The sequence below is a fragment of the Mesobacillus maritimus genome (assembly GCF_023715205.1).
GTDB classification, from domain to species: Bacteria; Bacillota; Bacilli; order Bacillales; family Cytobacillaceae; genus Mesobacillus_B; species Mesobacillus_B maritimus_C.
Window position 1 is genome coordinate 230,687 of record NZ_JAMBNR010000004.1, and the last position, 57,671, is coordinate 288,357.

Here is a 57,671-nt window from a genome sequence, read left to right on the forward strand (position 1 = left end):
AATGGCAAAAGAGAACGCGATTGTCAGGAAGCTGCATGCAGTGGAAAGCTTAGGAAGCATTTCTGTCATCTGTTCAGACAAAACGGGAACTTTGACCCAGAATAAAATGACGGTTCAGAAAGTCTATGTCGACAACCGAGTGATTGAGGAAGAACAATTGGATTTAGACAACCCGATCGAAAAGCGATTACTGCTTATGGGGTTATTATGTAATGATTCAATAACGACGGAAAAGAAGGAGATTGGCGATCCAACAGAAGTTGCGCTCGTTAACTTTGGAGAAAAATATCAGTTGGATGAACTGAAAATCCGTGAAGAGTACCCTCGATTAGATGAACTTCCATTCGATTCGGATCGAAAGTTAATGAGCACGGTCATTAAATACGAAGGTAAAAATTATTTGGTGACAAAAGGGGCCTTAGATGTCCTTTTATCAAGAATTGTGAAGATCGTGGATGCTCATGAAATAAGTAATATTACGGACCAGCATAAAAAACAAATAGCGAAAATAAATCAGGACTTCTCACAAAACGGCTTACGGGTTCTCGGTTTTGCTTATAAAGAGGTACCAGAAGGAAAGTCTGTGGGTTTTGAAGACGAAAAAGACTTAACTTTTGTCGGCTTAATTTCAATGATGGATCCTCCGCGGGAAGAGTCATATGATGCAGTTGCGGCTTGTATAGCAGCTGGAATTAAGCCTGTTATGATTACAGGAGATCATAAGATTACCGCGGCAGCCATTGCAAAGGATATCGGAATTTTAAAAGATCTTTCGGAAGCAGTCGAAGGGTCTGAGATTGAAAAATGGTCTGACGAGAAGCTTAAAGACAAAGTGAAGGACCTTTCTGTTTATGCAAGGGTTTCTCCTGAACATAAGATTCGTATCGTTCGCGCTTGGCAAGAAAATGGGAATGTAGTTGCAATGACTGGTGATGGTGTAAACGATGGGCCTGCTTTGAAACAAGCAGATATCGGAGTTGCGATGGGAATCACGGGAACTGAGGTCGCAAAAGAAGCATCTTCCATGGTTTTGACAGATGATAACTTTTCAACAATCGTAAAGGCAATATCTAATGGACGTAGTATTTATAACAATATCCAGAATTCCATTCGTTTCTTATTGTCCGGGAATACTGGGGCTGTATTGTCGGTACTTTATGCTTCAATTTTAGCACTACCGGTGCCATTTGCAGCTGTACACTTGTTATTCATCAACCTGGTTACAGACAGTTTGCCAGCGATTGCAATCGGACTCGAGCCACATAGTAAGAATATTATGAAGGAAAAGCCAAGGGACGTGAAGGTGCCATTACTCAATAAGGTCTTTATTCGACGTGTTTTGGTCGAAGGGATCTTAATTGCCTTAGCGACATTAACCGCTTATCATATTGGCTTAAATACAGGAGAGCATTTGGTTGCTACCACAATGGCATTCTCGACACTATGTCTGGCAAGATTGTTTCATGGTTTTAATGCTAGAAGCAAATACTCTGTTTTTAAAATTGGGTTGTTTAGCAATAAGTATTTATGGTACGCACTAATAATCGGCGTTGTTCTATTACATCTAATCTTGTTACTACCACCATTGATGGAGTTATTTGAGGTAGCTGAGCTTACAGGAGCACAATTTGCGACCATCTATGGTTTAGCGTTACTACCGTTTATCGTATTACAGTTGTATAAACTGATTGTGGTCAAATAATTGTTTAATTTTAGATGAATTGTAAAGCATCCACTTCTTAAGTGGATGCTTTTTTATGCCAAGAAAATGTGCTAAATCCCTTTGTAAGATCTACGGTAAATTTCCGCTAATTCTGTTACGAGTGGTAGTTTTGGATTTGCTGTTGTACATTGATCTTCAAATGCAAGCTCAGCTAAGTGTTCCACTTTATTATCAAATTCATGAAAATCTACACCGTTTGCTTCTAGACTCATTGGGATTTCTAGTTCATTTGCTAAAGTGATAATGGCTTGAATGAGGCTTTCCACTCCTTCTTCGGTTGTACGAGCAGGAAGACCAAGCATTTTCGCAATTTCTGCGTAACGCTTATCAGCGATAAAATGTTCATATTTTGGGAAGGCTGCAAATTTTTTCGGTTTTGTTGCGTTGTACCGGATGACGTGTGGAAGCAAAATGGTGTTGGAACGTCCATGGGCAATATGGAACTCCGCACCAAGCTTATGAGCTAGGCTATGGTTTATGCCAAGGAAGGCATTTGCAAAGGCCATTCCAGCAATGGTTGAAGCGTTATGCATCTTCTCACGGGCTACCTCATCACTTCCATTACGATAGGCTCTTGGTAAGTATTCAAAAACTAACTGAATGGCTTTTATAGCTAATCCGTCTGTATAATCGTTCGCCATGACGGAAACATAAGCTTCGATTGCATGGGTTAAGACGTCCATACCAGTATCGGCTGTAACAATTTTAGGGACTGTCATTACGAACTGTGGATCTATAATCGCTACATCTGGTGTTAGTTCGTAATCTGCTAATGGATATTTCGTGTTGGTTTGTTTATCCGTTATGACAGAGAACGAGGTTACCTCAGACCCTGTTCCAGAAGTTGTTGGAATCGCAACAAACTGCGCTTTATGTCCAAGTTTTGGGTATTTAACGATTCGTTTGCGAATATCAAGGAATTTCAACTTTAAGCCATGAAAGTCAACATCTGGATACTCATAGAACAGCCACATTCCTTTCGCTGCATCCATTGCAGATCCACCTCCAAGCGCAATAATCGCATCGGGCTCAAAGCTTGCCATGAGTTCGGCCCCTTTTTGGACGGTCTCAAAGCTTGGATCAGGTTCAACATCTGTGAAGATTTCACAGTGAACATAATCTGGCCGTTTCCGCAAATAATAGAGTACTTTATCAACATAACCAAGTTTCACCATACCTGGATCTGTCACAATCAAAGCCTTTGAGATATTCGGCATCTTCGCTAAGTATTGGATCGCATTTTTTTCAAAGTATATTTTTGATGGGACTTTAAACCACTGCATATTTGTATTCCTTCTGGCTACTTTTTTGATGTTCAGTAGGTGGATGGAGCCAACATTTGTGGATACAGAGTTGCCACCGTATGTTCCACAACCAAGTGTTAAGGAAGGCATATAAGCATTGTATATATCACCGATCGCTCCTTGTGAAGAAGGGGCGTTAACGATAATCCGTCCGGCTTTCATCCTTAACCCAAATTCTCTTATCACTTCTTGGCTAGTTGTATGTATAACCGCAGAATGCCCAAGTCCTCCAAACGCTAGCATTTCCTCTGCACGTTGAAAACCTTCTTGACGATTGCTAACTTTGTAACAGGCTAAAACAGGGCTTAGTTTTTCACGGGAAAGTGGAAACTCTGATCCGACACCGTCAATCTCTGCTACTAAAATTTTTGTGTCCTCTGGGACGGTTACTCCTGCCATATCAGCAATCTTATAGGCAGACATCCCTACAATGCCAGCGTTAACCGCACATGTATTTTCATTGATTACAAGTTTTTCAATCAGGCGTTTTTCGTCAGAGTTTAAAAAATAACACAGATGGTTAATCATTTCTTGCTTCACCATTGAATAGATTTCCCCATCGATAATTACAGCCTGCTCCGAAGCGCAAATCATCCCGTTATCGAATGTTTTAGATAAAATTAAATCATTGACCGACCGTTGAATATTAGCAGATTTTTCAATATAACAAGGAACATTCCCCGGTCCCACTCCAAGCGCAGGTTTACCAGAACTATACGCTGATTTCACCATTCCCGATCCACCAGTTGCGAGAATGAGTGAAACTTTAGGATGGTTCATTAGAGCTTGGGTAGCTGCAACAGAAGGAGTCTCAATCCATTGAATACAATTTTTCGGTGCGCCAGCCTTTACAGCTGCTTCTAGTAATATTCGAGCCGCTTCACTGCTACAATTTTGAGCAGAAGGGTGAAAGGCAAATATGATTGGGTTTCTTGTTTTAATTGAAATTAGAGCTTTAAACATGGTCGTTGAGGTAGGATTAGTGACTGGTGTGACGCCAGCAATAACACCAACTGGTTCAGCAATTTCTATGATTCCCTCATTTTCATTCTCGTTAATAATACCCACTGTTTTATCATATTTAATATTGTGGTAGACATATTCAGTTGCGAACATATTTTTTATAATTTTATCCTCATAAACCCCGCGTTTGGTTTCTTCAATAGCTAGTTTAGCTAGGGGCATATGTTTGTCTAAACCAGCCAAAGCCATTTCTTTGACAATGGTATCGATTTTTTCTTGTGAGAAGTTGTGAAATTCTTCTAAAGCTTGAAGTCCATTTTCAACAAGTTGATCAATGGTTTCTATTACAGATTGTTTTGTCTGTATATCTTTTTCGGTAACAGTCATCTGCGTTCCCTCCATTAATGTGTGAATGATTTCACAAAAATAATTAACCGTAAGACTTACTCACAAACTGGATTTCTAGAGATTTTTTCAAAGTAGATTTCATTCGTGATCCGAGATATTTTTCTTACGATGATGACGTGATTATTTGTCCATATGACGGTAGGGATGCTGTCGCTGTCTTTGACCATCATTGCCTCAAACTTGTCGCCAACAGATTGTTCAAATGCATCAAGAGTATAGGTCTCAGTGTCTGTTGAAAAGGACTTCCAATGACAAGTAATCATTGTGCTCACTCCTTAGTTTATTCTCTATCACACTCTAAATATAGCATGAAAATTAAATAGTATTTTGTGAAATGATGAACATAATTCGTCGGTTTATAAAGCGTTTCCAAATTTAATAAATTATTTTAAACTTTTAAAAATCACTATCATAATATAGTAATAATGAATTTGAAAAATTAAGAGAAATTATCCCTGTTTTTTTGATTTTTAAAGTTACACATAATATTAAAACGGTAATTTGATTATTATACCCAACCGATTTTCAACCCAAACTTAAAACAAGAAAAAAATTTTCCGACAAAATTCGTACAATTCTGATAAATTGTTTGAGCGAAAACTGTTCCAAATGGTTGATTTTAAAAGGATATGATATTTTGATTCGACAAATTCTTCTTATAACATGAGGAATTTGTCGAAATGGCACCGTTTACAAAAAACTATTTTCTAACAATAATTTAGATGTTAGAATATTCTGCTCAGTTTGTATAGGGATAAAGCTTAAATTCATCTTGGAGGTCGGGAGTATGGTATATCAGCAAAAACCGTGGTTGAAATTGTATGATCCAAAGGTTGGTGAAAACGTTACTGTAGACTACCATTCGTTATTCAATTTACTTGAACAAGCAGCAATTACATATAGTGATAAACCGGCTTTAACCTTCTACGGCAAGTCTTGGAGTTTTCTTAGTGTCAAAGAGGTAGCAGAAGGATTTGCAGCATCCTTACATAGCAATGGTTTTCAAAAAGGGGACCGCTTAGCGATTATGCTACCGAATAGTCCACATTATATTTTTAGTTTATTTGGTGGCTTTAAATTGGGTGGAATAAATGTTCAGGTTAACCCCATGTACGTGGAGAGAGAGATTGAACATGTACTAACAGACTCGGCTACTGAGTATATGGTTGTTTTAGACACACTTTACCAAAAAGTGAAACATGTACAGCCAAAGACGGCTTTGAAAAAAATAGTTGTTGTTAGTTTAGGTGGGGAGAGACTTCAACTTGAAGAGGGAGACTGTTACTTTGAAGACTTCCTAACGGAAGGAGTAGTTGTTCCTGAAATACCAATTGATCGAGATGAAGATGTAGCAATGTTGCAATACACGAGTGGAACTACTGGGCTTTCAAAAGGTGTCATGCTGACCCATAGTAATTTGCTTTCCAATGTGGTCCAAGTTTGTGACTTCGTCTATCGACCTATGGATGACCAAATCCCAGAGGACTTTAAAATCATTAGCGTTCTTCCAATGTTCCATGTGTTCGGTCTTTCTTGTAACGCGATTGCGGGTATTAGAGAAGGAGCAAACCAGTTGGTATTGCCAAGGTTTGACCCTAAAGAGTTAATGGAAATTGTGAAGCGTGAAAAACCATTTCAAATGTCAGCTGTTCCGACAATGTATTTTGCTTTAAATAGCCAGCCTGACTTAGAGGAGTATGGGTTCGGAAATATTAACTATATGAGTAGTGGTGGTGCTCCACTTCCTGTTGAACAAGCGAAGGCATTTGAACAGAGAACAGGCGGAAAGCTTCTAGATGGATACGGTCAATCAGAATTATCACCTTCTCCAATTTTTACTCCGCCATTTCTTAAATCGAGAGCCGGTAGTGTGGGAGTTCCTATTCCTGGAACAGAAGTGCGGTTAGTAGAAGTGAAAGAAGATGGCACGATGGTTGATGTACCTGTTGGGGAAGCGGGGGAGTTAATCGTCAAAGGTCCTCAAGTGATGAAAGGATACTGGAATCGTCCTGAGGATACGGAGAAAACTATTAAAGATGGATGGCTATTAACGGGTGATATCGCGAGAATGGATGAAGACGGATATTTTTATATCCTCGATCGTAAGAAAGATATGATTATCGCTAGTGGCTATAATGTCTATCCTCGTGAAATTGAGGATGTTTTATACCAAAACAATGCAATTGAAGAAGTGATTGTCATCGGTGTCCCAGATGAATACCGGGGTGAGACGGTAAAGGCGTTTATCAAAGTGAAACAAGGGTATACGCTCACAGTTGAAGAGATTATTTCTTATGCTAAAGAAAATTTAGCGCCATACAAAGTTCCGAAGCAAGTAGAAATATTAGATGACCTTCCAAAGTCATCTGTAGGGAAATTGCTTCGCCGAGTTTTGAGAGACCAAGAGATTCAAAAAATAGGAGTTTAAAAGAGGGGGATTTGGAATGGATATCAAGGAATTATTTAATCTTCAAGGTAAGACAGCAATTGTAACAGGTGGAGGCAGAGGTTTAGGTGAGCAAATTGCGACGGTTTATGCGGAAGCAGGAGCGAACGTTGTAGTATGTTCTAGAAATGAAGAGGCTTGTCAACAAGTGAGTGAGCGTCTAAAGGAAAGAGGAGTTCGCTCTTTGGCGTTTAAATGTGATGTCTCAAATGAAGAAGAAATCAATAATGTCGTCAATGAAACCTTAAAAGAGTTTGGAACAATTGATATTTTAGTTAATAACAGCGGAACAAGCTGGGGAGCACCGGCATTAGAGATGCCAACGGATAAATGGGATAAAGTAATGGACATTAACCTTAAAGCGATTTTCTTATTTTCTAGAGCTGTCGGCAAAGTGATGAAAGAGCAACGCTCAGGAAAAATCATCAATATTGCTTCCGTTGCTGGATTAGGTGGACAAGATCCTAGAATGATGGATGCGGTTGGATATGCAACAAGTAAAGGTGCCGTTATCTCATTTACAAAAGACCTTGCCGTTAAATTAGCTCCATATAATGTGCATGTAAATGCTATTGCACCTGGATTCTTCCCTACGAAAATGACTAATGGTCTACTTGATCATGTAGGTGAGTTTATTCTAGACAGAACCCCAGCTAGAAGATTTGGTTCTGATCACGATATGATGGGACCTGCATTATTCCTAGCCTCGGGTGCTAGTGATTATGTCTTTGGTCATATTCTGTCAGTAGATGGTGGAATCTCAGCACTGACTTAATGGATGGATCTTAATTTCTAACTAACATTATAGAAAAGGAATGCCGTTGTTGGCATTCCCCTCATTTAAATTTTGGTTAAGAATTCAACGACTCGTTTATTAACCGTATCTTGGTCCTCGGTTACATACAAATGTCCGGCACCAGGAACGGTATGAAACTCAGCGCCTTTAATCCTTTGTTTCAAAGTCAGTCCGTTTTCATAAGGAACGAGTTTATCTGCATCCCCATGAATGACTAGTGTCGGAACTGAAATTTGGTCCAGTTCGTTATAAGTATCGTGGGCTAAACATGCTTGTAATTGGAGCATATACCCATGAGGTGGAGTAGGAATTTGCAGTCGAACCCTTATGTCTTCTTCGATGGCATCACGGTTATTTTCAATAAATTGCTCACTATAAAGAATGGGAACTGCTGCCCAGGCAGATTCTTCCGGTGAAACGGAGGCTCTGGACAGCATCGCCATGGAAACTTCAGCACTAGGCTGAACATGGTGGCTACCACCAGATGTTGTACATCCGAGCACAAGTGATTTTACTCTATCTGGGTAATTAATTGCGAGACGCTGGGCAATCATTCCACCCATAGAGATTCCATATACATGGGCTGAATCTACATTTACGGCGTCTAAAACAGCTTTAGCATCTTCGGCCATTAGCTCAATGGAATAAGGAGTTTCGGGCTTTGAACTTCTTCCTACACCACGGTTGTCGAAAACGATTACTTGGAAGTTTTCAGCTAATTTGGGTAAACTTCTTTTCCAAGATAATGAATTATGGGAAAGCCCCATAATTAGTAGCAGAGGCTCGCCATTGCCATGTACTTCATAATAGATGTCAATATTATTTGCCCTTGTAATAGGCATAATAGCAACTCCTTTATAATTTATGATGGTAAAATATATGGAATTTTCGTATAATTGAGAACATGAAATAGAAATAATTAACAGACATTTATTTTACAGCACAGAGTTATACATGGAGGATTTTTATGTGGACTTTCGACGAAGAGTCAGCGAAAAGGTATAAGAAAATTGAAGCCGACTTTAACCGGGAGATCCTATCCATGATGAACAATATGATGGTTGTTTCAAAATTCGGACAAGCAATGGAAGACCATCTGGATGAGGTTGTTGCTATTAGGAAGTTGACTAAATCTATATTGGAGAAATTGGGTCTTCCTGAAAGAGATGAAATTATCGTCTTATCAAAAAGAGTCATAAACCTAGAGGCACGATTAGATCAGTTAGACGATCTAGTTTATGATTCAATGCTTGAAATGAGAGCGTATCAAGACCAGTTAAGAAACTTGTCAAAGGAGTTGGCTGAATTATCCGCCAATTTCGATGACGATGTACTGGAATAGTTTCGTTCCTCACTTACTAGATTCTATTATTTTATATAAAGGTGGAGAGAAACATGGCTGAAAACAAAAAAGCGAAACAAGAAGAAGTAAATGAACAGCAGGTTGCTGTTGTTGAAGAAGCTCAAGCACAAGAAGAGGCGAATGAACAAGCTTTATCAAGCTTAGAGCTTCTATGGAAAAATGCCTATGTAGAGTTAGACAATTGGGCAGAACGTGGAAATTATCGTGATGAAATCTTTTTAAAGGCCGTAAAGGACTATTCTGAAAGTGTGAAGCGTAACCGTGACAATATCAAAGAAGTTACGGAACAGTTTAATAAGGAACTTGTCGAGTGGCAACGCACTGCTCGTGAAGAGTTTCTAATGTCAACAACGGCAATCCAACATTTCTTCCCTATCAGATCTTACGAAGAAATTAATCAGCTTTTTGACCGAATTCAAAAATCAACAGTAGGAATTCTTAGCGCTCCTTACCGAGCTGTTAATCCTGATCAGGCCCTTGATAAGTATATTGCAACTGTGGAAAAGTACATTGAACTACGTAAAAAAGGACGTAATGAATATGTCGCTACAGTAAAGAAGACATCCAATATCGTACAGCAAAATCAAAAGGTTTTTGTTAACTTATTTTCGAAACAAGTAAAAGCATTATTCCCGTTAAATAAACATATGGAAAAGACAGAAGAAGTAACTAAATCATAATAGACTAATAGATTAGGGGAGATAAGGATGGCAAAAGAAAAATACGATCCATATAAGGGGTTTAGGGAACTAACTGGTTTATGGGAGAAACAAATGAATTCCATGTTACTAGGTTGGTCAGATAACAATGAATTTATAAAGTACTCAAGTCGTCGAATGGAAAATTACTCACGTTATCTTGAATTGGTTAAAAAGAATCAAGAAGCGATGGCGAACCTTATGAATATTCCAACAAAGTCCGATGTGAAGAATGTTGCGAAACTAACCATTCAGGCAGAGGAAAAAATCGATGCTCTTGAAGAGCAAATTTGGAATTTACAAGATACCTTTACCGAAGTGAATAAGGGGAACATGGAGTTTTTTGCAGAGCTTGTAGAGATTTCCAAGCAATTGAAAAGTGAGCTAGACAAAAATGTTAAAGAACTTCGCGAAGCTAAAAAGGTCAAAGCAGACCTTCAGAAATTACGAAAAGAACTTTCTGATGCAAGTGAGCTAAAGGCCGAGTTTCAAGTATTACGCCAAGAACTAGCTGAGGTAAATAACGTCAAAGCAGAATTGCAAGAACTAAAACAAGAACTAGGTCAAGATCAAAACCAATCAAAGCAGACAGAAAAAGCACAGGAAAAAAAAGAATTAGAGTTGGCAGGAGCCGGTAAATAAATTGGGAAGTAGGGGTAATGAATGGCTGTAGAATCACCAGTTAAAGTTCCAGTTTTGGACTATGAAAAGGAAATGAAGCGTTGGAATCATGTATATAAAATTTTAAGCGAAGGTGATCCAAAGATTGAACATTCACCACGTCAGTTGGTATGGCGTAAAAATAAAACGACTCTTTGGCATTATGCTGCAGAAGAAAAGAAATACAGTACACCTTTGTTCTTTGTATATTCTCTGTTAAATAAGCCTTATATCTTGGACATTAGTCCTGATACAAGTGTCATCAAAGGTCTGACAAAACGTGGCTATGATGTCTACTTGCTTGATTGGGGCGAGCCAGGACCCGAAGATGCAGATATTAGTTTTGATACTTATATTCTTGATTATTTAGAAAAAGGAGTAAAGCGTGCGCTTCGCCATTCAGGCGCTGAAGATATTTCCGTGGTGGGCTACTGCCTAGGAGGCACAATCGCATCAATCTTTGCTTCTATAACAGATCTCCCAATTAAAAACTTAGTTGTAGCTACTGTACCGATTGATTATAGTGTGGGAATTGCTCCTGATAAGTGGCTTGAGGGCTTACAAAAGGGAGAGTTAAGCGTTGACCGCTTTGTCGATGTTTACGGTACGGTTCCACCTGAGTGGGTCAATGTCATGTTTAGAAGTTTGGCACCAGTTAATGTTAGTCCGTATGTTGGACTATTAACACGTGCTCATGACAGCCGCTATGTTGATAAATGGCGTAGAATGGATAAATGGTTGAATGATGTTACTCCGTTCGCGGGAGCTGCATTTAAGCAAATGTTTGGTGATCTAATGAAGGATAACAAACTTGCAAAAGGTGAACTTGTAATCGGCGGAAAACATGCGGATCTAAGCAATATTGATTGTAGCTTCTTGGCGATTTCTTCTGCTAATGATAGTTTAATAGCTGAAGGGCAAAGTTTACCGGTAATGGACCTTATCTCGAGCGAAGATAAAACGTACAAACTAGTTGAGGCAGGGCATGTATCCCTTGCATTAAGTGGAATGTTTGCACCGATTGTAGACGAATGGCTTTGTGAAAGATCCGGTAAGATTGGGGAATAAAGTGTAGTTTTCTTTGGTTAAATAGGAGGGGGAAGGGTATAGCCCTTCCCAATCTGTTTATATTGCTATGCGGTTTCTCGGAAATTCCTATGCTTTGTAAGAAAGGATGTCACAATCCGATTATACCTGTCTTTGGCTTCAAACTTAGGCACATGACCAGTATTTTTCATAATCACAAATTCTGAATGGGGGATTAGCTTATGCATCCAGAGTTGAATCCAAGGTGGCAAAACGGCGTCGTATTGACCTGCGATAATTAATGTCGGTACTTTAATTTTTGGTAATAACGACAAATTGTTTACTTGCATGCAAGCACGACCTGAAGCTAAGAACGCATTGCGCTCTGGTTGATAGCTTTCAATAAATTTTTTGATCGAATCTTCCTTCCAAGAATAAAGGCATTTCTTTGCAGCTATGTCTCTTCTCTCCGAAACCGTTAACTCTTCAATTTGTGATTCCCTATATTTCATGTAAAGTTTTCCGAGTCTTTTCGGTAGGTAATGGAATGTACACGTTAAAATAAGTGATCGACACATCTCTGGTGCTTGGCGGTAAATCTCTTGTGCCACAGCTCCTCCCATTGATAGGCCAAGTATGTTAGCGCTTTCAATTTTTAACTCATGTAACAAGCCAATCACATCTTTTGCGAAGGTTTCAATTGAAATGTCCTCAATGATTTTATATTCACCATGACCACGTAAATCCGGAATAATTAGTTCATAAGACTCAGAAAGTTCATATTGGCTCTGCCAACCTTCTTTTACTTCACCAAGCCCATGAATCAAAACAAGAGGTTCACCGGTTCCAAAGTGGAGATAAGGGATTCCAGTCTTACTTAGCTTTGTGTTTATCATAGTCAACCACCTTTATCATTTTTATTTTTATTCCCAAAATAGAATCATTCTAAACATTCATGGAATGTTCATAATCTTTTTACAGTTTATGTATATGTCGTATTAGGACCAAAGTTTACTCTATATATGTAAAATACATATAACTGGATGAAATTGGCTTGACACACATTTATTGATAGGTGTAAAATACATATAGAGAAGCAGCTTAGAATTTCTGTTTTCCTCTATGTGTATTTTACATATAGGTGAGGTGTTGAGTGTGGTAAATAATGATAGCAACCAATCTGTTAATCCATCTAAGAATTTCGTACTACCATTCATTTTATTGCTTCTAAGTAGAGTATCTCTTCATGGTTATGAACTTAGCCAAAAGCTTCAAGCCTTTGGGTTTAAAAGCATTGATCAGGGAAACCTCTATCGATTGCTAAGGAAGCTTGAAGCGGACGAGCTAGTATCCTCTGAATGGGATACATCAGGAAATGGTCCTGCAAAAAGAAAATACTCCATTACAAAGGCTGGTATCACCTACCTAAGAGGCTATGCCAATCAACTTGAAACTTATCAGTCCATGTTGGACCAATTTTTCTCAATGTACAGCAGTTTTTTAGAGCTCTATATCCCTTCATTTTCGTCAAGGGATTCCATAGAGAAAAAAAGCAATGATAAGAGGAGGAAAGATGATGGCAAAGAAAAATGAAGTTAATGAACAAGTAAACGCAACGGACTTATTTGTAAACACTTTATGGGATCAATATGAGCAGTCCCTGGAAAGAGCAAGAAAATTCCGCGAAACTCAGGAAGATGCTGTATTTAATACTTTTAAAGAAGTGATTAAGTTTAACAAAGAGTACAGAAAGTCGGTTGGAAGTCTTTATCAGCAAACAAGAAAAACAAACCGTGAATTAACTAAAGGGATTATCCAAAATGTTTCGAACAGAGAAGAAGCGAAAAAGCTTGAAGCTAAGGTGAAGGATCTTGATGAAGTCACAAACCAATTAAAAAGTGTTACAGAGCAAATGGAAAAGCTAGCATTAACGCCTGTTAAATCCACTGTAACATTTATTGATCAGTTTGAAGACAGCTTAGAAAAAAGTGCTGAGTCTTACCTAGTTTATTCTCGTGAGCGCCGTAAAGCTTGGCAACAAGTCACTGATCAATATGTAAAACAAGCTAGAAAAACGAATCATGAGGCAGTAGGTTTCGTAAGAGATAAGTCAAAAGAACTTATTAAAGCAACTAAAACCGAAGAGCTTGTGAATAGCTAAAATAATACGAAAGACCACCAGTTGTATGGTGGTCTTTTTTCTTGTTTGAGAAATATAAACTGTCAAAAAACAAAGATGTACACTTATTTTAGAAGCTAATTACTTACTAAGAGTCTAAATCATCTTACTAAAGTTCACTCGTTTATGAATCGCGTACATAATTGGAATCCCAACGGCAAGGACAACCAATTCACCTGCAGCTGTTGTAAGCCAAGTGAAGAAGAAAGGCAAGTTAAAGGCAAGTTTAAGTTCAATGGCAATGATGAACATATTAAAAGTAAACACAATTGAATTGACAATCATTAAGCCGATCATGCTTTTAATGTATTTAGCTGCAAAAATCGTTATTAATAAGGAAATGACAGAATGTAAAACTCCAAAAAATAAATCATATGCAACAATTGGGGAGAAAAATAAATTAGTTAAAAATACCCCTAGAACAATTCCGAAAAAATACTTTTTGTTAAACACAATTAAGTGATTGAACATTTCTGAAACGCGGAATTGAACATTTGTAAAACCAAAAGGTTGGATGACAGCTGAAACTGCAATATATAAAGCTGCTACAATTCCATTGCCAACTATTGTTCGTATATTCAAGTGTATCTCTCCTTAGTTTTTTTACGTGGGAGGTTCTCGAACCACGTGTGGTGGTGCATAAACGACATTTAATCAGTATAAGTCAATTAGCTAAAGAGCACAATATATTTTTTGTTGGGAATTTACCCCTGAATTGACAACGATTCTTGTGTAGAATTAATGCTTATGTATTTCAAGTCTTCTAACTATTAGGCAAAACCGCTACTATGGTATGGTTTTGCTATTTGTAAACCTTTACCAAACAGTAAAGGTTTTTTATTTGCTCAAAATAAGCAGAGAAGGAGAGGGTTATGTTGAAAAAATTTCTAAAACGCATTCGCTTCATCTTTAAATTTTGGAAGTCTATCCCTTTCATTATTGACTTTTTCTTATCAAAAGAGGTAGCCCTTTTTAAGAAAATGTTCAGTGCACTACTGGTATTAGCTTATGTATTTTTCCCATTAGATCTTATACCAGACTTCTTCGCTCTCTTCGGTTTGGTGGATGATCTTATTATTGCTGGTTTTATTGTTGAAAGAATGGTTAAGTGGGCTCCGGAAACACTAAAAGAAAAATATCATCTTGACCGCAACACACAGAATTACGAGGGGGATTTATAGTGGAAGTATCGATATTACTTGAATATGGATGGGTTTTATTGGTCTTAATTGCCCTTGAGGGTTTATTAGCTGCAGATAACGCTTTAGTGTTAGCAATTATGGTGAAACACCTTCCTGAAGACCAACGAAAGAAGTCCTTGTTTTATGGATTAGCAGGGGCTTTCGTTTTCCGATTTGTTTCTCTGTTCATTATCTCTTTTTTAGTCGATGTTTGGCAGGTTCAAGCCATTGGGGCACTGTATTTGCTATTCATTGCGATTAATCATATCGTTAAAAAATTGTTCTTTAAAGAAAAAGAAGAGCATAAACCGGATAAACCGAAAAAGCAATCAGGCTTTTGGACAACAGTGCTTAAGGTTGAGATTGCTGATATTGCCTTTGCGGTTGATTCAATCTTAGCAGCTGTCGCATTAGCAATGACATTACCGAATACTCCGCTACCATCGATTGGCGGGATGGATGGCGGTAAGTTCTTAGTGGTCTTTGCTGGAGGTCTGATTGGAGTGATCATCATGCGTTTTGCAGCAAATTTATTTGTTAACCTTCTTCATTCAAGGCCAGGTTTAGAGATTGCGGCTTTTGTCATCGTTGGATGGGTGGGGGTTAAACTAGCAGTTCTAACATTAGCCCATCCCGCAATTGGGGTCATCTCTTATGAATTTGCCCATTCCACTGCCTGGAAGACCACGTTCTATGTAGTCCTGATTGGAATAGCTGCAGCGGGTTGGTTCTTATCAAAGGAAAAAGCAGCAAAGCAAACAACTGCATAAGAGTTACTAGGCAGGGAGCGACCATAAGCATTCGGATAACTCCCTGCTTTTTTGAATGTGTAATGTTGCGTAGAAAAGAATGAAATAGTTCATATTAAACAAAACTATAACAAAACTTACATAAATAGCTTCCCAACAGAGGTTTTAATCCACTTATACTTGAAATATGGGAATTTTTACATTGGAGGTGGTGTCAATGGGCATCGAAATCATCATCCTGGTAATACTCATTTTATTAAACGCTTTTTTTGCCGCATCAGAAATGGCCCTTGTATCAATAAATGATAATAAAATCAAAGTTATGGCCGAGTCAGGGGATAAACGTGCGATAATGGTTCATCAATTGTTATCCGAGCCTAGTCGATTTTTAGCTACAATTCAAATCGGAATAACCTTGGCAGGCTTTTTAGCTAGTGCTTTTGCAGCTGGGAGTTTCGCTGCGGTGGTAGCTGACTACTTTTATGATTTAGGTGTTCCTCTAACACCATATTTACTTGAGACCATCTCCACAGTCCTGATTACGTTGATTTTATCTTATTTTACCTTAGTGTTTGGGGAGTTAGTTCCTAAAAGACTCGCCTTGCAGAAGGCAGAGGCAGTTTCTTTTTTTGCGGTCACACCTTTAACTTGGCTATCGAAAGTAACTTATCCGTTTGTTAAACTGTTAACTTTGTCTACAAACTTACTCGTAAAATTGTTCGGATTAGACCCAAATGCAGATGATGGTGAGGTGACCGAGGAGGAAATTCGAATGATGGTTGATGTGGGACAAGAAAAAGGAGCGATTCAAGAAGCGGAAAAACAAATGATTAACAATATTTTTGAATTTGACAATAAGACCGTTTCCGAAATTATGACCCACAGAACGAATATCGTGGCAATCCCCGTAGACAGTAACTTAAAAGATACAGTACACACAGTTAATGTTGAAAAATATACGAGAATTCCAGTATTCGAGGAGGATCTTGACCACATTGTTGGGATTTTCCACGTGAAAGATTTAATACAATTTCTTGAAAGTGGCGATCAAGAAGCGTTTGATTTAAGAGGCCTACTTCGTGAACCTTACTATGTATTAAAATCAATTCCGATTGATCATCTGTTTCGTGACATGCAAAAAAATAATGTCCAGTTGGCAGTCGCCATCGATGAATATGGTGGGACAGAAGGAATTGTCACAATCGAAGATTTAATTGAAGAGATTGTCGGTAATATTTTTGATGAATATGATGACCCAGAGTTAGATCAAAATGAAATTGAAGAAATTGATCAATATAATTATGTTATGGCAGGAATAACGAATCTTTATGAGGTTGAAGATGTTTTAAACATAGAATTGCCGACACAAGATTATGATACTCTAAGTGGGTTTATCATTGGTCAATTAGGCTATATCCCAGCAATCGACGACCGACCGGCGATTGAATATCAGGACGTTATCTTTACAGTGGAAGAAATGAATGATCGGCGAATCGTCAAAGTAAAGGTGAGTATGAAAGAACCAGTTAAACAGGATATCTTGTCTTCCTAAATAGAGATTTAAAAGGTCACGTTAAGATGACGTGACCTTAGTTAGTAGCGTGTAATTCATTCTTCTAATACTTTGACTTACTATGTTAATCGTGAAGTACTTTCAGGGTTCTCTAATAATAATTGATAGTATAAGACATTTTGCCATTCCCCAAATTTAAAGCCAACTTCTTTTAATTTCCCTGCAAAGTCAAATCCAAAATGCTCGTGTAATCGAACACTTGAATCATTCCCTTCCGTAATTCCAGCTATTATCGTGTGAAATCCAAGAGATTTTGCGCGTCCAATCATATCCTCCATTAATATTTTTCCAATTCCTCTGCCACGGGCGTTTGCTGATAGGTAAATGGATATTTCGACTGTTTTCGCGTACGCTTCTTTTGGATTATATGACGATATCCCGCAATAACCTAAAACTTCCCCGTCTAGCTCAGCAATGATTAAAGGAAATTGCTCATTGTATTTGGCGAACCACTGTTCACGTTGGTTGAGTGTTTGTTCTTCTAAATCAAAGGTTGCAGTTAAATTGCGAATGGCTTCATTATAAATCTCAAGCATTGCTGGTATATCTGTTGAAACTGCCTTTCGAATGTTCAAATTTCATCCCCTCGTCCTTCTATAAATTAACACAAACTCATACGTTTTCTTGGTAAAATAAAAGTAGAACTTTGAGAATATTATCTCCCCAGTAAAAGAAATTTTAAAGTCTTTTCTTTTGGGTAGCTGCTTTGTTTATTCACTCCATATTCTTTATGAGGAGGCGAGTGATAGGAATTTATACTTTGAAAGATAAGAAAAGACCTACCTTGGAGATAGCAATAAAATGAGAAAGGAGTGAGAAAATGTCCAAGCGTAAAGTGACAGCAGCTGATTGGAGGGTTATAAAAAGAGAATTAGAATTCATGAAAACTAATGGGGTATTGGAAGTAGATAAGATCAACGAGATTGAAAGAATTTATGAACCTAAGCGGGTTTCATTTACGAAAACACTCCTATACGTAGGAGCGATTTTAATCGGAGTCGGTATTCTTAGTTTCGTTGCCAGCAACTGGGCGGAAATTGGGAAGCTGACAAAGTTTTTAATGATTATTGGTTTGTTTATTGCATGCTTTTTCACTGGTTATAAGATGGAAAGTACTCTGCCGAAAACAGCAAAAAGTTTTTATTATTTAGGAGCTATCGTATTTGGTGCAGGCATATTTTTAGTGGGCCAAATGTTCCATTTTGGTGGTGATTTCCAGGATGCGTTTTTATGGTGGTCACTGGGGATTATGCCTTTGGCATGGGTTATACGTGATAAACGGTTACTCCTCGGTGCAGGGATTCTCATTTTGGTTTCTATGACTGATGCTACCATCTTTAATGGTGAAGTCATTCCTTATTGGATTCTCCTGTGGATTGTATCAATTTGGTGGTTAAATAACAAAATAGGTTTCTCGGCACCAAACGGCTTCATACACGGCTTGCTTCAACTTGCTTTTATTGCGTCAATTCTCAATTATTTCCTCCATGATGTTCAAGATACAGAATATATTTATGGCTTGGTCTTTTTATTAATTGGGATGGGGCTAGTACTAATGGAAGGGAAAATCCGTGATATCTATGTTTCCTTAGGTTTTCTTGTCCATGGTGTGGCGGCACTACTGTTATCACTTGAAGAAACTTGGCCAAATGAATGGGTTTATCTACCGTTTTCATTTCTTTATGTAGTCTATTTATTTTACTATATTAAAAAAGGAAGTTTGTTCAGTATTGTTCTGTTATGCATGATGATTTTCAGGTTTTACCTTGATTATACCTTTGCTTTCTTGCCAAAATCCCTCGTATTTATCATTGGTGGAATCATTTTACTAGGGTTTGGATTTTACTTCGAAAAGCAAAGGAAGAAAGGGAGGAATCATCATGCCTAAGCGTGCCCAACAACTCATTCTTGCTTGCCTTATTCCAGTTGGTATATTACTAGGCATGACAATCACTCCACTGTACACCTTATTGGTTGGAGAGGAGGTAGTTCTTCGAACGGTACCGGTTGACCCAACCGATTTGTTTCGAGGCGATTATGTTGTTTTGCGGTATGAGGCAGAAGAGCTTCCTAGTACCTTAGTAGATGAAGATGTTCTCTCCCAGCTAGATAAAGGTGGGGATAACTTGGATGTCTTTGTTCCATTAGAGTTGCAAAATGGTATACATGTACCAACAAAAGTAAGCCTCACAAAACCAGATACAAATTTGTATCTGAAAGGGAAGCTGCAGTATATTGGACCTTCTTGGACGACTGACACTGCAGGTGTAGAGGTCGCGCATATCAGCTACAGTCTCGATAAATACTTTGTTGAAGATAATACGGGGCTTGAGTTGGAGGATGCCTCAAGAAATGGAGATATCCTTGCAAAGGTAAAAGTGAAAAATGGTTATGCATATTTAGTGGATCTTTCAATTGAAAACTGATATAGAAAACAGCTGGACACTGAACACCATTTGTTAACGGGTTATTGTTCGTTCCTATCACAAACATTAAAAATGCAAGTCAAATGAGTGCCAATTTGCTATGAATTGACACTCATTTTTTATGGTGTAAAAGCTACTTAGGCGAAAAAAATATAAATTTTTATAGAGAAATGAGCCTTGAAAAAATTAAAAATAAGCGGAAATTTTCCGGTTAGGCTGCAGGATAGTGCTCGATTCTTGGAATATAAGCGGAGTTTTTCCGATTAAGCAAAGCAGCAAAATTACCCATTTTCACGTATTTTGAATCAATAGTCGGAATCCTTCCGTCTATTAAAGTTATTTTCAGTGCCATTTCCTTAATTAAGAGATAGTTCTCCGCTTATTGGTCAAACACCATGCTGACTCCCTATCTGGGTCCACAATTTTATAGATAGGGAGGGAACAGAATATTGAGGGAGTTCAACAGGTACCAAAAATGACTCAGTATCATAACTGAGTCATTTTATTTATTAATATAAAACGAAGTAAAAATTTGGCTACATTTTTGATGTAATGAATGATTGTATGACAGGTAACGGGAACCCGTTAACCGCTTGCGTTCAGCTTTTTCCTACTTGTTCTTTGGGTTCCAATCTGTAGCGGATATCATCTGGAATCTTATTTAAAGCTTGCCAACTGTTGGATTCTCTTGGTCAATTACTGATTTCGTCGAAGGATCAGACTTTAATTCAATCGCATGATCCGCTATACTAGCCTTTTTTCTTGAAAATAAGCGATAAACAGCTGGAATCAGCAATAAGGTAATGAACGTAGCAAATAATAGCCCTGAAATAATCGCTGTAGCCATCGGTGCTTGGTAATTTCCTGAAGTGCCTGTGGCTAGAGCCAGTGGAAGCATTCCCCCCACAGTCGTTAAGGTGGTCATAAAGATAGGCCGTATGCGATCCTTTCCTGCATTTACTAAAGCCGTTTCAATGTTTTCGCCTTGTTTTCGAAGTTGGTTGGTTCGGTCGACAAGTAGAATCGCATTATTTAAAACGATACCAATTAACATGACAATCCCCATACCGGACATAAGACTTAATTCTCTTTGGGTCAAAAATAAACCTAGTGTTACACCGACAATTGTCATTGGGATTACAGACATGACAATCAATGGATGGAACAAATGATTAAATTGGACAGCCATCACCAAATAAACTAAGAAGATGGCCATTCCTAGGATTAAAATCATTTCCTTGATTAATTCCTGTTGCTGCTCGAGGTCGCCAGCAACAGTTACCTGATAGCCAGTGGGAGGTTCAAAATCATCGATTACTTCCTGGACTTCTCGATTGATGGATCCGAGGTCTTTCCCTTCGATATCAGCATAAATAGACAAGTATCTTTCCCCATTAGTATGATAAATTTCGTTAGGTGTCTTGATTGATTGTAACTCGATGAAACTAGAAAGTTTTTTATCTCCATCTGAGGTTGGCACCTTTAAGTCAAGAATAGCAGCTTCCGTATCTGTTACTTCCTCCCACTTTATATGGAGTGGAACACGTTCACCTTCCATCATCATTTCGCCAACAGGCATTTGTAAGAAAGCCTGTTCAATCATTTGTTTTATTAGCATAGGTGATATTTCAGCATCCTCAATTGCCTCTTCTTTCAAGGCAATTACTTGTTCAGTGGTGGTTCGATTCATTGAATTGGTCACACCAACAATACCGTTAATAGCTTCTAATTCTTTCGTGAAATCACTAGCAATGGATTGTAGTTTTTCAAAGTCCTCCCCTTTAATGGATAATTGAACGGGGTACCCGCTTCCTCCGGTCATCGCATTTTGGACACTTTCAATCGGATAATCTTTTTCTAATGCTCTCAGAGATTTAAAAATGGCTTCATTTACTTCTTTTTGGTCAGTCGTAATGTCGTCTCCTTTAGTCATATTTATAATGGTATAGAAAATCCCACCGTTATCCATTACATAACTGGTTTCAACATCATCAACTCCATTTAGCTTTTCAGTTATTTCGTCCACAATGGTTTCTTTTTCTTCTATAGTAATACCTGGTTCAAGATTCACCATCAACTCTGCATAGCGGTTTAGAACATCAGGCATGATTGTCATTGGGATTTTCGTGATTAACACAAATGATCCTGCAAACATCATGATAAAGAGAGCGATAATCGTTAAGCTTCTCCGCTTTTTTTGAACAATCCATTCTAGTATATTTGTATAGCTTCGCATGATTGGTCCATCTTTGCGGGCTTTTTTCGTAGGGTTTAGTTGTAAAAACTTCTCGGAAAGAGACGGAATCAACGTAAATGAGATGACAATCGAGCTGATGAGCGTAAGGGCAATGACCATGGATAGTACAATCATCATTTGCCCCATCTCACCACCGAGCATCCCGATTGGGAGAAATACAACTACGGTTGTGAGCATAGAAGCAATGACCGCTGAAGCGACCTCTTGAACTCCTTCCAATACTGCTGTTAGTTTCGGCAGTCCCTGTTCTTTTTTTCGATAAATCGATTCTAGAATTACGATTGAGGAGTCAACCATCATTCCAATTCCTAGCCCTAAGCCGATAAGTGTCAACATATTCAAGCTATAATCAAACAGCCACATAAAGGTAAAAGTCAATAAAACAGAGGTAGGTATGGTAAGGCCTACAATGATGGTGGCACGGATGTTTCTTAAAAACAGCAATAAAATCACAATTGCGATCGCAGCACCGATGAGAATATTTCCTGTAACGCCATCAATAGAATCTTGCACATAATCAGCTTGCGCTACGATTTCATTAAGTTGGAAACCTTGAATTAGGTTATCCTCTCTTATTTGTTCAACTTCAGCTCGTACCGCATTTGCCATATCAATTTGAGTCACATCAGATGAGCGGCCAACTTGAACAAAAATAAAATCTTTTGAACCATTTTTCCATACATTTGAAGAGTTTTCTACCGGACTGAAGGAAATGGTAGCTACATCTTGTAATTCAGTGAAACCTGTTTGATTTGCGATAGGGATCTTCTTTACATCCTCTAGATTTGTTAGTGTTGTATCCCATCTAAGGAGTGGTGAGTCATTATCACTCGTTAATTCACCAAGGGTGGCTTCATTATTTGATTCTCCAATGGCAGTGATGACTTGATTTACATCAAGGTCATGTTTCACCAGTTTTTCTGGATCAAATTCGATGATGATTTCATTTTCGACTAAACCCGCAAACGCAACATCGCTTACCTCAGATAAGTCTTCTAATCTAGGTTCTAGAACATTTGTAGCAAAGTCTGTCATGTCGTCCATGGTTCCACCAGATAAATCCAAGAAGAACTCATAACTCTGACTTGTTCCAAATTGTCCAGCCTCATGGTTGGTGATTTCAGGAACCTCATTGGCTGTGGCGGTCACAATGCTCTCTACTTCTTTAAAGCTTTCTTCCCCTTTTCCTTGCTCAAAAGTTAACTGGAGAGAAGACCTTCCGATGGCAGTGCTGGAATCTATCTTCTCCACGCCATCTATACCAAGGAGTTTTTGCTCCATTGGTGTTGTAATTAACCGTTCAACTTCAATTGCCGGAAGATTATTTGCGCTTACTTCTACATATGCACCGTCCATTGCGACTTCGGGCATCAGTTCTTTATCAAGGTCGATAATAGCGTAAGTACCGACCAATATAACGAACAAAGACACCAGGCTAACCAAGATTTTCCGATTGATAATAAACTTTAGTACCTTCACAGTCATCCATACCCCTTTATTCTCGAATTATAGAGAATTGTAATTTTGTACCCCAAAATTAAGTATAGTCGTTGTTGTGTGAAAAAATAAGTTTAGTTAAAAGAAAATTACAAAAAATTTACCAAAACTCATATTACCGGCAATGGTGATAAGCAGGGTTTAATTTGTAGATGAGCGAAAAAATTCTCTACGCTTTTAGCGTAATCTTTTTTTATACCTTCAAACACGACCCAGAGATAGATTTTAAATTCAGACTTAAGACTTAGAATACAGAGGACTGTCAATCTAGGTCTTAATATCTATACTTCATAGAGAGTTCTAGGTAAAAGGGTTCGGCAAAAAATGTAAAAAACAGGTCTATGTACCATAGGAAATTATGATGGGATAGTATTATGATTATTAGTACAAATAGTATATATTTTATGATAATTAAAATAATTTCAACATTAAATCTAAAAGGGGTCGATTTTAAACTATGGGGAAAAAGTCATTCAAAACGATTCTTGCCAGCACGGCAGTTGTACTAGCTCTATCTGGTGCTGGGTCTGTAGCTGCAGCACCAGTAAATGTGATGCAAACACCTAAAGTAGCAGAATTGGTTGGGGATTTTGACTTTTCGTCTTCAGCAAAAACAAAGGTGATTGTTGAACTAACAGAACCTTCTATCGTTGAAGCGAAGCACAAAGGACAAAAGCAAACAAAGCAAAATCTCTCAAAAGCTCGTAATCAAGTAAAATCAGATGTTAGTAAAGTAGTAAAGAATGCAAAGGTAAATCGTGAATATGATTATGTTTTTTCTGGCTTCTCAGTCGAGCTTCCTGAAGACGGTGTTCCAGCATTATTATCTGTACCAGGAGTAAAGGCTGTCTATCCGGATGTTACATACACTACGACTAATGTTGGAGAAGGTGAAGAGATATCAGCGGAAGATTTTAGTCCAGAAATGATGGATAGTGCACCATTTATCGGGTCGAATAAGGCTTGGGAATCTGGATATACCGGAGAAGGTGTAACAGTAGCCGTGATTGATACCGGTACAGATTATACTCATCCTGATTTAGCTCATGCTTTCGGTGATTATAAAGGTTATGACTTTGTAGATAACGACAAAGATCCACAGGAAACGCCTGAAGGGGATCCTCGTGGTGAATCGACACAGCATGGTACACACGTAGCTGGTACGGTTGCTGCGAATGGTCAAATTAAAGGAGTAGCGCCTGAAGCTGAATTGTTGGCTTATCGCGTCTTAGGTCCTGGCGGAAGCGGAACAACTGAAAACGTTATTGCTGGTATTGAAAAAGCAGTGGAAGATGGCGCAGATGTTATGAATCTTTCACTTGGAAACTCTTTAAACGATCCTGACTATGCTACTAGTATTGCATTAGACTGGGCAATGTCCGAAGGAGTTGTTGCGGTAACATCCAATGGAAATAGTGGACCGGAAAACTGGACTGTTGGTTCCCCAGGAACATCACGTGATGCCATTTCTGTAGGAGCGACACAGCTTCCATACAATGTATATGATTCTACTATTTCTACTTCGGAAGGCGTTAACTATCCTTCTGCAAAGGTGATGGGTTACCCGAGCGATGAAGAGCTTTTAGCACTTAGCGGGAAAGAATATGAATTTGTTGATGTTGGATTAGGGGCTCCAGAAGATTTTGAAGGAAAAGATCTTGAAGGGAAAATTGCATTAATCAGCCGTGGTGGATTTGCGTTTGTTGATAAGGCAACAAATGCAAAGAATGCTGGTGCTGTGGGAGCGATTATCTATAATAATGTTGCAGGTGAACATGCAGATGTTCCAGGTATGGCGGTTCCAACCATTAAAACAACGCTTGAAGATGGCCAAAAGCTCTTAGGGGAGATAAATAGCGGAATTAACACGGTTTCATTTAATATCCAATTCAATTCAGAAGTTGGAGAAACGGTAGCTGATTTCTCTTCTCGTGGTCCAGTGACAAGCACGTGGATGATTAAGCCAGACGTATCTGCACCTGGAGTAAATATTACAAGTACGGTCCCAACACATGACGCAGCAAATCCACATGGTTATGCAGCGATGCAAGGAACAAGTATGGCTTCTCCACATGTTGCAGGTGCCGCAGCTCTGGTTCTTCAAGCAAACCCGGAGTGGAGTGTTGAAGATGTAAAAGCTGCACTTATGAATACTGCAGAAGAGGTCATTGATCCTGGAACTGGACAAGCTTATCCACATAACACACAAGGAGCTGGAAGCATTCGGGTTGTAGATGCAATCAAAACAGACACGTTAGCTACACCAGGAAGTCATTCTTTTGGAGTGTTTGACAAGAATAAAGGGAAGCAAGTCGAAAAGCAGCAGTTTACGATTAAAAATCTATCTTCAGAAAGAAAAACTTATAGCTTTAAAGTTGATATGGGAGAAAACTCTAAAGCAGTCAAAGTATCCACTAGCAATAATTTGAAGGTGAATGCTGGTAAGTCTCAAAACGTAAACCTAAATGTACAAGTAGATGCTAGCAAATTAGAGCCAGGCTATTATGAGGGAACCATTACAATTAGTGACGGTACTGAAACAATGGATGTACCGACAATCTTATTCGTTCAAGAACCAGATTATCCACGTGCTGAGTATGTCGGAATTGCTCAACAAGCCGATGGGAAATTTGAAATTCAAGGCCTATTCCCTGGCGGGGCAGAGTCGGTTGAGTTGTTTGTATATCTTTCTAATAAAGATGGACAACCAGTAGCTTATTTGGGGGATATTGCCACTTATGAGAATGTTCCTGCCGGATACAGCTCCTTTGTATGGGATGGTACAGTTGCTGTAGGTTACAATGGTATTCCAAATGGATATAAGCTGCCAGCTGGTAATTACTATAATGTCTATGCTTATGCAACTTATAAAGGTCAAACCGATCTTGCAGGTGTTAATTTCTTATTAAAATAAAATTCACTAAAATAAAAGCCACTTGGGTTTATATATCCAGGTGGCTTTTTTGTATCGTGTTGTTACATGAACATTACGTTCTAATAATTTGTCAATCACAATTGGTAATAATACCCTAATGCTCACCAGCCTAGATCTCTTTGCATACGATGTCATGTAAAGTGAGGAGGGGTGAGAGCTTTGGGGAAAAATAAACTCTTTACAGTTGTCCTATCGGTTTTTTGTACGGTAATCTTGTCGTTCTTTGTCTTTGCGTTTGTAGACTTTACTGCCTCAGGACCGGGGGGAGGCACAACCCCTGCAGAAGAGAAGCCTAATAATGATTCGGAAGATAAATCTAGCAGTGAGGAAGAATCAAAGGAAGGTAATACTGAAGAAAATAAAACAAACGAAGAAAAGAATGGAAAAACCGATGTTACTAATGATATCGAAAATAACGTAAATAGTGGAGAAGGTGGAGACTCCGAAGTCAGTAATGATGTAGACAACAACGTAGATGGAGATAATGCGGATGTAAGCAACTCAATCGAAAACAACCTTGAAAATAGCGACAACAATAAAATTGATAATAGTGTGACAAATAATATTAATGTCAGTGTGAATGTAAATGTATCAAATGATATAAATAATAATGCCAATAATGACAAAGACAATAAAGATAACAAAGGCTCTACTGACGGAGATAAAAAGGAAAACGAAGACGACAATAAAAATAACAATGAAGAGGGCAACAAGGAAGGAGATTCTGGCGAGGATCGACTCATATGGGGAGTCGATTCAGCCAACCTCACTACGGAAGACATGCTTAGTTGTGTTGAGGATAACTTTGGCTCACCTGAGATTTGGGGCCGTTATTTAGGAGATAAAGATGGAGTTTCAAAAGGTTTAACTTCGGCCGAAAAGGATTTGCTTCACTCGAATGACATTAAAATTCTACTAATTTGGAATCAGTTTACGGACGGAACAGGATATGAGAATGGGAAAAATCAAGCACAAGCAGCAATCGAAATGGCAAAAGATTTAGGAGCTCCAGAAGGAGTGGCGATCTTTGCGGATATTGAACCCGATTATCCAGTAGATTCAGAGTTTATTAAAGGTTGGTATGAGGTCATGAATGAGTCTCAGTATGAACCTGGTATTTATGGTGTGTTCGATTCTAAGCAGGATTTATATGCAGCTTTAGAACAGGCAGGGCAAGAGAATGAAGAGCTGCTTAAGAATACCTATGTTTGGACAGCCGCCCCTAGTATGGGGATAACAACAGAAGATAATGCCCCTGATTATAACCCTGAAGCTCCAGAAAATGCGCTTATTGGTGGATGGCAATATGGCTTAGATGCGTCAGCTTGTACCATTGATACAAATTTATTCCATAGCGATATTTTGGATGTGTTATGGTAACGCAGCTTTTGCGATGGTTTGTTGATATCGTTAGTAAATGAGCGTGAGCCTTAGAGTACTTTCTTGTCAAAGTTTGAAAATAAACGAAATTAAGAAACGTTTAAGGGAAACGGCATCAGCCCCGTTTCCCTTTTACATTCATCATTGGTTATTTATTTCGGTTCGTTGGCAACTTTGCGCTAGGATTATTTTTACCTTGGCGTTTACGATTTTGCTCATCTTTTTGTTGTTTATCATGAAGCTTATTTAAAAATTCATTCGTGTTTTCCATATCAGTTCCTCCTTGGTGAAAAATAACTCTCTAGTTACTTTAACCAGTCTCAAGAGAAAACATACGATTCGGGAATGGTCACTGTAACATTGGTCAAAATAAGAAAATCACAACAACCTAACAATGGAAAACAAAAAAGATCCAGAGGAGAATTGATAATATGGATTCAGAAATTATGCGGGCCAACTATGCAGATATCCCGATTATTACAGGGATGTTTGAAGACTGTAAATCCTATTTAGAAGAGCGTGAGATATTGCAATGGGATGAACAATACCCTAGTAAAGAATATTTTGAAACGGCCTTTGCTGGAGAGAATCTATTTGTTCTAAAACTAAATGGGGAGATACAAGGGGCAATGGTTTTAGATGAATGGCAAACCCCTGAATGGGCCGAGGCAAATTGGACCGAAGTAGATAGAGCCCCACTTATTCTCCATTCTTTTTGTGTGCACCCCTCTTTTCAAGGAGGCGGTTATGGTGGCAAAATGTTGGAATTTGCGGAGCGGTTTACCGAGCAACAAGGATATCCTGCACTAAGATTGGATACATATGCCGGAAATGAAGGTGCGGTAAAGTTTTATGAGAAGCGAGGATTTAAAAGAGTTGGAAAGGTAAGGTTAAACGGAAAACCAGAAGGACATGAGTGGTATTATTGTTTTGAGAAGATCTTTTAAACAAATATCTATATTTAAGGCTTCCTTTTATGAAAGGATGTGTGATGAAGTTGGGATTACGTTTTCGAAAAAGTTTTAAAATCGCACCAGGTGTCCGGGTAAATGTAGGAAAGAAAAGTGTCGGAATGAGTGTTGGCGGAAAAGGCCTGCGATATTCAGTTAACAGTAGTGGGAGAAGAACAAGCACGGTTGGGATTCCTGGTACAGGGGTATCTTATTCAACAACTTCTAGTTCTAGGACCTATAAAACAGAGGCCTATAAACGTCGCAGTGCTTTATCGAAGTTGGAAAGAGAACAGCAAAAATTGGAAGAACAAGAATACAATCAACTTCAAGTGGACCTTTATAATAATCGACTTGAACAAATTCGTTCAATTCATCATGAAGCTGATGACCCCGTCGATTGGGAAGAGGTGTTTCGGCGTAACCCTCCTTATCAAAAAGGTACAGAAGGGCCGAATGAAAAAGATGCGAAACAACAATTAAGTGCTTATAAACCGGGCTTTTTTGAGAAGTTATTTAAAAAAGATGAAGTGAAAGTAAAAAAGTTAGAGGCAGATGTACAAGAAGGTATTCAACAAGACATCGAGCACTGGGAAGATTGGCAAAGAGCACAACGTATGGCTAAGCGTATTCTTGATAAAGACATTGATGCCTATTTAGAAGTCATCAATGAATTTGGACCACTGGACGACCTGCTCGAATTTGGAAGTTGTTTCGAATTCGGAACCGACCAACCAGACCTTATTCATGTGTCATTTGATGTACATCCCGATAGTGTAATTCCTGAACAAACATTATCGTTAACAAAAACGGGGAAGCTTTCAAGAAAAAATCTGACAAAAACAGATTATTATGATCTTCTTCAAGACTATGTTTGCGGTAGTGCTTTGCGAATTGCGCGCGATATGTTTGCTTTGTTGCCTATTGCCACAGTATTTGTTCATGCCTATGAAGATCGGCTTAATACTGCAACTGGACATCAAGCAAAAGTAGCCATTCTATCAGTAAAGTATGAAAGAGAACGTCTTGAGAAACTAAATTTCACTCAGTTAGATCCTTCAGATGCGTTAAGTAATTTTGAACATCATATGGTGTTCAAAAAGACAAAAGGTTTTGATGAAATTAAAGAAATTATTGTTTAAGAGTATATTGTTTCAGTACTAGCTCTTTCCTGATTGAGGTAAGAGCTAGTGTCTTTTCCCTTCTTTCTAATAAAAAGGCTCTTTACTCAAACTGGATGCTTTAGGATTTTAATAACAATCTTTCCAAATACCCTTTTAAAAAATAGATCGCATACTTAAATTTGTTCATGCAGAAAGAGTGAAATTAGTTATTTCTTCTGGTTATCACCATTTTCAATGAAGGCTTGGGTCTTAGGGTAATAAGTGGTTGAGGTTTGATTTCTACATGATCAGGGATTAGATGAAGTTGATATTTTTGTGCAATACATGCCAAGACTAGCACCATTTCCATGAATGCAAAGTGATTACCAATACAAACTCTTGGACCTCCACCAAACGGAAAGTAAGCATAAGGAGGTATCGTTTTAATAAAGTTATTTTCAAATCTTTCTGGCTTAAATTCCTCAGGATGCTCGAAATATTCTGGGAGTCTGTGCATGACGTATTGACTCATTAAGACCATTTCTCCTTTTGTAAACTGATAACCACCAATTTCAACTGTCTTGTCCACTTGGCGACCAATCACATAAGCAGGCGGATACAACCTGAGTGATTCCCTGATGATATTTTGTGTATAAAATAGTCTTTGGAAATGCTCGGGTTTTACAGGATCATCGCCGACCACAGTATGAATTTCCTCATGAAGCCGAGCTTCTACCTCAGGATGTTGAGCAAGTAAATAATGAGTCCACGATAAGGCATTGGCAGTTGTTTCATGGCCTGCTAAGAAGATGGTCATGAGTTCGTCGCGTAACTGTTTATCTGTCATTCCTAACCCATTTTCTTCATCTTTGGCACTCATTAAGATGCCAAGCAAATCCTCTTTTTGCTTATCTTCCTGTCTTCTATTCCCAATAATTTTAAAAAGCACTTCATCTAGTGCTTGGACAGTTTGACGATATTTACGGTTATTTTGTGTTGGAATCGACAGGGGAAGTGGGATAACAGATCTCATTCGTTTTATAGCAAGCTTCATTGCTTTTTCTACGGATTCACCAATTAATTCATGTCCTTCTTTAAAATCTAAGCCGAACATCGTTTTCGTAATGATCCCTAGCGTAATATTCATCATATCTTGGGAAACATCAGATTCTAGAGCTTTATCCCATTTGGAGATATAAGCTTCTGTCGTGTCAATCATATCTTGGGCGTACGATTTGATATGTGTTTTTTTGAAAGCAGGTTGAATAAGTCTCCGTTGTTGCAAGTGCTGTTCCTTCTCGCTTGTTAGGAGTCCATCCCCTAGTATCACCTTTAATGATTGAACATCACTTGATTTAATAAAATTCTTTTGCTCCGTCACTAACACTTCTTTTATCAACTCGGGGTCTGTTAGTAGAATTACTTTCTGGAATGGACCTAACCGAAAGCGGACAATTGGGCCTTGTTCCCTTGCCAGCTTTTCTAAAAATTGTAACGGATTGTGTTGGAATTCTTTTAGGTGGCCAGTAAAGAGTTTGCCATCGGTTGCTTGAGGGATTTGTTTTAAAACAACAGTTCTGTCCAATTAGTTTAAATTCTCCTTTCCTTCTGAATTCTAGGAATTACTATATATTAAGCCGGATAAAGATGAATGGTGTCTAAAATGGTAGAAATGCCAAGGCCCGTTTATGCGACAAACTCGTCACTCCTAAATGAAAAGCAACCAATAGACATATCCATCATTTTTGGCACGGTTCCTTTCCGACTGTATAAAATATAACGAGCTTGTTTGTTTTTGTTTTTAATTGGTAGAAAGGAAGGGGAACGATGAGCGATAAATCAATGAAACTTAAGGATTTGACCCGGTTAGTAGCGAATTATGAAAAGGATTTAAATGATTTTATTAAAGACAAATTAAATGATAATCAGGTAGTGGCTCTAGCAAATACCGAGATGGAAAAACACCTTAAGAAGGTGAGATTTCTACGACGCTTCTCTGAAATTATCGCCCACCAATTTAATTTCCCAACAAGAGATGATCTTGCAAATGTCTCAAGACTGGTTATGCAACTTGAGGATAGATTAGACCATATCGAAGAAATGCTGATTCAAACTCTTGGTGAGAATGGCTCCATAATGGAAGAGGATCTACAAACAATAGAAGGTGAAGCAAATCAGCAAATGAACAGGGAAGAAGCAGATTTAAAAGCAGGAGAAGGAGAAGGAGAAAAAAATAGTCTTAGAAATAGAGTGTTAGAAACTCTGTCACAATTAGGAAAACAAGCAGTTAAAGATAGTATTCAAGATGCACTCTCGCAAAGGGGCAATTTACGTGGCTGATTTTCCTCGGAAGCGAGGTACTCCGAGAATTATTGAACAATCTGAAATACCGGTAGGTCCGACTCCTCGTAAAGCAATTTGGAGAAAAAATAAAGCTACTTTATGGTATTATCCAGCAGCTGTTAAGAAGAAGCGGACTCCGATGTTTCTTATTTATTCGCTAGTAAACCAGGCCTTTATTTTAGACCTCGCACCAGGTGCTAGTATGATAGAAGGGTTTACAGAACAAGGTTACGATGTGTACTTGCTAGACTTTGGCATACCGGGGTATGAGGATAAAAATATCTCTTTAGCTGATTATATCTTTGATTATATTCAACCAGGTGCGCGCCGAGCATTATGGCATTCAAAAGCGGAAGATCTAACCGTGATTGGTTACTGTCTAGGTGGAACCTTGGCCGTTATGTATGCCGCAATCGCCACTGAACCAATCAAGAACCTCATCCTATTTGCTGCCCCTATTGATTTTAAAAACATCCCCTATATGAGTAATTGGCATCAAGCGTTACGCGAAGGTGGCTTAAAACCAGAAGGCTTAATAGATGAATACGGAGTGGTACCTGCACAAGCAATGGAGTTCGGTCTGCGGTTGATGACCGCTCCAATCAATGTTACCCCTTATTTAGCTCTACTTGGACGAATGAACGATAAAAAATATATAGAAAAATGGCGGAAGTTTGATAAGTGGGTGAAAGGGCATGTTCCATTTGCCGGGACCGCGTTTAAAGAACTTTTACACGAAATGGTTGTAAAAAATAAGCTAATTAAAAATAAGTTATATTTGCGTCAAAAAAAAGTCAATTTGAAGGATATCAAAGCGAATTTACTGGTGGTCTCAACAGAAGGTGACGATTTAATTCCAGAAGAAATGGTAAAACCTCTTGTGAAAAAGGTGTCTTCCCGGGATAAAACTTATCTCCGTGTAAAAGGCGGACATGTCACACTAGCCATAAGAGGTGGGCTTCCTGAATTTCTCACCAAATGGTTAGACAGGCGTTCGTAAAAGATTAACAGAAGTTTTAGATGCTTTCTCGTATTAGGAGGCATCTTTTTTTTTGGCTCTTTTTTCAAAGGTGTCAATTTAACAGAACGATTGGTTTAAAGTTGAGTGGAAAGAGTTTGTGCTTTTATTCGAAAATAGGAAGCGTTTGTAGGTTAAAACGTAAACTCTTTAACCCTTAAAGGGGAGTTAGTTAATATAGTTCTAATCTATTGATAGAGGGGCAAAAGGAACCAATACTCGGTGCCCGTTGGAGGAGAAAAAATTGAGCCACGGTAAACGAGGGAGCGTCTCGGTGCCCGATGGAGGAGAAAAAATCGAGCAACGGTAAACGAGGAAGCGTCTCGGTGCCCTAACCGAGGAAAGACCAAAGGAGAAAGGTCACCAATAAAGCGTATAAGTGCCCAAACTGGGCGAAGACAATTAAGAAGGGTCACCAATAAGGTAGATTGATAACCAAACTAATGTAAAATTAACTAGTAAGGGCACCTATTAAACGAAATAGGTGCCCTTCTAATAAAAGTACTAATCTGTCACTACTTTTTAATACTCATTATTAAATTTGTGATTCATAAATTTGTAGATTCGCAAAAATCGTTTGAATGACAGGAGTGCTGAGTTGTTTTTCTTTTGCGAGATCTAATAGGTAGCCAAAGAAGTGATTAGCCTCGGTCAGGAGACCTTTCTCCATATCACGCTGTAAGGAGGATTTCATTTGATGGTCCATTTGGTTGATTTTCTCTAATTGCGTCCCTTCAACATCACCTGCAAGAGGTGCTCCGACACTTCTCATGACGCGCCCTGTTTCAGTAAGCAAAGATTCAATTGTTTTCATTCCATATTCGCTATCACGAATAGGACCAATTGTTGATTGGAAAAGGGAAGTAACACCACTTAGTGTGGCGATGAACTGGTATTTATGCCACATATCCTGTTCAATCCTATTAGATAAGCGGAAGTTTGCTTTCGTCCCTTCGAAAGCGTCCTGAAGCTTAAGGATTCTTGCTGTTTTTTCACCAGAATATTCACCGAAAACGAGGTCGTGGATTGGACTTGTTTGGATGACTGCTCCTTTTTCATTAAGCGTGGTTTCAACAAAGCATAATCCACCAATTACTTTCGCCTCACCAAAAGCGTCGCGAAGTTGCGAAACATGAGCAATCCCATTTAGTAATGGCAAAACCAATGTTTGTTCGGTTACATAAGGTCGAATGCTTTCAATCGCTCCATGTAAATGATAAGACTTAGTTGATAGAAGGATCACATCAAATGGTCCAGCTTCTTCTCCACTCAAAATGGTCTTTGGAGTGAATGTCATATCACCATGAACACTTTCAATGACTAGACCATTTTCCCGGAGCTGTTGTTGTCGTTTTTCCCGGACAAGAAATGTGACATCTTCTCCTTTTTCAAGTAAACGGCCACCGAAATAGCCACCAATTGCTCCTGCACCTAAAACTAAAATTTTCATCATATTCCTCCTTATGTAAATTACCGTGGTCAACACGGCTCCTTCCTACCTACGTAAACTTTGGTACCATTCTTTTGTTTCTGTGGAGTTTTCACCGTTAATAAAAATTCTATCACCTGCCACCTTGATATAAAGGTATGGGGGAGAATCTTTTCTGATAAAAAGGAGAGACACTCCGTAGTCTGTAACAGTAAAGTAACCTTTTGACATGGTAGCTAAGCCAAATCCGTTGTTTTTCCAAGTTACTTCTGGCATTTCATCCAGTAAATGAATAGATTGGATCTTATTTAGATCCCACTCCTCTCCATATGGCCCAGTTATTTCAAACTTATCGTCCTTAACGATTAAGTCGTAACTTTGGAGGCCAATCATATAGATGGTTCCTACAAAACCAATAATGGCAATAAAAAGAACCGAAGAGATGAGATAACTCTTTTTGCGCTTATGCACTACTTCATATTTTGATAGATACACCATTCCACCCATTAAAAATAAGAGCATAAAACCGAATTGGACCTCTATCGCATACTTGAAAGGAAGGAAATACAAAGGAAGTAGGATCAACATTCCAATTGCTGTTGCAAACATGAGTTTACCGGTTTTTTGAGGGGATCCGTTTCGGATAAGTTCCTCTTGCTCTTCTTCAGGCCGAGTAGCAAAACCAGAAATGAGCCAATAAGCTTTTTTATAAAGTAATGCCCATCCGAAGAAAAGGAATAGCATAGTAATGAAAAATTGAACTCCCACAAGTACCCACAAACCAATCCCTCCTAGTAATACTATTTTCTATATTGTACCATTTAATGGGTTTAGTTTTACCAGTTTTCTAGGTGGAATAAGCCTGTGAGTACAGCTGGAATTTGCTTGCTCGAACCCGAGTCAACAAGAGGTCTGTCTGATTACAGGTCTACAAAAAGAAAAGCACGCGTTAAGCGCGTGCTTTTACCAAAGATATAGAGCCATTCCCACTGCTCCAACCACAATCAGGAGACTGATGATTCTTACGAAAAGGGGAACACTGTCTTTCCCCTTTTCGTTTACTTTTTTTTCTTCTTCATCTACCGTCTTGCGATATTCAGGATGGCAAGGGCCCATTAGGCTACCTTATTCCAATTCGAAATATCCTCATCAAGTGGGAGGCTATTGGCCCTGTTCTTCTTAGCAGCTCTAAAGAATAAAGCGACAAGAATAATTGTACCGATTACTCCACCAATCCAAGATATATTCATAGCTAAACCAAAACCGATTTGGGCATTAAGGATGTAAGTAATAACCATTACTAACATGAATGTACCAGGGATTAATGGGATGAAATAGTTTTTCTTAGCGATGTATAAATACATAGCTCCTACAAATAAGGCGATTACGGCTGTAGCTTGGTTCGCCCAGCTGAAATATCTCCATAGAAGATTGAAATCAATTTGTGTCAAGACAACAGAGATTGCGAATAATGGAACAGCAATCCATAAACGGCTACTCATTTTCTTTTGAGCAATATTTAAATACTCGGCAATAATCATACGAGCACTACGGAAAGCAGTGTCACCAGAAGTAATTGGAAGAACAACTACTCCAAGAATTGCAAGAGTTCCACCGATTGCTCCTAGCATCGCAGTAGAAACTTCACTTACAACAGCCCCTGGTCCACCAGCAGCAAGTACTTCATTTAAGCCAGTATATCCATTGAACAAGCTCATTGCTGCAGCAGCCCAGATCATTGCGATAATTCCTTCTGCAATCATCATACCGTAGAAAATTTTGCGACCTTGTTTCTCTTTTTGAGTCGTACGAGAAATAATTGGTGTTTGTGTAGCATGGAATCCTGATAGTGCTCCACAAGTAATTGTAAAGAAAATTAATGGGAAGATTGGCGCATTGTCAGGATGGAAGTTTGATAGTGAAAGCTCAGGAATTGGTGCTCCTGTAACCACTAGGCCGATTCCAACTCCAAGTGCACTGATAACAAGTAATGCTCCAAAGTATGGATAGAGTCTTCCGATAATTTTATCAACTGGTAGTAATGTAGCTAAAATATAATAAATGAAAATTGCAGCAACAATAACACCGAGAGCAATTTTACCATCCATTAATACATGAAGTAGGCTTGCTGGTGTAGAAACAAACACAGTACCAACTAGTAAAAGTAGTAACACTGCGAATGCGTTTACAACGTGGCGCATGATTTTACCTAAAAACTTACTTGCTAATTCTGGCAAGTGAGCCCCGCGGTTACGGATAGAAATCATCCCTGTTAAATAGTCATGGACAGCACCCGCAAAGATACAACCGATTACAATCCAGATAAAAGCAACTGGTCCATAAAGCGCTCCCATGATTGGACCGAAGATAGGTCCTGTACCAGCAATATTTAAGAGCTGGATTAATGAGTTCTTTGAAGTACTCATTGGAATGTAGTCGACACCATCGGCATTTACATAAGCCGGTGTGGCACGTTCTTCTTTTACCCCAAAAACTTTCTCTACAAATTTACCGTAAGTAAAATAACCAATAATTAAAAGGACGATGCCCGCTAAAAATGTATACATCATTCTCCCCCTTTGTATCAACAATGAATACGTTTACATTCTTAGTATAAAAGAATGGAAGACTGATAGGGGCATTTTGGATTAAAAAGTCGAAATTTGAGTTTATCATGTATCAATAGTTGATTAAGATGCATGTTCTTTTGGGAAAGTTTATCTTTATAGTAGAGTAAAATATAAAGTCTAGACTACTCTTTTAAATTTCTAGTCTTGCCCGTAAGGCTTTGACATAATTTCGACTAACAGATAGCAGTTCCTCTCTTCCTTCGATTTCTAACTGATAAGCCCCGTTAAACCAAGGGGTTAGTCGGGTTACATGTTCTAAATTCACCAAGTAACTTTTATGAATCCGGAAAAAACTAAAAGAATTCAATCTGCATTCAAGATCCTTAAGAGGTGTTTTGACCTCGAATTCTCCTGTTCTGGCAATAATTTTTGTCACCTTTTCTTCGCGAAACATATACAGGATATCTTTTGGGTCAATATAATAAATTTCTCCTTCAGCCTCAACAGCTAATTTAGCTGCTGATTTTCCTACTTCATGGATAATGGGGGTATCCTGGGAGAATTTTTTCTCAATTCTTTCGACGGTTTCTTTTAGTAAGTCTTCGTCATAAGGTTTCAAGATATAATCAATAGCATCATATCGAAAAGCTTCAGCCGCAAATTGGGGATAAGCTGTTGCAAAGACGATGTAGGGAGCTTTTTTCAATTCCATTAGTGCTTTGGCTGCTTCCATCCCATTCATTTTAGGCATCTCGACATCTAAAAACACCACATCAGGTTGAAGTTGGAGAGCTTTCATAATGGCTGATTCTCCAGTTTCAGCTTCACCTACGATTTGAATAGAGGGAAATGCTTGTAATAAGTGTTTTAATTCATCACGGCTATATAATTCGTCATCCACGATTAAAGTTTTAATGGGTATATCCAACTCAAATTACCTCCTTTTTATAAGGAATCAAGAATGAAACTTCTGTCCCAATCTGAGCTTCACTTTTAATGGCTAAAGCTGCGTCCTCTCCGAACGTCATGATCAGTCTTCGGTTAACATTATAAAGAGCTAGACCTGTACCTTTTTCAGATTGTACTAGAGCAGTTCCGATTTGTTGAACCCGCTCTTCACTCATTCCTTGTCCATTATCTTCTACTTTTATTTGAATATGCTCTTCCTGCCTTTTAATTGAAATTTTTATTATGCAATTATTTTCCTTATCTTTAAACCCATGCTTGATTGCATTTTCAACAATTGGTTGAAGGGTAAGAGGTGGCAGGCTTTTTAGTAACACTGTTTCATCAATATCATAAATCACCTCTAATCTGTCAATAAATCTTGCTTCTTCAATCGATAAATAGGCTTTCGTATGTTTGATTTCCTGTTCTAACGTACCCATATTATGTGTCGTAACAGTGAGGTTCTGACGTAGAAAGTGTGATAAAGATACAAGTAGCTTACGCGCTTTAGTCTGATCAATTCGAATAAGCGATACGATCGTATTTAATGTATTAAACAAGAAATGTGGACTAATTTGTGCTTGAAGAGCCATGATTTCTGCTTCTTTAGCTAGTTGGTAAGAGCGCTCAGCTTCAACTATTTCAAGTTGATTGCTAATGATGCGGCTCAAACCAGAGATTAGTTCTACATCCACATTTGTAATGGCTTTTTCGGACCGAAAGTAAAATTTTAAAGTGCCGATGGTTTTGTCGCGAACTTTCAAAGGCTCAATGATCGCAGCGCCTAATGGACACCCCTTAACACGACATTGAATCGATTCTTGATTGGCAACAATCATTTTACCTTTGTGAATCGCATCTAATGTGATCTGTGTTTGAATTGGGCTTTCTGCTCGATGGTGGTCATCGCCAAGACCTACGTGGGCTAAAATATCCGTTAGGTTTGTCATTGAAACGGCACTCGCTTTTATTTCGTTATGTAAAATCTGGCAAACAGCATGTGCCGATTTAGGGTTAATTCCATCACGAAGGTGTGCAAGTGTTTGATCAGCAATTCGAAAGATCTTTTGTGCTTGAACTGCAACCACTTTCTCTTCTTCTTGAACGACATTCCGAATAACAAGGAGAAATAGAGCGCAACCAAGTCCATTAGCAATAATCATTGGAAAACCGATAATTTCAACTAACGTCCAGGCCTGTTCAAATGGGCGAGAAAGGAGCAATATAATCAACATTTGAATGGTTTCAGCAAGAGCCCCCATGAAAAAGGCAGATTTAAGTTTGATATGGTGATTGCGTCTGTGGAAGTACCCAGCTAATATCCCTGCAATAATAGAGGCTAGTCCACAAGCAATTGCAGTAAATCCCCCTAAGGTAAACCGATGAATACCAGCAATCAGTCCCGCGCCAATTCCTACTTTATAACCTCCGAGTAAACCGGCAATTACAACCCCAATTACTCGTGAATTTGCAATTGCTTCATCAGCGGCGAGATTAGAGGCCCAGCGGTGAAAATGTAGACTCTCTGTGCTTAAGCTTAATCCGGTGTAAGTCCCAATGATACCGAAGAAACCGAAAAAAAGAATCGCTGTATACTGTTGAGAGCGTTTTAGCTGTTCTTGATAAGTCATATCTCTAAAGAACTTAAATCTAGTTAAAATAAAGGCGATGGTGACGATGATTCCAAGTCTTTCAACCATTGTCGTTAGCAACTCGAACATATAATTGCCCCTTTTTAGATACTATTTAACTTTTTAGAACTCTTAAGTTTATTTTAGCTTAGATTAGCATGAAGATATACTGAAAACGAGGAAGAGAAAAGAAAGAAGCCCCTGTTAAGAAGGCTTCTAAAATTATACTTTGATAATTTGGAAAGGAAAGGGAGGGGCTTAATAAAGGTTGATGTGGCCACTTGAAACTTGCAAGTCAAGCTTATTATCACCTGATCCATACTTTCCTTCAATGTGGTTTTTCCCACTGCTTTTATCGGTTAGTTGAAAGTCATGATTGATTTTTCCACTACTCATTTTCCCAATCAAGGTAAAGTCAGCATCATCAGGGAGATCCAATTTAGCGCTGCCTGAACTCACCTTCACTTCAGAATTTCCAGTTAGAGTGTCAAATTGAATATCCATAAATCCAGAGGACACTTGGGCATCCAACGCGCCAGAATAATGATGAATCATGAGTTTGCCTGAGCTTATTTCAAATGAACCCGTGTTTGCCTCAATATTTTCAAGCTTCGCGTAACCTGATGAACCCTTTTGCTCAATAAGGTTTGCTTCAATGTTTCGCAGCTCAAGTTTTCCTGAACCGATATCTACTGCTAATTCTTCAAGTGAAAGGGGCTTTTGACTAGAATGGCCTTCGAGTAATAAGGTACCAGACCCTACTTTTAGAGAGATGTTCCGGTCATAAACTTCTGGAATATAGATGGTTAATTTAGAATTTCGGTTAAAAAGACCAAATTGAAACTTTGGACCTTTCGCATCAATTTCAATTTCATCGTCTCCTTGGTGAAGGTCAACTGATCCTTGGCCTTCATAATCAATGACGATATCATCTCGATCTTCAGGGATAATCGTTGTCGGTACGCTAGTTGTTTGGATTTTAATCAGTTCAACCTTGTCTGTGACATTCGCTTCTTTTTGCTCATTGTTTAGGCCAAACCAACTAAAAAGTGGTAGGTTCGTCATAATAATAAATAACCCTGTCAGGATTAAAAAAATGACGAAAATCTTTTTCAACATATTCATTCACTCCGTTTCATTATAAAAACGTATTGGTTTTGTTAAATCTATCGTATTCGAAATACTAATTTTCTCCAATGCTCTAGAGGTGGAAAATTCACTAAGACTTGAGGCTGATAAAAGTTCCTTCTTATAGTTAGATGACAACTTCGGACATGAGTGGGGGAAGTAAGGCACCCCGGAGATCTGAGAAAAAAGAAATTCAGGAGAAAAAATACTATGTAGTCTAAACTTCGATTATAAAAAGACAAGTTAGCAGCAATAAAGGAAAAGTCAGGACAATAGGGATGTCTCCCAACCAAGCTTGTTCCCTCACCATAAAAAAAGTGTGCCTCCTATAAACATAAGAGAGACACACTAGTAACAACCATACAGCTTAGCTTGGGATGCCTAAGGCAATCTTCGCGTAGCGTGACATTCGTTCTTTTGACCATGCGGGGCTCCAGACGATGTCGATTTTAATGCTGTTTAAATCCTTAATCGCTGCTTCTATTTTTGTATGAGCATCTGTCATAATTTGTGGAGCCATTGGGCACCCCATTGATGTCATGGTCATATTGATATGGAGATTGAGTTCATCATCTAGAATTACATCATATACCAAACCTAGATTAACGATATCGATTCCCAATTCGGGGTCGATTACTTCTTCCAATACTTCATAAATTTGCTCGATTAATTCATCTTTCAATTTGCTCACCTCGTTTATATTTTTAATTCTCATTTGGTACTCTAAGAAGGCTAGTTTCGTAAAGATTGTTGATAAACTCCTAAAGCTGATTTTAACGCAGGATAAGCCATTTTATGCGTTCATACTAAGTACGCTGACTCTTTTCTCCTGATTTTAAAGTTGCTGTCTAGTGAGAACACTGCTAATGCGTTTCTTTTTATATCTAAAGCAACAAAGTTTGAGTAAAGATCTTTAAGAAAGAATTCTCTTTTCTCCCTGAATCGCTTGAATTGGATCGATATTTTGTGTGAATTCCAGTGTGCCCATATAGGCACCATCTTCATCTCTTACAGCGAAATAGCGGATGTATACATATATACCGCGTGTTTTTATATAAAAATCTTCAACATCTTTAATTCCAGCCTTAAAATCATGAAGCAAATCTTCCACAACGTGCACACTCTTTGGAGGGTGACAGTTTTGGACAGTTCTACCGATTACCGCCTTTGTTCTATGGAAAATGCGCTCTTTGCCGTGAGAAAAATAGCGGACTACATCGTCTTGGTCAATAAAAGTAATATCAACTGGAAGATGATTAAGCATAAGTTCTAATTGTTTTAAAGATAACAGACCTGTCTCCATTTTAATGTAACCATCTGTCATAGCTGTCGCGTTAATTTCCTTGCGTTCGGGCTTCCAAACACCCGCTGGTGCAGTTAAACAATAGCCAATGTCTTCACCATCATGGGCAATCTTTATCCACTCATCTTCGGTCAAGGTTTGCAGTGCCATAGGAAAAAGGATGTTTTCTTCCTTATAAATCATTTCGCTCGTTTCTTTAATAACGAAGTAAATAGCGGAACTTATGGCTTTTTTATCGCCATTATAAGTTTTTAGCTTTTCTTTTGCGCCTTTAATTGCTGCACGGATGCCATCATCTACACCCCACATCACCTGTGTTGGCCCCATAATTCCGTATTTTTCAAGGAACGGGAATAGTAAGTTTTCTTTGCGAGTGTAGTGTTTATCAACATCATAAAGAAGGTTTAAGTCAGCGATTAATTTGTTGATATTTTCCTCGTTATCCTCTTTTTCAAAACGCTCTAAATGTAGCTGCATTTTAAAGTTTACAAGCATATTAATCTCTTTATTTTCAAGCTTGAATGTATGAATCGGGTGACCAGGCTGGTCCTCAGGTTGTTCTGAACGGTGGATTTCCTCGATAGAGCCTTTAAAAATGGCTGTATGCACAGAGCAAAGACGTTGAACCTCAGAAACCGGAATACCTTCTTCTTCCATTAATGCTTGCTCTAATTGGGAGATCTCAGCAACACTAATATTTCCAACTGCATTTTCAAACTGTGCTTTTACTTCATCTACACTTCTCCCGTTGTGTAAGTCTTTAATAATCTGTTTCAGCATTTCTTGGCGTTCTGTTTTATTCTCAAATCCTTGTTCACGATTATTAATCATTTCGCTCATATCAATTCTCCTTTTTGGAAAATAGTTTTATGTTTATCAACTTCATTAGCATGATGTTTATAGTGTTTTTGAGTGATAACTTTTCTCAACAACAATGTATCATAACCAAAAATATGGGATTGTGATGTGCGTCACAGGTGTTTAAAAATGCCGCGATACTAAAAAACAGGGGAAATAGTAGATATAGAAGGACTTAAAGGGGTTTCTTATGTGCTAAACCTCATAATTCGTCACAAGATTGTCACGAGTTTAGAGTTATAACAAGACTGATTAACAATAATAAAACAGTCGGGATTTACCATAACGTTAAACGAGATTGTCTAACAAAACAGGGGGGGATTACAAAAATTACCTATTTTGAGAAGAAGGGACGAACGCTCAATAATGAGGAGTTAATAAAAACCAGTCTTCGTAAAGATTATTGAAAAAATCCAAAAGCCTTTTTAACGAAATAGTAGCCATTGCGTATGTTTATAATTAGTTGGTAAGCTCTTTTCTCTCAGAATAACTAGCTTATATAGACGTATTTTTTGTCCAAAAGCAACAAAGGTTAGGAAAAGAGGCTTTAATGAAAAAAACCGAGGACCTGGGATCCTCGGCAATATAACTGTATTTTAAATTCGGTTTTACATAACAAATTCTATGATGCTTTTGTACGCGGTGTTTCTGTAATGGAGAAGGCGTGTGATAATTTTGTAATCACGACTCCAACTAGCGTACCTACAACTGCAGGAATCACCCATTCTAATCCGACAGAGGAAAATGGAAGGGAAGAGCGCAAGTTTTCTAAGAAACCAAGATTGATGCCAAATGAGCTTAGGCCACTAATGACAGCGAAAAATCCTGTAAAGAACATGGCACTTACATATACAATCCGTGAACCTTTAAAATAGTGGTTAAAGAACGTAAGAACGATCAACACGATGGTTAATGGATAGGCTGTTACTAAAAAAGGAACAGATACTTTAAGAATCTGATTTAACCCCATGTTTGTCAACGTAAAGCCAATGAGAGTAACAACTAAGATAACCGACCTATAACTTGCCCAAGGAATCAAATTTGAAAAGTATTGACCGCAAGCGGAAGTTAACCCGACAACGGTTGTAAAACATGCTAAGGTAAAAATAACCCCTAGTAAAACTGTGCCACTTTGACCAAATAAAAGCGTAGAAACAGAGGAAAGAATCTGTGTTCCATTTTCAAATGTTCCTAATGCCGCCATTCTTCCTCCTACCATGCCAAGAAAAACATAGACTGCTGCTAATAAGGAGCCGGCAATTAAGGCTGCTTTTAACATATAACCAGTTAACTTCTTTTCATCCTTCACTCCTTTTTTTTGGACAGCTGTTAATATGACAATTCCGAACGCGAGTGCTGCTAATGCATCCATTGTGTTGTAACCTTCTATAAAACCTTTAAAAAAAGCACCTGACTCATAGCCGTTTCTAGGAGCTAAGGATTGGCCATCAAGTTTCCCTAGACCGATTACACAAAGAGCAACTATAGAGATTAGCAAAATAGGAGTAATCCATCTTCCTAAGTATTTTTCCATATTTGTAGGATTAAGACTAATCAGATAAACAAATAAAAAGAAAACGACTGAAAAGAACAGTAAAACAAGAGTAGGATTTTCAAAGCCATTGGCAAAAGGCATAATCCCCATTTCAAAGGCAACATTCGCATTTCTAGGGATTGCAAGAAATGGTCCAATTGATAGATAAACAATGACCATAAAAATGGTACTAAAAACAGGATGGACACGATCGCCAATCGCCTGAATACCGCCTTTTACACGCGAAATAGCAAAGAGAACAATAAAAGGAAGTCCAACGGCTGTTAGGATAAAACCTGACATCGCCAACCAATAGGAAGTACCAGATAATGCACCTAAGAAAGGGGGGAAGATCAGGTTCCCAGCCCCAAAAAACATAGAAAATAACATTAAACCAATAAATAAATGATCAAACTTTCGCAATAGAATCGCTCCTTTTTAAGATTGCTCTTTCTCTGGAATTATGTGTTTTATTAAATGACATCGATGTATTTAGTCATCACTTAATCTGAGAAAAGAGTTTATAAATTTTCTTTTAACGTTCGAATAAGCATTTCCAACGTTGTATGACTTTAGGATGAGGAAAATCAATGATCGAAAAGGGTATTTTTAAACAAATAAAAAAACTCGTCCCTTAACAAAGGGACGAGTTTGCGCTCGCGTTACCACCCTAATTCCGCAGAAAGATATACTGCGGCACTTAGTCAACGTACCATCATACGTGTTCCATTGTAACGGCGGAAAGCCCGGCAAAGCTTACTGCATTCAGCTTTGCATCTCGGAGATGATTTTCGGAAAGGGACTGAACGCTGACTTGCACCGGGTGTCAGCTCTCTGTAGAACAGTGATCCAATCTTACTCTTCTCGTCATTGATTTTAATATGTCGTGCATCCAAAGTTTTATTTAACTGATAATTTATCAGAGGGAAAAAGATTTGTCAATATTTTTTGATAGTCGAAAAATTCCACTTTTCTAACTAGCAAAATTATCATGAAAATGGTCAGTATTAGATCTTGTTGAGTTGTGGATAAAATAAATGCTAATCAAGAACATACAGAAACTGGCGATCAATGCTTTCATTCAGATCGAAAAAGTCACCATTCAGATAAAATGAAAAAACTTAGTCACTAGTTTGAACCGAATTGAAGGTCGATCCGAGCATAAAAGGTCTGAAAAAAGATACATACTGTGATAAGGTCATTACCGAAATTTCGGCCACCTAAGCAGCATTGAATAATGTTGCAAAGGTGTTATTGGAAGGCCCTATGAAAACCGTATCGTCGAAGGAATTCAAAAAGGAGGCAGGCAATTGAGCTATGTGTAGAATTATTGATTATCCAATTTAGCGATTTGTTCGTAAACTTCCCCAAGTGTTGTAAACCCTGCGTCTTGTATTCTAGTCAGTGATTGACTCCATAACTCCGCTGTCATCAGGGCATCACCGAGTGCGTGGTGCCGATTCTTCACTTCTATTCCATATGCAGTGCAAATGGCTTCGAGTGTTTTTGGACTTGAAGTAGGATCAATTACTCTCGTTAGAAATGAAGTGTCAATAATTCGGTGTTGAAATTTTTTACGCATGACATCCCGTGTGGTCTTTTCCATAAAACGTTGCTCATGTTTAGCGTGATGGGCTACAAGGATGTTGCTTGAGATAAAATGAAAAAACTTCATTAAAACCTCAGAAGCTTCTGGAGCCAAAGCTAATTCTTCATTGTCGATACCGGTTAATGCATGAATGTTAGGTGGAAGAGGTCTCGTTAAACGAATAAGTGAATAGAAGGTTTCTTTGGGGAGGATCTTATTTCCCTTCATTTTTACTGCGCCAATTGAAATGATCTCGTCTCCTTTTTCGGGAAAGAACCCTGTAGTTTCAACATCAAAAACAACGGTTTCTAGTTGATTCAGGGGAGAAGAAAGGTCCCTTTTTTTTCGAACCTCTTTTTCAAGTTGACGATAAAACGACATGCTCTGTGGTGTCACCTTCCCATGCCCAGCAAGAACATTCGAACCGATTTTTTTGCTTCCTAAATCTCTAAAGAACTGGATGAAATTATTCATGCCCATGATGAATCGTCCTTTGCTACTATTTCTTTTACATGATTAAGCAGTTGTATTCCATCTTTAATAATGATCTTTAGGTCTTTTTGTTGTTGTTTGGACATTTGATTGATTTTGACATAATGACCGGCTTCATAATCTGAATGAAGACCATAAGATAGGCGATAGTCTTGTAATTTAATAAATTGAGTGATAAACCGCTCTCGGTTATCAATATCTGTCAATTGCTGTAGGCGTTCGACTGTTGATGTTTTAACAGAATTGTTCCGAATTGCCAATACCCTTGCTGCGTTAACGTAGGGAAAGAATGCTGTATCCTTAAGATTGATACAACCTGTGAAAGGTCCATGTGTTTCGAGTAAAAACTGACCTAATACTCCAACTCCCTTTTTGATATGCATCGTATTTTCAATGATCCTAGTGAGCATACAACTTCGATGGAGAAGTGGAAAAAAGGAGTTTTTTAGAGAAGTGAGATAATCTTTTCCGTAAAAACATCGAGCATCAAAAAAGGTAAGAAAATGTCGTATTGATTCCCAAGAGGAATCTAAAAGCCAATTGGAAACTTGTTTATTCCAGCCTTCCGTAGATTTGCACCATAAAGGGTTGCTTGCCATAACATTGCCATCACAAACCTTATAACCAACCTCCGCTAAACCTTCTACGAACTCTTTTCCTAAAGCTAAAAAATACTCCTGAGCTTCCGGTTCAGTAGAATCATAAATAATTCCATGGTCTTGGTCGCTCCAAATTCCTTGCTCAAGTCTTCCGGCACTGCCCATCAAAAAGAAACAATATGGAGACCGTGGGGGACCTAAACGGTCTTCGACTGTTCGAATCGCGAGTGCAATCGTTTGTTTCATTAACTCATCATGAAAGTCATTCAATAGTGCTGAATGTGACCAGGCCTGGCTGATTTTCTGGTCCCGGAATGATCTTATCTGGGTGTAGCTTTTGTAAATTGCCATGGCCTAAACACTCCTTATTTAAGGTTATACATGTATTTTGCAAAAATAACGATTCCCCCTGAGTTCTTACTCAAGGGGAGTTTGTTTGTGTTAAGTCGAGGCTATCTAGACTTTTATAGACTTTCCATCCGTTCCGAAAGTTCCAGTAGTCTTGATTGCAGGCTTTTCCGATTCAAGCAATTCAGGATAACCATACACACCATGTTCACTCATATCAAGTCCCATAATTTCTTCTTCTTCAGTGACACGTAATCCTCCCATAAAGGACTTCATAATAGCAAGTAAAACAAATGATACAATGAAGGCGAAGGCACCGCATACAACAACTCCTAGAGCCTGAACACCAAGTTGTTCGAAACCACCACCATAAAATAATCCTGGCTGACCAACGGAAGCAAGTTCAGGTGTTGCGAAGAAACCTGTTGATAGAGTACCCCAAACGCCTGCGGCCCCGTGAACGGAAAGTGCGTAGATTGGATCGTCAATTTTACGAGCTTCAAAGAAACGAATGCTATAGAAAACAAGAATCCCAGCAATAAAACCAATCACAACGGATGCCCAAGTATCAACGAATGCACAAGATGCTGTAATTGCGACTAAGCCGGCCAAGGCTCCGTTTAACATCATTGATACATCTGCTTTTCCGATAACAATCCAAGAAATGATCATCGCAGCAATTGTTCCTGCAGCTGCTGCAAGGTTTGTATTGACTGCAACGAAGCCGAAAAATCCACCATCTACTGCAACTGTGCTACCTGCATTGAAACCGAACCAACCGACCCATAATAGTAGTACACTTAATGCTGTATAAACTTGATTGTGTCCATAAAGATTATTTGCAGAACCGTCTTTATTGTATTTTCCGATCCGTGGTTTTAGGAGTATTGTAGCTGCTAATGCTGCCATAGCACCAGTTAAATGAACGACTGTAGATCCAGCAAAATCTTGCTTACCGTGTTCAGCTAACCAGCCACCGCCCCAAATCCAGTGAGCGATTGGAGGATAAACTAAAATGGAGAAAAGTACTGCGAAGACTAAATAAACAGACATTTTTGCTCTCTCAGCAAAGCCGCCAAATGCAATTGTAATTGAAATTCCAGCAAAGGCTGTTTGGAATAAAAAGAATACAGCACCAGATAGTCCTAACCCTTCCACTTCATATCCTGAATAAAAGAAATCGGATAAACCGATTAACACATTGCCTGCACCGAAGATTAACCCATAACCGACTGCCCAAAAGACGATGGAGGAAATTCCAAAAGTAAGAATGGTTTTACCAGCAATATGACCTGCGTTCTTCATCCTAGTTGAACCTGTTTCTAATAGGATAAAACCCCCGATCATTAAAATGACTAACACGGCAGATACCATAACCCAAACACTGTTTAATAAGAATGTCGTATCCAAAATCAACTCTCCCCTTCCAAATTGGTTATTTGGCTTTCTGTAATTGTATTTTCGCACTATGTAAGATTAATTTCTACAACGATGTTAGAAAACCTTACATAAAAATAAACAGAGAATGTTGATAACGACTTTATTTGGGAGGGATTAAATTGAAGGTGAAACGTTTAGGTAAGAATTAAATTTTACGTACTCCAAACTGAGCATTAAGCTGCCCTTGAATCATTTTTTTACGTAGTCTGGCTTCTTCGGCTTTTTTCTTATCTTTGATCATCTCTTGTCTTATTTCGTATGTTTGAACGCCGTCTTCAATCTTTTCAGCGATGTCCATTAACAATTCAATATCTGAAAAAGAATATTTCCTGCTTCCACCAGCAGTGCGTTCTGGAAAAATGAGTTTTCGCTCTTCGTAATAACGAATTTGTCTTTCTGATAAGCCAGTAAGTTCACGAACAATTCCAATGGTTATTACTTTTTTATCCTTATAGGACTCTTGAGCCATCCATATCACCTTCTCTTAAAGGATTTTAAAAATATGTAATATTATCTCACATAAAGAAAAACTAAAAAAGGGAAAAGTTGAAATATTTAAAAAGTTAATCTGTACCAAAAGTCCTGAATTGAAAAATGATTGTTAGGTCTTCTCCCAATTGTGTTGTGGAAAAGAATAAAATATCGATAATCAACAGTAACGATATATCTTTAAAGAGGGAGGGAGTTATGACATCGTATAAAGACAAAAAAGTCATATCAATTGGTATCGTTAGTGAACTAACAGGCCTATCGCTCCGCAAAATTCGATATTATGAGGAACGAGGTTTGTTATCTCCGGGAAGAACAGAGAGAGGTGGGAGGAAGTACTCGTTTGCCGATGTGGATACGTTAATGACAATAGCGGAAAGGAGAGAAGAAGGCGTACAAACTGCCGAAATTAAGCAAGAGTTAATAAAAGAAAGAAAGAAGAAAGAGAGTGTAAGAAATGAAATGATTAAGGGGCAATTAAATGCTCATTTCAATATAAGAAAGTAAATCTTCTGCACAAATCTATCGAGGAAGAGGATATTTGTGTATTTTTTTTGCCTTTTTTCTATAACTTATAGTGCTTGTTGTGATGAAGAGACGGGGGAACGGCTACCATGATTCGACATAATGCCAACATTTATTAGAAAAACCTTCTCTCCCGTAAAATAGATTGTAAATTAAACCTAAAAAAATATCCTGCATAGCAGGATAAATCACTTGTGTGTTTAATGATTCCGATTTTGTTTGAGAATTTCTTGTAAATCACTAATAGAAAAGCTTTTTAGTTCTTGATGGGAGTAGGATGATGAACCTAGTCGGATGATTTTTTCAATGTAATGCTGTTTTGCCTTTTCCATACCTTGTCGCAGCTGTTTGGACATGACAGTCACTCCTTTCGTCTGCTCTGATAAATAAGGGCCCTTTATAGAGGGGAACGATTGTGATTGATTTCATGTTTTGGTTAGTACTCATGATGGGATTCTCCTTCCGATGAGTGGTTATTTTGTACGAATCGAAGGAACGCATGGGCTTTCCACCCCAATGTTTTTAATAATTCCTCGTATAATTGATCCCGTTTTAGATCTAAGGCAATGATTTGCAGTGCTATTTGAGTTTCTTTTGTGCGTTTCATTTATAGTGTTCACCTCAACCATATACAAATTCAGTTTGTTTCATGCAAATGTATTTATAGAGTAATGGAATCCAATTTTTCTGTCATGGAGGTTGTGACGTTTCCTAACGTACTTTTTTCGAACAAAAAAAGCCCTACTAATTTAGGGCTTAAACGCGAAGGACCTTTATAAGACGAAGAAATAAACACTGCAAAAATGAGCTAGGCTGCCTAGGAGGATGAAAATGTGAAAGATTTCGTGGAATCCCATATGTTTGAGCTCTAAGAATTTTGGTTTGGTCGCATAAATGACACCACCAACGGTATATAAAACCCCACCTAGGATTAGTAACCAAAGCCCAGTTTCTGGAAGGTTTTTTGTTAGAGGTACAACAGCGAAAACAATCAACCAGCCCATGGCAATATATAAGCTAGTTGAGAGCCAGCGTGGGCACTCGAACCATACCATTTTAAAGGTAACTCCAGCCAGTGCAAGCGCCATTATAACTGAGAATAATAAGGAACCGGTTAATCCGCTAAGTGTAATTAAGCAAAATGGAGCATAAGTCCCAGCGATAAGGACGAAAATCATTGAGTGATCAAGACGTCGGAAAAAGTGAATAATGCTCTCGCGGGCAATGACCAAATGATAGGTCGCTGATGCACTATAAAGTAAAATCATACTTAATCCAAATAGAATCACTGCAGTAAGGGTTTTAGGAGAGGTTGTAACAGATGCAGCTTTTATCACCATAGCGAGTAAACCGATAAAAGAAAGGATTGCACCAGCTAGATGTGTAAAGCCGTTAATGGGTTCTCTAATAAGTTGGTTCATTTTTAAAACACTCCAAACTATTACATGTAGTTTTGATAACTACATGTAATTATATCCTTGTTTCATCATGTGGTCAACATTTACCTATCTAAAGGTTATCGTTATAATGAAGTTAAGAACTTGAAAAGGTGAGAGCGCAAATGAAAGAATGGGAAGAACTTGTTAATGGTTTAGATTCGAAGCAGAATATTTTGATTGAGAATATTCCTAGTATCGATTTATATATGGATCAGGTTATTCAATTATTTGAGAAGACCTTTGCTGATTCAAAGCGGACTGAAGAAGAGAAAATATTAACGAAAACAATGATTAATAATTATGCAAAGGGAAAATTATTTTTTCCGGTGAAAAACAAAAAATATACAAATGATCATATCATGCTTATTTCATTGATTTATCAGTTGAAAGGAGCCCTCTCTATCACAGAAATAAAAGGGGTTCTAAATGGTTTAAATGAAAAAGTAGTCAGTGATGACTTTGATTTAGAGGAATTCTATCAGAGCTATCTGAACCTATTTGAAAAAAACACCGAAGATTATAAAATAAACTTAAAAGAAAAAGTGGCAGATGCAGTAGAGGAAGTCGATTCTGGAGAAAAAGATGGTGAGTATCTTCAAACAGTCCTTCTTATTGCTTCATTAGTGAGTATGAGTAATTTGTATAGACGAACAGCTGAAAAACTAGTGGATGACTTAACCAAAGGGTAGAAGTGGTAAATTGTGAAAGGGTGACCGTAGATGTACTTGAGTATAGACGAGACAGCTGAATATTTAGACATTCCAGTGAAGCAGGTTGAGAAACTAATTCAGCAAAAAAGAATCAGAGCTATTTTTGATGGAGAGCAGTATATGATTTATAAAGAACAGTTTAATACCCATTTGCAACAAGTTGAGAAGTACAAACGATTGTTAGAAGAGCATTTAAGTGAACCGATTCCGGAAGATATTGATGTAAAGGATGAAGATTAAGGCGAAAGGACCTGTCTATTATGTAAGACAGGTCCTTTTATTTATTCCACGGAAGCAGGTTCGGTACCGGTATTTGAATGATTGTTTTCAACTGGTAAGTCGATGGTTACGACCGTTCCTTGTTGTGCTTCACTGTTAAATTGAATTTTTCCATTGTGTGATTGAACAATTTTAAATGAGACAGTTAAACCTAAGCCAGTTCCTTTTTCCTTTGAAGAATAAAATGGTTCTCCAATTCGTTTTAACCGTTCCTTTGAAATCCCACACCCTTTGTCCTGTATCACAATGGAGACATCTTGGTCAACATGATTTAATGAAATGGAGACAGTATCCCCAATGTTAGATGCTTCAATTGCATTTTTAATGATATTGATAAACAACTGCTTGAGTTGATTTGGTTCACATTCAATTTCTACCTGATGACCAGGAGCTTCGAACTCTATTTGAATGTTATGGAGACTAGCCTCAGGTTTCAGCAATGATATAACATCATTTAAGATATTTTCAATGCTTGCTTTCTTATATTTCATTTTTTGAGGCTTAGCAAGTAGTAGCAATTCACTAACAATATGATTGATTCTGTCTAGTTCATCCAACATAATTCGGTAATAGAGATGATGTTTTTCATCTTCCATTTTTAACAATTGTACAAACCCTTTTAGGGAAGTAAGGGGGTTGCGTATTTCATGGGCAACACTTGCTGAGAGCTCTCCAACTACCGATAGTTTTTCCGTTCTTCTAAGGCGTTTTTCTGTTTCTCTAATTTGGGTAATGTCTCTACCGTATCCAATAATCCCGGATACCTCTCCGTTAATAATCATCGGAACAGAAGCGCATTGAAGTGTAATCAAATGCCCTTGTTTATGATGAATTTGAAGTTCGAATTTCTCGGGTTTTTGTTCGTCAACAACTCTATAAAAGATATTCCGAAGTTCTTCCTGGTCCTGCTTAGCAAGAAAATGACCAACATTTTGTCCAATGATTTCTTCGGCCTTATACCCTGTAGTTTCCTCAAATTGAGGATTTAAGTTGGCAAAGTGTCCTTTTAAATCAATCATATAAACAATATCGGGATTATAGTCAAACAATGAACGATAGCGTTGTTCACTTTCTTCAAGGAGTTTTTTTACATGCTTTCTTTCCGTAATGTCTCGGCCGATGAGTACGAATCCTTTTCGACTGCCGTCAGCGTGAAAGAGTGGTACTTTAATGGTATCAAATGTTTGAATTGTTCCATCTGGAGACGGGATATTTTCTTCTACCCTAGTAATTTCCCTCTTATTCCAAGTTTCTTCGTCTGTTGCGATACATCCTAGTAAAGCGTCACGGTAGAAAGGAGTGTATTCAGCGAGATCGGCATCAGTTTTTCCACGATAATCAACATCTTCAAGTTTAAAAGTCTTAAGGCCGAACTCATTAGCTTCAATCCAGCGCCCCTCACCATCTTTAAAGATGACGACATCGACCATCGAATTAATTAAGGTTGATAATCTTCGTTCTTCTTCTTTACTTACATTCAATTCCTCTGATTTTAGAATATAAAAATAAAAGAATAATCCTGTAATAAGGACGTACAACAATTCTTTTGTCTGTTCGATTTGTCTAGCAAAATGTGGTGGAGCAAACGACTCCACTAAGAAGTTTGTTCCAAAAATCCAGCCTACGCTAATAATCGTAAATATGATAAACAGCTTCTTTTTCCGCATGAGTAAACCAAGCTCCTGTCATTCTGATGAATAGCCTATTTAATGTAACTAAATTGATAGCATTTCGCCTCTAATAGTAGCACAATTTTATAAAAAATAGCGGATGTAGATAAAGGAAGTGAAGGAGATTGTGAGAAAAAATTTTTTCCACAACTGATAACTGTATAAAAATAAGTTATTGTTTATGTATTATAAAGACATTTATATGATATATACGTATATTTTAATGGTTTAAGTGCAAGAAACTATAAAATGTGTAATTGCATAAAGATACAACAGTCGTTATAATAGATTTAAATAATATAAGCATAAGTATTTTTAAAGGGGAACAGCATATATTTTTTAAATAAAAAGGGGGAATAGAGAATGAAAACAACTCGGAAGGCGATCTGGGGAATTGTCTTATTGTTAATGGCTTTCTTAGCAGCTTGTGGGACGACGGCAGAAGAGACCAGCAGTAGTCAGGAGGAAGGTCAATCTGAAGCAGAGGCCCCCAAAAAATTAAGAGTTGTTACAGATGCAGCCTATGCACCAATGGAATTTCAAGATAAGGGTGAAGTCGTAGGTTTTGACATTGACTTTATTAAAGCGGTAGCTGAAGAAGCTGGCTACGAACTTGAGGTAGAGCATGTTGGATGGGACCCAATCTTTGTGGAAATTGAAAGCAAACGGGCAGATATTGCTATTTCCTCTATTACAATTACAGAAGAGCGTAAGCAATCCTATGCCTTTTCGGTACCATACTTTCAATCTACTAACAAAATCTTAGTTCCAGAAGGTAGCGACATTCAAAATGCAGAAAACTTAAAAGGGAAAAAGGTTGCAGTCCAAAATGGAACAACAGGTCAAATGGCAATGGACGCTTTAATAGGAAAAAATGATCCTAATATCAAAAAGTTTGAGGACAATAACTTGGCCATCATGGAAATGGAGAGTGGCGGCGCGGATGCGGTTGTTGCGGACAATATGATTGTCGAAGAATATGCCAAGAACAACCCGGATAAAAAGTTAAAGGTAATAGAAGACTCTGCTTTTGATTCAGAATTTTATGGACTATTATTCCCTCAAGATAGTGAATTGGTCGAGGAATTTAATAAAGCCATTAATGCCGTGCTTGATAACGGAACATATTCAGAGATTTATCAAGAATGGTTTGGCATTGAACCAAATATTAAGGTACTAAAGGAACAGCAATAAGGGGGACTAAAATTGCGTAACTGATTCTAATAGTTACGCAATTTTTATCTATAAGACTTCTAATATATATAATAAATTGTAATTTTTAATAGAGGGAAGGGAAAAGAATGGATTTTCGGTTTGATATTATTGCAGAATACGCTCCTTTCCTATTAAAGGGAACCTTATTAACAATTGGTTTGTCCATTGCAGGGATTTTAATAGGAACGGTACTCGGTTTACTTATTGGATTAGGGAAAATGATGAAGAATAAACTACTTGCTTTCCCATTTACGCTTTATATTACTTTTTTTCGTGGTACACCATTATTTGTTCAAATTTTACTCGTTCATTTCGGGGTAGTCCCGCTATTTTTAGGTGAAACAAATGCCATCTATGCGGCGATTATTGCCCTCTCATTAAATTCGGCAGCTTATATTGCAGAAATTTTCCGTGCGGGGATTGAATCGATTGATAAAGGGCAAATGGAGGCAGCTCGTTCACTTGGAATGACACATGTACAAGCAATGTGGAATGTCATTCTACCCCAAGCATTTAAGCGGATGATTCCGCCATTAGGAAACGAATTTATTGTTTTAATAAAAGAATCCTCTTTAGCGGCGGTAATTACAGCACCGGAAATTATGTACTGGGGAAGAGCGATGGCCGGACAATATTATAAAGTTTGGGAGCCTTATTTAACAGCCGCACTGATTTATTTAGTGTTGACCATCAGTCTAAGTTTTCTCTTAAATCGACTTGAAAGAAGGTTAAAAACAGAATGATTCAAATTCAAAACTTGAAAAAATCATTTGGAGATAATGAAGTCCTAAAAGATATTAACTTAAATATTGCGCCTCAAGAAGTAGTGGTTGTCATTGGTCCTTCGGGTTCAGGGAAATCAACACTACTTAGATGCATTAACCTCCTTGAATCGATTACGGATGGACATATTCATATAGAAGGAAAAGATATTACGGATAAGAAAAATAATATCAATAAAATGCGTCAAGAAGTGGGGATGGTTTTCCAGCATTTTAATCTTTTTCCACATAAAACCGTTATTGAAAATTTGATGATGGCCCCTACAAAAGTGAGGAAAGTATCTCCGGAAGTGGCGCGCAACAAAGGGTTGGAATTACTTAAAAAAGTGGGTCTAGAAGAAAAAGCAAATGCTTACCCAAGTTCACTATCAGGAGGACAAAAACAGCGTGTTGCGATCGCTAGAGCGTTAGCAATGGAACCGAAGATTATGCTTTTTGATGAACCAACTTCTGCGCTAGATCCGGAAGTAGTTGGAGAGGTACTTGAGGTCATGAAGCAACTAGCCAAAGAAGGAATGACAATGGTTGTCGTAACTCACGAAATGGGATTTGCCCGTGAAGTAGGGGACCGCGTAATTTTTATGGATGGCGGTTATGTTGTTGAGGCGAACGTACCAAAGGAGTTGTTTGAAAATCCTCAACATGAAAGAACGCAAGCATTTCTTAGTAAGATTTTATAAACATAAAAGAGGAGTCAGCTGCTAAGCACTATAGACGTGCTTAGGAACTGACTCTTCTTTTGTTGTTGCAACAAAAAAAAGAATTTTTATAAATCATATTGAATAATAATACAATGCAAGTTATAATAATGCTATTCTATTAAAACTAAAATATTTGGAAGAAGGAATCTTTCATTTTTAAGAAACAAGGGGGAACAAACATGAAAAAGAATATCCTGGCTTTATTAAGTCTATGTGTGGCGATTGTCCTATCTTTATCCGCTTGTGGAACTGCTGAGGAAACCACTAGTGAGGGAAACAGTTCGAATGAAGGGGAAGAGCAGAAAACATTAAGAGTCGTGACAAATGCAACTTATGCTCCAATGGAGTATCTCGATAAAGGAGAAGTTGTTGGTTTTGATGTTGATTTAATTAAGGCAGTAGCTGAAGAAGCTGGATATGAATTGACGATTGAACATATTGGTTGGGACCCAATCTTTGTTGAAACGGAAAGTAAACGTGCAGATTTAGCGATGGCAGCTATTACAATAAATGATGAGAGAAAACAAACATTTGATTTCTCAGTTCCATACTTCCAGTCAACGAACAAAATCTTAGTTCCAAACGATAGTGAGATCGAGTCAGCTGAGGACTTAAAAGGTAAAATTGTCGCAGTACAAAATGGAACAACTGGACAAGCAGCAATGGATGCCTTAGTAGGTAAAAATCATAAAGACGTTAAGAAGTTCGAAGATAACAATTTAGCGATTATGGAAATGGAAAGTGGTGGTGCAGCAGCTGTGGTTGCTGATAATGCCGTCGTTGAAGAATATGCGAAAAACAACCCTAATAAAAATCTAAAGGTAATTGAAGATACAAGCTTTGACTCTGAGTTTTATGGCATTCTCTTCCCTAAAGGTAGCGAGCTAGTAGAGGAATTTAATACGGCTCTTAATACTCTATTTGATAATGGTAAATACACTGAGATTTATAAAAAGTGGTTTGGAATCGAACCAAATATCGAATTTTTAAAAGAACAGCAACAATAACACTAGCT

54 protein-coding genes, 1 riboswitch and 1 other annotated feature (1 of these 56 cut by a window edge) are annotated in these 57,671 nt (G+C 38.1%); of the genes, 27 read left to right on the top strand and 27 right to left on the bottom strand.

The features are described 5' to 3' along the window. Positions 1 to 1,702 carry the 3' portion of a calcium-translocating P-type ATPase, PMCA-type gene (locus tag M3182_RS07510; protein ID WP_251428846.1) on the top strand. It extends 899 nt beyond the left edge of the window, so the window shows 1,702 of its 2,601 coding nt (coding positions 900-2,601); the start codon falls outside the window, past its left edge; the stop codon is at positions 1,700 to 1,702. 71 nt (positions 1,703 to 1,773) lie between these two features. Here M3182_RS07510 and adhE read toward each other — a convergent pair whose 3' ends face one another. Both adhE and M3182_RS07520 read right to left on the bottom strand, forming a co-directional pair. Further along, on the bottom strand, positions 1,774 to 4,377 hold the full coding sequence (gene adhE, locus M3182_RS07515) for a bifunctional acetaldehyde-CoA/alcohol dehydrogenase (protein ID WP_251557566.1): 2,604 nt from the start codon (positions 4,375 to 4,377) through the stop codon (positions 1,774 to 1,776). Positions 4,378 to 4,433: 56 nt separating this feature from the next. Then, positions 4,434 to 4,661, bottom strand: a complete 228-nt coding sequence (locus tag M3182_RS07520) for a hypothetical protein (RefSeq protein ID WP_251428852.1) — start codon at positions 4,659 to 4,661, stop codon at positions 4,434 to 4,436. 524 nt (positions 4,662 to 5,185) lie between these two features. On the opposite strand from M3182_RS07520, the gene M3182_RS07525 reads away from it, so the two are divergent. After that, positions 5,186 to 6,826 (top strand): long-chain-fatty-acid--CoA ligase, encoded by a 1,641-nt coding sequence (locus M3182_RS07525; protein WP_251428855.1) that lies wholly within the window; start codon positions 5,186 to 5,188, stop codon positions 6,824 to 6,826. 16 nt (positions 6,827 to 6,842) lie between these two features. Next, positions 6,843 to 7,619, top strand: a complete 777-nt coding sequence (locus tag M3182_RS07530) for an SDR family oxidoreductase (RefSeq protein WP_251428858.1) — start codon at positions 6,843 to 6,845, stop codon at positions 7,617 to 7,619. Between the two features lie 65 nt (positions 7,620 to 7,684). On the opposite strand, the gene M3182_RS07535 is transcribed toward M3182_RS07530, so the two are convergent. Continuing rightward, positions 7,685 to 8,482 carry an alpha/beta fold hydrolase gene (locus tag M3182_RS07535; RefSeq protein WP_251557567.1) on the bottom strand — a complete coding sequence of 266 codons (798 nt, stop codon included), beginning with the start codon at positions 8,480 to 8,482 and terminating at the stop codon, positions 7,685 to 7,687. 125 nt (positions 8,483 to 8,607) lie between these two features. On the opposite strand from M3182_RS07535, the gene M3182_RS07540 reads away from it, so the two are divergent. The 4 genes from M3182_RS07540 to M3182_RS07555 are packed head-to-tail and all read left to right on the top strand — an operon-like array spanning position 8,608 to position 11,429. Continuing rightward, entirely contained in the window at positions 8,608 to 8,982 is a 375-nt protein-coding gene (locus M3182_RS07540; protein WP_251428877.1) for a hypothetical protein, read from the top strand. Between the two features lie 53 nt (positions 8,983 to 9,035). After that, on the top strand, positions 9,036 to 9,683 hold the full coding sequence (locus M3182_RS07545; protein WP_251428881.1) for a hypothetical protein: 648 nt from the start codon (positions 9,036 to 9,038) through the stop codon (positions 9,681 to 9,683). A 27-nt stretch (positions 9,684 to 9,710) separates the two neighbouring features. Beyond that, complete coding sequence (locus tag M3182_RS07550; protein WP_251428884.1) at positions 9,711 to 10,343, top strand: polyhydroxyalkanoate biosynthesis repressor PhaR; 633 nt, start codon at positions 9,711 to 9,713, stop codon at positions 10,341 to 10,343. 21 nt (positions 10,344 to 10,364) lie between these two features. Further along, positions 10,365 to 11,429, top strand: a complete 1,065-nt coding sequence (locus tag M3182_RS07555) for an alpha/beta fold hydrolase (RefSeq protein WP_251428887.1) — start codon at positions 10,365 to 10,367, stop codon at positions 11,427 to 11,429. Positions 11,430 to 11,494: 65 nt separating this feature from the next. Here the strand turns inward: M3182_RS07555 and M3182_RS07560 are convergent, their stop codons facing one another. Further along, positions 11,495 to 12,283 carry an alpha/beta fold hydrolase gene (locus M3182_RS07560; RefSeq protein ID WP_251428890.1) on the bottom strand — a complete coding sequence of 263 codons (789 nt, stop codon included), beginning with the start codon at positions 12,281 to 12,283 and terminating at the stop codon, positions 11,495 to 11,497. Between the two features lie 259 nt (positions 12,284 to 12,542). Here M3182_RS07560 and phaQ point away from each other — a divergent pair, with 259 nt between their 5' ends. Both phaQ and M3182_RS07570 read left to right on the top strand, forming a co-directional pair. Further along, complete coding sequence (gene phaQ / locus M3182_RS07565) at positions 12,543 to 12,980, top strand: poly-beta-hydroxybutyrate-responsive repressor (protein WP_251429208.1); 438 nt, start codon at positions 12,543 to 12,545, stop codon at positions 12,978 to 12,980. Next, the gene (locus M3182_RS07570) at positions 12,964 to 13,548 is read left to right on the top strand and encodes a hypothetical protein (protein WP_251428893.1); all 585 of its coding nucleotides are present in this window, start codon (positions 12,964 to 12,966) and stop codon (positions 13,546 to 13,548) included. Before phaQ ends, M3182_RS07570 begins: the two co-directional genes overlap by 17 nt. A 114-nt stretch (positions 13,549 to 13,662) precedes the next feature. On the opposite strand, the gene M3182_RS07575 is transcribed toward M3182_RS07570, so the two are convergent. After that, positions 13,663 to 14,148 (bottom strand): QueT transporter family protein, encoded by a 486-nt coding sequence (locus M3182_RS07575; RefSeq protein ID WP_251428896.1) that lies wholly within the window; start codon positions 14,146 to 14,148, stop codon positions 13,663 to 13,665. Between the two features lie 6 nt (positions 14,149 to 14,154). Beyond that, a riboswitch (PreQ1 riboswitch) is annotated at positions 14,155 to 14,199 on the bottom strand. A gap of 239 nt (positions 14,200 to 14,438) precedes the next feature. On the opposite strand from M3182_RS07575, the gene M3182_RS07580 reads away from it, so the two are divergent. The 3 genes from M3182_RS07580 (at position 14,439) to M3182_RS07590 (ending at position 17,048) form a co-directional block, all read left to right on the top strand. Then, on the top strand, positions 14,439 to 14,747 hold the full coding sequence (locus M3182_RS07580) for a YkvA family protein (RefSeq protein ID WP_432806593.1): 309 nt from the start codon (positions 14,439 to 14,441) through the stop codon (positions 14,745 to 14,747). Next, positions 14,747 to 15,517 carry a TerC family protein gene (locus M3182_RS07585; RefSeq protein WP_251428899.1) on the top strand — a complete coding sequence of 257 codons (771 nt, stop codon included), beginning with the start codon at positions 14,747 to 14,749 and terminating at the stop codon, positions 15,515 to 15,517. The genes M3182_RS07580 and M3182_RS07585 overlap by 1 nt, the downstream gene beginning before the upstream one ends. Positions 15,518 to 15,713: 196 nt before the next feature. After that, the gene (locus tag M3182_RS07590) at positions 15,714 to 17,048 is read left to right on the top strand and encodes a hemolysin family protein (RefSeq protein WP_251428902.1); all 1,335 of its coding nucleotides are present in this window, start codon (positions 15,714 to 15,716) and stop codon (positions 17,046 to 17,048) included. An 80-nt stretch (positions 17,049 to 17,128) separates the two neighbouring features. Here M3182_RS07590 and M3182_RS07595 read toward each other — a convergent pair whose 3' ends face one another. Beyond that, positions 17,129 to 17,644 carry a GNAT family N-acetyltransferase gene (locus tag M3182_RS07595; RefSeq protein ID WP_285867375.1) on the bottom strand — a complete coding sequence of 172 codons (516 nt, stop codon included), beginning with the start codon at positions 17,642 to 17,644 and terminating at the stop codon, positions 17,129 to 17,131. Between the two features lie 245 nt (positions 17,645 to 17,889). Here M3182_RS07595 and M3182_RS07600 point away from each other — a divergent pair, with 245 nt between their 5' ends. Both M3182_RS07600 and M3182_RS07605 read left to right on the top strand, forming a co-directional pair. After that, positions 17,890 to 18,957, top strand: coding sequence for a DUF2157 domain-containing protein (locus M3182_RS07600; RefSeq protein ID WP_251428905.1), 1,068 nt, complete (start codon positions 17,890 to 17,892; stop codon positions 18,955 to 18,957). Further along, positions 18,950 to 19,495 (top strand): GDYXXLXY domain-containing protein, encoded by a 546-nt coding sequence (locus M3182_RS07605; RefSeq protein ID WP_251428908.1) that lies wholly within the window; start codon positions 18,950 to 18,952, stop codon positions 19,493 to 19,495. Before M3182_RS07600 ends, M3182_RS07605 begins: the two co-directional genes overlap by 8 nt. Before the next feature lie 661 nt (positions 19,496 to 20,156). Here the strand turns inward: M3182_RS07605 and M3182_RS07610 are convergent. Beyond that, on the bottom strand, positions 20,157 to 23,231 hold the full coding sequence (locus M3182_RS07610) for an efflux RND transporter permease subunit (protein WP_251428912.1): 3,075 nt from the start codon (positions 23,229 to 23,231) through the stop codon (positions 20,157 to 20,159). 475 nt (positions 23,232 to 23,706) lie between these two features. Between M3182_RS07610 and M3182_RS07615 the strand changes: the two genes are divergently transcribed. Together M3182_RS07615 and M3182_RS07620 are read left to right on the top strand one after the other, a co-directional pair. Next, entirely contained in the window at positions 23,707 to 26,163 is a 2,457-nt protein-coding gene (locus M3182_RS07615) for a S8 family serine peptidase (RefSeq protein ID WP_251557568.1), read from the top strand. A gap of 171 nt (positions 26,164 to 26,334) precedes the next feature. Further along, a complete protein-coding gene (locus tag M3182_RS07620) occupies positions 26,335 to 27,564 on the top strand; it encodes a glycoside hydrolase domain-containing protein (protein WP_432806690.1) in 1,230 nt (409 codons plus the stop codon). Between the two features lie 148 nt (positions 27,565 to 27,712). Here the strand turns inward: M3182_RS07620 and M3182_RS07625 are convergent, their stop codons facing one another. Then, positions 27,713 to 27,835, bottom strand: coding sequence for a DUF4023 domain-containing protein (locus M3182_RS07625; RefSeq protein ID WP_251557570.1), 123 nt, complete (start codon positions 27,833 to 27,835; stop codon positions 27,713 to 27,715). A gap of 160 nt (positions 27,836 to 27,995) precedes the next feature. Between M3182_RS07625 and M3182_RS07630 the strand changes: the two genes are divergently transcribed. Next, entirely contained in the window at positions 27,996 to 28,511 is a 516-nt protein-coding gene (locus tag M3182_RS07630) for a GNAT family N-acetyltransferase (protein ID WP_251428923.1), read from the top strand. Positions 28,512 to 28,555: 44 nt separating this feature from the next. Then, positions 28,556 to 29,656 (top strand): DUF4236 domain-containing protein, encoded by a 1,101-nt coding sequence (locus M3182_RS07635; protein ID WP_251557571.1) that lies wholly within the window; start codon positions 28,556 to 28,558, stop codon positions 29,654 to 29,656. 184 nt (positions 29,657 to 29,840) lie between these two features. Here the strand turns inward: M3182_RS07635 and M3182_RS07640 are convergent, their stop codons facing one another. Continuing rightward, positions 29,841 to 31,202, bottom strand: a complete 1,362-nt coding sequence (locus tag M3182_RS07640) for a cytochrome P450 (RefSeq protein WP_251557572.1) — start codon at positions 31,200 to 31,202, stop codon at positions 29,841 to 29,843. A 242-nt stretch (positions 31,203 to 31,444) separates the two neighbouring features. Here M3182_RS07640 and M3182_RS07645 point away from each other — a divergent pair, with 242 nt between their 5' ends. Then, positions 31,445 to 31,957: a hypothetical protein gene (locus tag M3182_RS07645; protein WP_251557573.1), complete on the top strand. Its 513-nt coding sequence runs from the start codon at positions 31,445 to 31,447 to the stop codon at positions 31,955 to 31,957. After that, the gene (locus M3182_RS07650; protein WP_251428934.1) at positions 31,950 to 32,960 is read left to right on the top strand and encodes an alpha/beta fold hydrolase; all 1,011 of its coding nucleotides are present in this window, start codon (positions 31,950 to 31,952) and stop codon (positions 32,958 to 32,960) included. Before M3182_RS07645 ends, M3182_RS07650 begins: the two co-directional genes overlap by 8 nt. Before the next feature lie 553 nt (positions 32,961 to 33,513). Here the strand turns inward: M3182_RS07650 and M3182_RS07655 are convergent. The 14 genes from M3182_RS07655 to M3182_RS07720 form a co-directional block, all read right to left on the bottom strand. Beyond that, positions 33,514 to 34,428 (bottom strand): ketopantoate reductase family protein, encoded by a 915-nt coding sequence (locus M3182_RS07655; protein WP_251557574.1) that lies wholly within the window; start codon positions 34,426 to 34,428, stop codon positions 33,514 to 33,516. A gap of 45 nt (positions 34,429 to 34,473) precedes the next feature. Beyond that, positions 34,474 to 35,187 (bottom strand): DUF3784 domain-containing protein, encoded by a 714-nt coding sequence (locus tag M3182_RS07660; RefSeq protein WP_251428940.1) that lies wholly within the window; start codon positions 35,185 to 35,187, stop codon positions 34,474 to 34,476. 183 nt (positions 35,188 to 35,370) lie between these two features. Beyond that, positions 35,371 to 35,523 carry a hypothetical protein gene (locus tag M3182_RS07665; RefSeq protein ID WP_251428943.1) on the bottom strand — a complete coding sequence of 51 codons (153 nt, stop codon included), beginning with the start codon at positions 35,521 to 35,523 and terminating at the stop codon, positions 35,371 to 35,373. Next, positions 35,523 to 36,974: a carbon starvation CstA family protein gene (locus M3182_RS07670; RefSeq protein ID WP_251557608.1), complete on the bottom strand. Its 1,452-nt coding sequence runs from the start codon at positions 36,972 to 36,974 to the stop codon at positions 35,523 to 35,525. The genes M3182_RS07665 and M3182_RS07670 overlap by 1 nt, the downstream gene beginning before the upstream one ends. A 193-nt stretch (positions 36,975 to 37,167) precedes the next feature. Beyond that, positions 37,168 to 37,905 carry a LytR/AlgR family response regulator transcription factor gene (locus M3182_RS07675; RefSeq protein WP_251428949.1) on the bottom strand — a complete coding sequence of 246 codons (738 nt, stop codon included), beginning with the start codon at positions 37,903 to 37,905 and terminating at the stop codon, positions 37,168 to 37,170. A gap of 1 nt (position 37,906) precedes the next feature. Further along, positions 37,907 to 39,646, bottom strand: a complete 1,740-nt coding sequence (locus M3182_RS07680; RefSeq protein WP_251557575.1) for a sensor histidine kinase — start codon at positions 39,644 to 39,646, stop codon at positions 37,907 to 37,909. A 168-nt stretch (positions 39,647 to 39,814) separates the two neighbouring features. Continuing rightward, positions 39,815 to 40,675, bottom strand: a complete 861-nt coding sequence (liaG, locus tag M3182_RS07685) for a LiaG family protein (protein WP_251557576.1) — start codon at positions 40,673 to 40,675, stop codon at positions 39,815 to 39,817. Positions 40,676 to 41,051: 376 nt separating this feature from the next. Then, positions 41,052 to 41,399, bottom strand: coding sequence for a metal-sulfur cluster assembly factor (locus M3182_RS07690; protein WP_251428959.1), 348 nt, complete (start codon positions 41,397 to 41,399; stop codon positions 41,052 to 41,054). 198 nt (positions 41,400 to 41,597) lie between these two features. Further along, entirely contained in the window at positions 41,598 to 42,827 is a 1,230-nt protein-coding gene (locus tag M3182_RS07695) for a DUF438 domain-containing protein (protein ID WP_251428962.1), read from the bottom strand. A 640-nt stretch (positions 42,828 to 43,467) separates the two neighbouring features. Further along, positions 43,468 to 44,802: a branched-chain amino acid transport system II carrier protein gene (gene brnQ / locus M3182_RS07700; protein ID WP_251428965.1), complete on the bottom strand. Its 1,335-nt coding sequence runs from the start codon at positions 44,800 to 44,802 to the stop codon at positions 43,468 to 43,470. A 215-nt stretch (positions 44,803 to 45,017) separates the two neighbouring features. Next, positions 45,018 to 45,259 (bottom strand) — a binding site (T-box leader). A 447-nt stretch (positions 45,260 to 45,706) separates the two neighbouring features. Further along, a complete protein-coding gene (locus M3182_RS07705; protein WP_251428967.1) occupies positions 45,707 to 46,447 on the bottom strand; it encodes an exonuclease domain-containing protein in 741 nt (246 codons plus the stop codon). Continuing rightward, positions 46,438 to 47,409, bottom strand: coding sequence for a DUF294 nucleotidyltransferase-like domain-containing protein (locus tag M3182_RS07710; RefSeq protein WP_251428977.1), 972 nt, complete (start codon positions 47,407 to 47,409; stop codon positions 46,438 to 46,440). Before M3182_RS07710 ends, M3182_RS07705 begins: the two co-directional genes overlap by 10 nt. Before the next feature lie 105 nt (positions 47,410 to 47,514). Next, a complete protein-coding gene (locus tag M3182_RS07715; RefSeq protein WP_251557577.1) occupies positions 47,515 to 48,816 on the bottom strand; it encodes an ammonium transporter in 1,302 nt (433 codons plus the stop codon). A gap of 175 nt (positions 48,817 to 48,991) precedes the next feature. Continuing rightward, positions 48,992 to 49,315 carry a MerR family transcriptional regulator gene (locus tag M3182_RS07720; protein WP_251428983.1) on the bottom strand — a complete coding sequence of 108 codons (324 nt, stop codon included), beginning with the start codon at positions 49,313 to 49,315 and terminating at the stop codon, positions 48,992 to 48,994. Positions 49,316 to 49,533: 218 nt separating this feature from the next. On the opposite strand from M3182_RS07720, the gene M3182_RS07725 reads away from it, so the two are divergent. Beyond that, positions 49,534 to 49,842 (top strand): MerR family transcriptional regulator, encoded by a 309-nt coding sequence (locus M3182_RS07725; RefSeq protein WP_251428985.1) that lies wholly within the window; start codon positions 49,534 to 49,536, stop codon positions 49,840 to 49,842. 218 nt (positions 49,843 to 50,060) lie between these two features. On the opposite strand, the gene M3182_RS07730 is transcribed toward M3182_RS07725, so the two are convergent. From M3182_RS07730 to trhA, 3 genes are all read right to left on the bottom strand, one after another. Then, complete coding sequence (locus tag M3182_RS07730) at positions 50,061 to 50,216, bottom strand: hypothetical protein (RefSeq protein ID WP_251428989.1); 156 nt, start codon at positions 50,214 to 50,216, stop codon at positions 50,061 to 50,063. An 80-nt stretch (positions 50,217 to 50,296) separates the two neighbouring features. Beyond that, the gene (locus tag M3182_RS07735; RefSeq protein WP_251428992.1) at positions 50,297 to 50,467 is read right to left on the bottom strand and encodes a hypothetical protein; all 171 of its coding nucleotides are present in this window, start codon (positions 50,465 to 50,467) and stop codon (positions 50,297 to 50,299) included. Between the two features lie 166 nt (positions 50,468 to 50,633). After that, entirely contained in the window at positions 50,634 to 51,281 is a 648-nt protein-coding gene (trhA, locus tag M3182_RS07740; RefSeq protein ID WP_251557578.1) for a PAQR family membrane homeostasis protein TrhA, read from the bottom strand. A gap of 140 nt (positions 51,282 to 51,421) precedes the next feature. Here trhA and M3182_RS07745 point away from each other — a divergent pair, with 140 nt between their 5' ends. Both M3182_RS07745 and M3182_RS07750 read left to right on the top strand, forming a co-directional pair. Continuing rightward, positions 51,422 to 51,988: a DUF1836 domain-containing protein gene (locus tag M3182_RS07745; RefSeq protein WP_251428998.1), complete on the top strand. Its 567-nt coding sequence runs from the start codon at positions 51,422 to 51,424 to the stop codon at positions 51,986 to 51,988. Positions 51,989 to 52,018: 30 nt separating this feature from the next. After that, a complete protein-coding gene (locus M3182_RS07750; protein ID WP_251429001.1) occupies positions 52,019 to 52,249 on the top strand; it encodes an excisionase family DNA-binding protein in 231 nt (76 codons plus the stop codon). Between the two features lie 41 nt (positions 52,250 to 52,290). Here the strand turns inward: M3182_RS07750 and M3182_RS07755 are convergent, their stop codons facing one another. After that, positions 52,291 to 53,955, bottom strand: coding sequence for a PAS domain-containing sensor histidine kinase (locus M3182_RS07755; RefSeq protein ID WP_251429004.1), 1,665 nt, complete (start codon positions 53,953 to 53,955; stop codon positions 52,291 to 52,293). Between the two features lie 366 nt (positions 53,956 to 54,321). On the opposite strand from M3182_RS07755, the gene M3182_RS07760 reads away from it, so the two are divergent. From M3182_RS07760 to M3182_RS07775, 4 genes are all read left to right on the top strand, one after another. Next, a complete protein-coding gene (locus M3182_RS07760; protein WP_251429007.1) occupies positions 54,322 to 55,152 on the top strand; it encodes a basic amino acid ABC transporter substrate-binding protein in 831 nt (276 codons plus the stop codon). 107 nt (positions 55,153 to 55,259) lie between these two features. Continuing rightward, positions 55,260 to 55,916 carry an amino acid ABC transporter permease gene (locus tag M3182_RS07765; protein WP_251429009.1) on the top strand — a complete coding sequence of 219 codons (657 nt, stop codon included), beginning with the start codon at positions 55,260 to 55,262 and terminating at the stop codon, positions 55,914 to 55,916. Beyond that, positions 55,913 to 56,635 (top strand): amino acid ABC transporter ATP-binding protein, encoded by a 723-nt coding sequence (locus M3182_RS07770; protein WP_251557579.1) that lies wholly within the window; start codon positions 55,913 to 55,915, stop codon positions 56,633 to 56,635. The genes M3182_RS07765 and M3182_RS07770 overlap by 4 nt, the downstream gene beginning before the upstream one ends. A 200-nt stretch (positions 56,636 to 56,835) precedes the next feature. Beyond that, entirely contained in the window at positions 56,836 to 57,663 is an 828-nt protein-coding gene (locus M3182_RS07775) for a basic amino acid ABC transporter substrate-binding protein (RefSeq protein WP_251557580.1), read from the top strand. The last annotated feature ends 8 nt before the right edge of the window (positions 57,664 to 57,671 follow it).

Excerpts from the sequence above, each read along its gene's own strand:
- adhE (WP_251557566.1), bottom strand. The coding sequence starts at position 4,377 with ATGACTGTTACCGAAAAAGATATACAGACAAAACAATCTGTAATAGAA.
- M3182_RS07520 (WP_251428852.1), bottom strand. The coding sequence starts at position 4,661 with ATGATTACTTGTCATTGGAAGTCCTTTTCAACAGACACTGAGACCTAT.
- M3182_RS07525 (WP_251428855.1), top strand. The coding sequence starts at position 5,186 with ATGGTATATCAGCAAAAACCGTGGTTGAAATTGTATGATCCAAAGGTT.
- M3182_RS07530 (WP_251428858.1), top strand. The coding sequence starts at position 6,843 with ATGGATATCAAGGAATTATTTAATCTTCAAGGTAAGACAGCAATTGTA.
- M3182_RS07535 (WP_251557567.1), bottom strand. The coding sequence starts at position 8,482 with ATGCCTATTACAAGGGCAAATAATATTGACATCTATTATGAAGTACAT.
- M3182_RS07540 (WP_251428877.1), top strand. The coding sequence starts at position 8,608 with ATGTGGACTTTCGACGAAGAGTCAGCGAAAAGGTATAAGAAAATTGAA.
- M3182_RS07545 (WP_251428881.1), top strand. The coding sequence starts at position 9,036 with ATGGCTGAAAACAAAAAAGCGAAACAAGAAGAAGTAAATGAACAGCAG.
- M3182_RS07550 (WP_251428884.1), top strand. The coding sequence starts at position 9,711 with ATGGCAAAAGAAAAATACGATCCATATAAGGGGTTTAGGGAACTAACT.
- M3182_RS07555 (WP_251428887.1), top strand. The coding sequence starts at position 10,365 with ATGGCTGTAGAATCACCAGTTAAAGTTCCAGTTTTGGACTATGAAAAG.
- M3182_RS07560 (WP_251428890.1), bottom strand. The coding sequence starts at position 12,283 with ATGATAAACACAAAGCTAAGTAAGACTGGAATCCCTTATCTCCACTTT.
- M3182_RS07570 (WP_251428893.1), top strand. The coding sequence starts at position 12,964 with ATGGCAAAGAAAAATGAAGTTAATGAACAAGTAAACGCAACGGACTTA.
- M3182_RS07580 (WP_432806593.1), top strand. The coding sequence starts at position 14,439 with ATGTTGAAAAAATTTCTAAAACGCATTCGCTTCATCTTTAAATTTTGG.
- M3182_RS07590 (WP_251428902.1), top strand. The coding sequence starts at position 15,714 with ATGGGCATCGAAATCATCATCCTGGTAATACTCATTTTATTAAACGCT.
- M3182_RS07600 (WP_251428905.1), top strand. The coding sequence starts at position 17,890 with ATGTCCAAGCGTAAAGTGACAGCAGCTGATTGGAGGGTTATAAAAAGA.
- M3182_RS07605 (WP_251428908.1), top strand. The coding sequence starts at position 18,950 with ATGCCTAAGCGTGCCCAACAACTCATTCTTGCTTGCCTTATTCCAGTT.
- M3182_RS07615 (WP_251557568.1), top strand. The coding sequence starts at position 23,707 with ATGGGGAAAAAGTCATTCAAAACGATTCTTGCCAGCACGGCAGTTGTA.
- M3182_RS07625 (WP_251557570.1), bottom strand. The coding sequence starts at position 27,835 with ATGGAAAACACGAATGAATTTTTAAATAAGCTTCATGATAAACAACAA.
- M3182_RS07630 (WP_251428923.1), top strand. The coding sequence starts at position 27,996 with ATGGATTCAGAAATTATGCGGGCCAACTATGCAGATATCCCGATTATT.
- M3182_RS07635 (WP_251557571.1), top strand. The coding sequence starts at position 28,556 with ATGAAGTTGGGATTACGTTTTCGAAAAAGTTTTAAAATCGCACCAGGT.
- M3182_RS07645 (WP_251557573.1), top strand. The coding sequence starts at position 31,445 with ATGAGCGATAAATCAATGAAACTTAAGGATTTGACCCGGTTAGTAGCG.
- M3182_RS07655 (WP_251557574.1), bottom strand. The coding sequence starts at position 34,428 with ATGAAAATTTTAGTTTTAGGTGCAGGAGCAATTGGTGGCTATTTCGGT.
- M3182_RS07665 (WP_251428943.1), bottom strand. The coding sequence starts at position 35,523 with ATGGGCCCTTGCCATCCTGAATATCGCAAGACGGTAGATGAAGAAGAA.
- M3182_RS07670 (WP_251557608.1), bottom strand. The coding sequence starts at position 36,974 with ATGTATACATTTTTAGCGGGCATCGTCCTTTTAATTATTGGTTATTTT.
- M3182_RS07680 (WP_251557575.1), bottom strand. The coding sequence starts at position 39,646 with ATGTTCGAGTTGCTAACGACAATGGTTGAAAGACTTGGAATCATCGTC.
- liaG (WP_251557576.1), bottom strand. The coding sequence starts at position 40,675 with ATGTTGAAAAAGATTTTCGTCATTTTTTTAATCCTGACAGGGTTATTT.
- M3182_RS07690 (WP_251428959.1), bottom strand. The coding sequence starts at position 41,399 with ATGAGAATTAAAAATATAAACGAGGTGAGCAAATTGAAAGATGAATTA.
- M3182_RS07695 (WP_251428962.1), bottom strand. The coding sequence starts at position 42,827 with ATGAGCGAAATGATTAATAATCGTGAACAAGGATTTGAGAATAAAACA.
- M3182_RS07705 (WP_251428967.1), bottom strand. The coding sequence starts at position 46,447 with ATGGGCATGAATAATTTCATCCAGTTCTTTAGAGATTTAGGAAGCAAA.
- M3182_RS07710 (WP_251428977.1), bottom strand. The coding sequence starts at position 47,409 with ATGGCAATTTACAAAAGCTACACCCAGATAAGATCATTCCGGGACCAG.
- M3182_RS07720 (WP_251428983.1), bottom strand. The coding sequence starts at position 49,315 with ATGGCTCAAGAGTCCTATAAGGATAAAAAAGTAATAACCATTGGAATT.
- M3182_RS07725 (WP_251428985.1), top strand. The coding sequence starts at position 49,534 with ATGACATCGTATAAAGACAAAAAAGTCATATCAATTGGTATCGTTAGT.
- M3182_RS07730 (WP_251428989.1), bottom strand. The coding sequence starts at position 50,216 with ATGTCCAAACAGCTGCGACAAGGTATGGAAAAGGCAAAACAGCATTAC.
- M3182_RS07735 (WP_251428992.1), bottom strand. The coding sequence starts at position 50,467 with ATGAAACGCACAAAAGAAACTCAAATAGCACTGCAAATCATTGCCTTA.
- trhA (WP_251557578.1), bottom strand. The coding sequence starts at position 51,281 with ATGAACCAACTTATTAGAGAACCCATTAACGGCTTTACACATCTAGCT.
- M3182_RS07745 (WP_251428998.1), top strand. The coding sequence starts at position 51,422 with ATGAAAGAATGGGAAGAACTTGTTAATGGTTTAGATTCGAAGCAGAAT.
- M3182_RS07750 (WP_251429001.1), top strand. The coding sequence starts at position 52,019 with ATGTACTTGAGTATAGACGAGACAGCTGAATATTTAGACATTCCAGTG.
- M3182_RS07755 (WP_251429004.1), bottom strand. The coding sequence starts at position 53,955 with ATGCGGAAAAAGAAGCTGTTTATCATATTTACGATTATTAGCGTAGGC.
- M3182_RS07760 (WP_251429007.1), top strand. The coding sequence starts at position 54,322 with ATGAAAACAACTCGGAAGGCGATCTGGGGAATTGTCTTATTGTTAATG.
- M3182_RS07765 (WP_251429009.1), top strand. The coding sequence starts at position 55,260 with ATGGATTTTCGGTTTGATATTATTGCAGAATACGCTCCTTTCCTATTA.
- M3182_RS07770 (WP_251557579.1), top strand. The coding sequence starts at position 55,913 with ATGATTCAAATTCAAAACTTGAAAAAATCATTTGGAGATAATGAAGTC.
- M3182_RS07775 (WP_251557580.1), top strand. The coding sequence starts at position 56,836 with ATGAAAAAGAATATCCTGGCTTTATTAAGTCTATGTGTGGCGATTGTC.